Source organism: Pseudomonas matsuisoli (assembly GCF_014647635.1).
Taxonomy (GTDB): domain Bacteria; phylum Pseudomonadota; class Gammaproteobacteria; order Pseudomonadales; family Pseudomonadaceae; genus Pseudomonas_P; species Pseudomonas_P matsuisoli.
In genome coordinates this window covers 1-56,591 of the sequence record NZ_BMPO01000007.1, presented here as the reverse complement: position 1 = coordinate 56,591, position 56,591 = coordinate 1, and the positions used below count along the sequence as shown (strand labels likewise).

At 59.0% G+C, this 56,591-nt stretch carries 53 protein-coding genes and 1 riboswitch (1 of these 54 running past the window's edge); of the genes, 23 read left to right on the top strand and 30 right to left on the bottom strand.

Annotation, left to right across the window (positions count from 1 at the left end; translation table 11 throughout):
- The 3 genes from IEY47_RS15015 to IEY47_RS15005 all read left to right on the top strand — a co-directional run.
- A protein-coding gene (locus IEY47_RS15015; RefSeq protein ID WP_188984093.1) for an arsenate reductase ArsC crosses the window boundary here: on the top strand, positions 1–400 show its 3' portion. Its footprint begins 71 nt before the window's first position; the window shows 400 of its 471 coding nt (coding positions 72–471); the start codon falls outside the window, past its left edge; the stop codon is at positions 398–400.
- A gap of 15 nt (positions 401–415) precedes the next feature.
- A complete protein-coding gene (arsH, locus tag IEY47_RS15010; protein WP_188984091.1) occupies positions 416–1,114 on the top strand; it encodes an arsenical resistance protein ArsH in 699 nt (232 codons plus the stop codon).
- A gap of 119 nt (positions 1,115–1,233) precedes the next feature.
- On the top strand, positions 1,234–1,437 hold the full coding sequence (locus IEY47_RS15005; RefSeq protein ID WP_188984085.1) for a DMT family transporter: 204 nt from the start codon (positions 1,234–1,236) through the stop codon (positions 1,435–1,437).
- Positions 1,438–1,530: 93 nt separating this feature from the next.
- Here IEY47_RS15005 and IEY47_RS15000 read toward each other — a convergent pair whose 3' ends face one another.
- On the bottom strand, positions 1,531–1,884 hold the full coding sequence (locus IEY47_RS15000; RefSeq protein ID WP_188984083.1) for a DUF190 domain-containing protein: 354 nt from the start codon (positions 1,882–1,884) through the stop codon (positions 1,531–1,533).
- Positions 1,885–1,894: 10 nt separating this feature from the next.
- Complete coding sequence (gene crcB / locus IEY47_RS14995; RefSeq protein WP_188984081.1) at positions 1,895–2,278, bottom strand: fluoride efflux transporter CrcB; 384 nt, start codon at positions 2,276–2,278, stop codon at positions 1,895–1,897.
- Positions 2,279–2,416: 138 nt separating this feature from the next.
- A riboswitch (Fluoride riboswitch) is annotated at positions 2,417–2,478 on the bottom strand.
- 84 nt (positions 2,479–2,562) lie between these two features.
- Between crcB and IEY47_RS14990 the strand changes: the two genes are divergently transcribed.
- On the top strand, positions 2,563–3,138 hold the full coding sequence (locus tag IEY47_RS14990; protein WP_188984079.1) for a uracil-DNA glycosylase family protein: 576 nt from the start codon (positions 2,563–2,565) through the stop codon (positions 3,136–3,138).
- 3 nt (positions 3,139–3,141) lie between these two features.
- Here the strand turns inward: IEY47_RS14990 and IEY47_RS14985 are convergent, their stop codons facing one another.
- Positions 3,142–4,314: a TDT family transporter gene (locus IEY47_RS14985; RefSeq protein WP_188984077.1), complete on the bottom strand. Its 1,173-nt coding sequence runs from the start codon at positions 4,312–4,314 to the stop codon at positions 3,142–3,144.
- Positions 4,315–4,422: 108 nt separating this feature from the next.
- Between IEY47_RS14985 and IEY47_RS14980 the strand changes: the two genes are divergently transcribed.
- Positions 4,423–5,316: a LysR family transcriptional regulator gene (locus IEY47_RS14980; RefSeq protein ID WP_188984075.1), complete on the top strand. Its 894-nt coding sequence runs from the start codon at positions 4,423–4,425 to the stop codon at positions 5,314–5,316.
- 287 nt (positions 5,317–5,603) lie between these two features.
- Here IEY47_RS14980 and IEY47_RS14975 read toward each other — a convergent pair whose 3' ends face one another.
- Complete coding sequence (locus tag IEY47_RS14975) at positions 5,604–6,563, bottom strand: endonuclease (protein ID WP_188984073.1); 960 nt, start codon at positions 6,561–6,563, stop codon at positions 5,604–5,606.
- A 232-nt stretch (positions 6,564–6,795) separates the two neighbouring features.
- Positions 6,796–7,506: an SOS response-associated peptidase family protein gene (locus IEY47_RS14970; protein WP_188984458.1), complete on the bottom strand. Its 711-nt coding sequence runs from the start codon at positions 7,504–7,506 to the stop codon at positions 6,796–6,798.
- Positions 7,507–7,607: 101 nt separating this feature from the next.
- Between IEY47_RS14970 and IEY47_RS14965 the strand changes: the two genes are divergently transcribed.
- Together IEY47_RS14965 and umuC are read left to right on the top strand one after the other, a co-directional pair.
- Complete coding sequence (locus IEY47_RS14965) at positions 7,608–8,045, top strand: LexA family protein (RefSeq protein WP_188984071.1); 438 nt, start codon at positions 7,608–7,610, stop codon at positions 8,043–8,045.
- Positions 8,032–9,315 carry a translesion error-prone DNA polymerase V subunit UmuC gene (umuC, locus tag IEY47_RS14960; RefSeq protein WP_188984069.1) on the top strand — a complete coding sequence of 428 codons (1,284 nt, stop codon included), beginning with the start codon at positions 8,032–8,034 and terminating at the stop codon, positions 9,313–9,315. Before IEY47_RS14965 ends, umuC begins: the two co-directional genes overlap by 14 nt.
- 1,627 nt (positions 9,316–10,942) lie before the next feature.
- Here the strand turns inward: umuC and rpoD are convergent.
- From rpoD to rpsU, 3 genes are all read right to left on the bottom strand, one after another.
- A complete protein-coding gene (gene rpoD, locus IEY47_RS14955) occupies positions 10,943–12,799 on the bottom strand; it encodes an RNA polymerase sigma factor RpoD (protein ID WP_188984068.1) in 1,857 nt (618 codons plus the stop codon).
- Positions 12,800–12,866: 67 nt separating this feature from the next.
- On the bottom strand, positions 12,867–14,816 hold the full coding sequence (dnaG, locus tag IEY47_RS14950) for a DNA primase (protein ID WP_188984067.1): 1,950 nt from the start codon (positions 14,814–14,816) through the stop codon (positions 12,867–12,869).
- Positions 14,817–14,971: 155 nt separating this feature from the next.
- Positions 14,972–15,187 (bottom strand): 30S ribosomal protein S21, encoded by a 216-nt coding sequence (gene rpsU, locus IEY47_RS14945; RefSeq protein ID WP_003085057.1) that lies wholly within the window; start codon positions 15,185–15,187, stop codon positions 14,972–14,974.
- A 199-nt stretch (positions 15,188–15,386) separates the two neighbouring features.
- Here rpsU and tsaD point away from each other — a divergent pair, with 199 nt between their 5' ends.
- Positions 15,387–16,415 (top strand): tRNA (adenosine(37)-N6)-threonylcarbamoyltransferase complex transferase subunit TsaD, encoded by a 1,029-nt coding sequence (tsaD, locus tag IEY47_RS14940; RefSeq protein WP_188984066.1) that lies wholly within the window; start codon positions 15,387–15,389, stop codon positions 16,413–16,415.
- A gap of 3 nt (positions 16,416–16,418) precedes the next feature.
- On the opposite strand, the gene plsY is transcribed toward tsaD, so the two are convergent.
- A complete protein-coding gene (gene plsY, locus IEY47_RS14935; RefSeq protein WP_188984065.1) occupies positions 16,419–16,985 on the bottom strand; it encodes a glycerol-3-phosphate 1-O-acyltransferase PlsY in 567 nt (188 codons plus the stop codon).
- A gap of 71 nt (positions 16,986–17,056) precedes the next feature.
- Here plsY and folB point away from each other — a divergent pair, with 71 nt between their 5' ends.
- Together folB and folK are read left to right on the top strand one after the other, a co-directional pair.
- Positions 17,057–17,410: a dihydroneopterin aldolase gene (gene folB, locus IEY47_RS14930; protein ID WP_188984064.1), complete on the top strand. Its 354-nt coding sequence runs from the start codon at positions 17,057–17,059 to the stop codon at positions 17,408–17,410.
- The gene (gene folK / locus IEY47_RS14925; protein ID WP_188984063.1) at positions 17,407–17,943 is read left to right on the top strand and encodes a 2-amino-4-hydroxy-6-hydroxymethyldihydropteridine diphosphokinase; all 537 of its coding nucleotides are present in this window, start codon (positions 17,407–17,409) and stop codon (positions 17,941–17,943) included. Before folB ends, folK begins: the two co-directional genes overlap by 4 nt.
- Positions 17,944–18,161: 218 nt before the next feature.
- Here folK and IEY47_RS14920 read toward each other — a convergent pair whose 3' ends face one another.
- The 11 genes from IEY47_RS14920 to IEY47_RS14870 form a co-directional block, all read right to left on the bottom strand.
- Entirely contained in the window at positions 18,162–19,307 is a 1,146-nt protein-coding gene (locus IEY47_RS14920; protein WP_188984062.1) for a multifunctional CCA addition/repair protein, read from the bottom strand.
- A 272-nt stretch (positions 19,308–19,579) separates the two neighbouring features.
- Complete coding sequence (locus IEY47_RS14915; RefSeq protein WP_188984061.1) at positions 19,580–21,142, bottom strand: SpoVR family protein; 1,563 nt, start codon at positions 21,140–21,142, stop codon at positions 19,580–19,582.
- Positions 21,139–22,410, bottom strand: a complete 1,272-nt coding sequence (locus tag IEY47_RS14910) for a YeaH/YhbH family protein (RefSeq protein ID WP_188984060.1) — start codon at positions 22,408–22,410, stop codon at positions 21,139–21,141. The genes IEY47_RS14915 and IEY47_RS14910 overlap by 4 nt, the downstream gene beginning before the upstream one ends.
- A gap of 242 nt (positions 22,411–22,652) precedes the next feature.
- Complete coding sequence (locus IEY47_RS14905; protein WP_188984059.1) at positions 22,653–24,575, bottom strand: PrkA family serine protein kinase; 1,923 nt, start codon at positions 24,573–24,575, stop codon at positions 22,653–22,655.
- A 502-nt stretch (positions 24,576–25,077) separates the two neighbouring features.
- Complete coding sequence (gene glpE, locus IEY47_RS14900; protein WP_188984058.1) at positions 25,078–25,410, bottom strand: thiosulfate sulfurtransferase GlpE; 333 nt, start codon at positions 25,408–25,410, stop codon at positions 25,078–25,080.
- 28 nt (positions 25,411–25,438) lie between these two features.
- Entirely contained in the window at positions 25,439–26,254 is an 816-nt protein-coding gene (locus tag IEY47_RS14895) for a symmetrical bis(5'-nucleosyl)-tetraphosphatase (protein WP_188984057.1), read from the bottom strand.
- The gene (gene apaG, locus IEY47_RS14890; RefSeq protein WP_188984056.1) at positions 26,254–26,634 is read right to left on the bottom strand and encodes a Co2+/Mg2+ efflux facilitator ApaG/CorD; all 381 of its coding nucleotides are present in this window, start codon (positions 26,632–26,634) and stop codon (positions 26,254–26,256) included. Before apaG ends, IEY47_RS14895 begins: the two co-directional genes overlap by 1 nt.
- A 9-nt stretch (positions 26,635–26,643) precedes the next feature.
- Entirely contained in the window at positions 26,644–27,471 is an 828-nt protein-coding gene (gene rsmA / locus IEY47_RS14885; RefSeq protein ID WP_188984055.1) for a 16S rRNA (adenine(1518)-N(6)/adenine(1519)-N(6))-dimethyltransferase RsmA, read from the bottom strand.
- A 239-nt stretch (positions 27,472–27,710) separates the two neighbouring features.
- Positions 27,711–28,694: a 4-hydroxythreonine-4-phosphate dehydrogenase PdxA gene (gene pdxA, locus IEY47_RS14880; protein WP_188984054.1), complete on the bottom strand. Its 984-nt coding sequence runs from the start codon at positions 28,692–28,694 to the stop codon at positions 27,711–27,713.
- Complete coding sequence (locus tag IEY47_RS14875) at positions 28,691–29,986, bottom strand: peptidylprolyl isomerase (protein WP_188984053.1); 1,296 nt, start codon at positions 29,984–29,986, stop codon at positions 28,691–28,693. Before IEY47_RS14875 ends, pdxA begins: the two co-directional genes overlap by 4 nt.
- A complete protein-coding gene (locus tag IEY47_RS14870; RefSeq protein WP_188984052.1) occupies positions 29,967–32,711 on the bottom strand; it encodes an LPS-assembly protein LptD in 2,745 nt (914 codons plus the stop codon). Before IEY47_RS14870 ends, IEY47_RS14875 begins: the two co-directional genes overlap by 20 nt.
- Positions 32,712–33,027: 316 nt before the next feature.
- Here IEY47_RS14870 and IEY47_RS14865 point away from each other — a divergent pair, with 316 nt between their 5' ends.
- Genes IEY47_RS14865 through IEY47_RS14855 form a run of 3 tightly spaced genes read left to right on the top strand, consistent with a single transcriptional unit; the run spans position 33,028 to position 35,476 of the window.
- The gene (locus tag IEY47_RS14865) at positions 33,028–34,050 is read left to right on the top strand and encodes an aminoglycoside phosphotransferase family protein (RefSeq protein ID WP_188984051.1); all 1,023 of its coding nucleotides are present in this window, start codon (positions 33,028–33,030) and stop codon (positions 34,048–34,050) included.
- Complete coding sequence (gene murU, locus IEY47_RS14860; RefSeq protein ID WP_188984050.1) at positions 34,047–34,715, top strand: N-acetylmuramate alpha-1-phosphate uridylyltransferase MurU; 669 nt, start codon at positions 34,047–34,049, stop codon at positions 34,713–34,715. Before IEY47_RS14865 ends, murU begins: the two co-directional genes overlap by 4 nt.
- Positions 34,712–35,476 carry a DnaJ domain-containing protein gene (locus IEY47_RS14855; protein ID WP_188984049.1) on the top strand — a complete coding sequence of 255 codons (765 nt, stop codon included), beginning with the start codon at positions 34,712–34,714 and terminating at the stop codon, positions 35,474–35,476. Before murU ends, IEY47_RS14855 begins: the two co-directional genes overlap by 4 nt.
- 107 nt (positions 35,477–35,583) lie before the next feature.
- Here IEY47_RS14855 and IEY47_RS14850 read toward each other — a convergent pair whose 3' ends face one another.
- Positions 35,584–36,537 (bottom strand): DUF3530 family protein, encoded by a 954-nt coding sequence (locus IEY47_RS14850; protein ID WP_188984048.1) that lies wholly within the window; start codon positions 36,535–36,537, stop codon positions 35,584–35,586.
- Positions 36,538–36,796: 259 nt separating this feature from the next.
- On the opposite strand from IEY47_RS14850, the gene rpe reads away from it, so the two are divergent.
- The 3 genes from rpe to trpE all read left to right on the top strand — a co-directional run bounded on the left by rpe (position 36,797) and on the right by trpE (position 39,851).
- A complete protein-coding gene (gene rpe / locus IEY47_RS14845) occupies positions 36,797–37,471 on the top strand; it encodes a ribulose-phosphate 3-epimerase (RefSeq protein WP_188984047.1) in 675 nt (224 codons plus the stop codon).
- A complete protein-coding gene (locus IEY47_RS14840) occupies positions 37,468–38,154 on the top strand; it encodes a phosphoglycolate phosphatase (protein WP_188984046.1) in 687 nt (228 codons plus the stop codon). Before rpe ends, IEY47_RS14840 begins: the two co-directional genes overlap by 4 nt.
- Positions 38,155–38,366: 212 nt before the next feature.
- Positions 38,367–39,851 carry an anthranilate synthase component I gene (trpE, locus tag IEY47_RS14835; protein WP_188984045.1) on the top strand — a complete coding sequence of 495 codons (1,485 nt, stop codon included), beginning with the start codon at positions 38,367–38,369 and terminating at the stop codon, positions 39,849–39,851.
- A 243-nt stretch (positions 39,852–40,094) separates the two neighbouring features.
- Here trpE and IEY47_RS14830 read toward each other — a convergent pair whose 3' ends face one another.
- The 5 genes from IEY47_RS14830 to IEY47_RS14810 are packed head-to-tail and all read right to left on the bottom strand — an operon-like array spanning position 40,095 to position 46,261.
- A complete protein-coding gene (locus IEY47_RS14830; RefSeq protein WP_188984044.1) occupies positions 40,095–41,825 on the bottom strand; it encodes an acetyl/propionyl/methylcrotonyl-CoA carboxylase subunit alpha in 1,731 nt (576 codons plus the stop codon).
- Positions 41,822–43,429: a 5-oxoprolinase subunit B/C family protein gene (locus IEY47_RS14825; protein WP_188984043.1), complete on the bottom strand. Its 1,608-nt coding sequence runs from the start codon at positions 43,427–43,429 to the stop codon at positions 41,822–41,824. The genes IEY47_RS14830 and IEY47_RS14825 overlap by 4 nt, the downstream gene beginning before the upstream one ends.
- A 10-nt stretch (positions 43,430–43,439) precedes the next feature.
- Entirely contained in the window at positions 43,440–44,246 is an 807-nt protein-coding gene (locus IEY47_RS14820; RefSeq protein ID WP_188984042.1) for a putative hydro-lyase, read from the bottom strand.
- On the bottom strand, positions 44,243–45,013 hold the full coding sequence (locus IEY47_RS14815) for a LamB/YcsF family protein (RefSeq protein WP_188984041.1): 771 nt from the start codon (positions 45,011–45,013) through the stop codon (positions 44,243–44,245). The genes IEY47_RS14820 and IEY47_RS14815 overlap by 4 nt, the downstream gene beginning before the upstream one ends.
- A 15-nt stretch (positions 45,014–45,028) precedes the next feature.
- Positions 45,029–46,261, bottom strand: a complete 1,233-nt coding sequence (locus IEY47_RS14810; RefSeq protein ID WP_188984040.1) for an NRAMP family divalent metal transporter — start codon at positions 46,259–46,261, stop codon at positions 45,029–45,031.
- A 262-nt stretch (positions 46,262–46,523) separates the two neighbouring features.
- On the opposite strand from IEY47_RS14810, the gene IEY47_RS14805 reads away from it, so the two are divergent.
- The 4 genes from IEY47_RS14805 (at position 46,524) to trpC (ending at position 49,868) form a co-directional block, all read left to right on the top strand.
- Entirely contained in the window at positions 46,524–47,186 is a 663-nt protein-coding gene (locus IEY47_RS14805) for a GntR family transcriptional regulator (RefSeq protein ID WP_188984039.1), read from the top strand.
- A gap of 242 nt (positions 47,187–47,428) precedes the next feature.
- The gene (locus IEY47_RS14800; protein WP_188984038.1) at positions 47,429–48,022 is read left to right on the top strand and encodes an aminodeoxychorismate/anthranilate synthase component II; all 594 of its coding nucleotides are present in this window, start codon (positions 47,429–47,431) and stop codon (positions 48,020–48,022) included.
- Positions 48,019–49,065 carry an anthranilate phosphoribosyltransferase gene (trpD, locus tag IEY47_RS14795; RefSeq protein WP_188984037.1) on the top strand — a complete coding sequence of 349 codons (1,047 nt, stop codon included), beginning with the start codon at positions 48,019–48,021 and terminating at the stop codon, positions 49,063–49,065. Before IEY47_RS14800 ends, trpD begins: the two co-directional genes overlap by 4 nt.
- Positions 49,062–49,868, top strand: coding sequence for an indole-3-glycerol phosphate synthase TrpC (gene trpC / locus IEY47_RS14790; protein WP_188984036.1), 807 nt, complete (start codon positions 49,062–49,064; stop codon positions 49,866–49,868). The genes trpD and trpC overlap by 4 nt, the downstream gene beginning before the upstream one ends.
- Before the next feature lie 67 nt (positions 49,869–49,935).
- Here the strand turns inward: trpC and crp are convergent, their stop codons facing one another.
- Positions 49,936–50,580, bottom strand: coding sequence for a cAMP-activated global transcriptional regulator CRP (crp, locus tag IEY47_RS14785; protein WP_188984035.1), 645 nt, complete (start codon positions 50,578–50,580; stop codon positions 49,936–49,938).
- A gap of 224 nt (positions 50,581–50,804) precedes the next feature.
- Between crp and IEY47_RS14780 the strand changes: the two genes are divergently transcribed.
- Positions 50,805–51,227 (top strand): OsmC family protein, encoded by a 423-nt coding sequence (locus tag IEY47_RS14780; protein ID WP_188984034.1) that lies wholly within the window; start codon positions 50,805–50,807, stop codon positions 51,225–51,227.
- A gap of 114 nt (positions 51,228–51,341) precedes the next feature.
- Here the strand turns inward: IEY47_RS14780 and coq7 are convergent, their stop codons facing one another.
- Complete coding sequence (gene coq7, locus IEY47_RS14775) at positions 51,342–51,989, bottom strand: 2-polyprenyl-3-methyl-6-methoxy-1,4-benzoquinone monooxygenase (protein WP_188984033.1); 648 nt, start codon at positions 51,987–51,989, stop codon at positions 51,342–51,344.
- Between the two features lie 185 nt (positions 51,990–52,174).
- Between coq7 and erpA the strand changes: the two genes are divergently transcribed.
- The gene (gene erpA / locus IEY47_RS14770) at positions 52,175–52,525 is read left to right on the top strand and encodes an iron-sulfur cluster insertion protein ErpA (protein ID WP_188984032.1); all 351 of its coding nucleotides are present in this window, start codon (positions 52,175–52,177) and stop codon (positions 52,523–52,525) included.
- 37 nt (positions 52,526–52,562) lie between these two features.
- Here erpA and IEY47_RS14765 read toward each other — a convergent pair whose 3' ends face one another.
- Both IEY47_RS14765 and IEY47_RS14760 read right to left on the bottom strand, forming a co-directional pair.
- A complete protein-coding gene (locus IEY47_RS14765; protein ID WP_188984031.1) occupies positions 52,563–53,654 on the bottom strand; it encodes an anhydro-N-acetylmuramic acid kinase in 1,092 nt (363 codons plus the stop codon).
- The gene (locus IEY47_RS14760; RefSeq protein WP_188984030.1) at positions 53,651–55,087 is read right to left on the bottom strand and encodes a peptidoglycan DD-metalloendopeptidase family protein; all 1,437 of its coding nucleotides are present in this window, start codon (positions 55,085–55,087) and stop codon (positions 53,651–53,653) included. The genes IEY47_RS14765 and IEY47_RS14760 overlap by 4 nt, the downstream gene beginning before the upstream one ends.
- 168 nt (positions 55,088–55,255) lie before the next feature.
- Between IEY47_RS14760 and tyrS the strand changes: the two genes are divergently transcribed.
- Positions 55,256–56,461 (top strand): tyrosine--tRNA ligase, encoded by a 1,206-nt coding sequence (tyrS, locus tag IEY47_RS14755; protein WP_188984029.1) that lies wholly within the window; start codon positions 55,256–55,258, stop codon positions 56,459–56,461.
- The last annotated feature ends 130 nt before the right edge of the window (positions 56,462–56,591 follow it).

The window sequence follows — 56,591 nt, the reverse complement described above, 5'->3', positions numbered from 1 at the left end:
GGCTCCGGAGGGTTTCGAGGCTGTCAGCGCTGGGAGCTTCCCCAAAGGGCAGGTACTGCCACGCAGCCTCACGACCTTGCAGCAGGCCGGCATCTCCATCGAAGGGTTGAGCAGCAAGGGTAACGATGTGTTCGAGTCCAATCCCCCGGATATCGTTATCACCGTCTGCGACAAGGCTGCTGGCGAGGCTTGCCCGGTTTACTTCGGCCCGGCTGTGAAATCCCATTGGGGCCTGCAAGATCCCTCCGATGTGCAAGGCGATGAGCGGGAAGTGGATGCGGCCTTTCGGGGCGTACTGGCACGCATCGAACAACGTTGCCGCGCCTTCCTCGCCCTGCCTTTCGAGCGTCTGAGTCGTGATGAACTCAAGCGTGAACTAGATAGCATCGGAACCCTATAAGCGAGCGTTTTAACGATGACAGACCACCTACCCAATCTCGACCAAGCACTGTTCGAAGAAAAGTCAGAGGCCCATGGCGATAGCCACCACAGGCCTCGCATCTTGCTGCTCTACGGTTCGACAAGAGAGCGCTCCTTTAGCCGTTTGCTGACGGAGGAAGCGGCGCGACTGCTGGAACATTTCGGCGCAGAAACTCGCATCTTCAACCCGTCCGGTTTGCCACTGCCAGACGATGTTCCGGTGGAGCATCCCAAGGTTCAGGAGTTGCGTGATCTGGTGCTGTGGTCAGAGGGCCAGGTCTGGTGTTCGCCTGAACGTCATGGCGCGCTATCCGCCGTGTTCAAAGCCCAGATCGATTGGGTTCCTTTGGCACTTGGTGCGATCCGCCCGACCCAAGGGAAGACACTGGCGGTGATGCAGGTTTGCGGCGGCTCGCAATCATTCAACGTCGTCAACCAGCTCCGTGTTCTCGGTCGTTGGATGCGTATGTTCACCATCCCCAACCAGTCCTCGGTGCCGAAGGCCTATATGGAGTTTGATGATGCTGGCCGCATGAAGCCCTCGCCTTACTATGACCGCGTCGTCGATGTAATGGAGGAGTTGTTTCGTTTTACGCTTCTGCTCAGAGATCATCCCGAGTTGGTTGACCGTTATTCGGAACGCAAGGAAGCAGCTGAGAGCCTATTTAAGCGAGCCAATTTAGGCTCGATCTAAGGGTTAGCTGGGCCCTGCTGGCATGATTGATGCGATGATTAGCTTGTTTGCGCCTGCGGTGTGAATAGCTATTTGCGAGCACGTTTTTACCTGCTCTTTCCAGATAAGGAATCTGTGAAGTGGGATGGTTTTTTCTGCTGCTTGCGGGGGCGTGCGAAGTTTTCTACGCAGCCGCGATGCCTCGTACAGAGGGGTTTACACGATCGATGCCTAGTCTGTTCTGTGGGGCATTTATCTGTCTGAGCATGTACCTGCTCTCTCTGGCGACACGCGCTATTCCAGTTGGGACAGCCTATGCGGTATGGATGGGGATCGGACCGTAAGCGTCCGGGCAACACATCTTCCTGAATCCATCGCTTGAGGCGATGGTGTCCACCTTAAGTCAGTGTCCACTCAGCCCGGGACAGACCACATGTTCATAGCTCCGAAATTGTGGACGGGGCTACGCTGGAAGGCGCTTTTCCAAGTGTGCCCATCTCGATTGGCGTCTTCGTGAAAAACACCGATATTTCCTCACAATCCAGTCGCTTAAATAACCGCTCTGCCTCATCCTCCGTGATTGCCAGGCGAATCTCCGTGTGTTGATCAGCCAGCTCAAAAAAGTGCGATGAGTGTAGTTTTCCGGTGTGTCCAAAACCTTCGATCCCAGTGCATAGCGTGGCACCTCGCAGCCCCATTTCCTTAGCCACGTCGACGATCCATTCGCCAAGCATCTTTCCTTGGTAACGACGTTTTTGTTGGGTGAAGAAAACGACCATATAGCCTTTCATTTTGATCTCCTCAGCGAGTACCAATCATTTGGTAGGACAGTAGTCCGGCAGCGGTCATCGCTAACGAACCTACGACGTGCAATGAAATTGAGCCGAGCGCCCACAGCAATCTTCCTTCTTGGATTAGGGCAACTGTTTCGGCTGAGAAGGTGGAAAAGGTGGTAAGTCCTCCACAAAAGCCCGTGATTATCAGCAGGCGCCATTCTGGGCTTAAGGAGGGAGATGCGGCCAAGAACGCGATGGCCAGGCCGATGATGTACCCTCCGACCATGTTCGCCACTACAGTGCCTGGGGGAATAGTCGGGAACAGCGCGTTGAGCTTCATACCCAGGAACCAGCGCAACCAGGCACCAAGTGATGCGCCGATGGCAATGACAAAGAGTGATTTCAGCATGACTGCAAATCTCCTCTGAGCTGGCAGGGCCGAGGAGGTGCTGACCGCAGATTGCGAAAGAGAGCTAATACGGATTTTTGAGTCAAGTTCCTGTCCTAGATTGGCGGACAGGGGGCACACCTACGCACCCTGTCCAGGGTTCACGTAGACATCATCAGCACGGGGCGGTTGTGAGGAGGAATGCCATCTCCTTCGAAGCAACATATCACTCGCGCAATTGTTACGTAAACAGTGCTTTGCAAGCCTTGACGCGAGCACGGTTTCCTTCGACGCCCAGAGACTAGATGAATATTCAAGATACCCGCAGACATCGTCTGTACTCCCAGCCTGTTGGCAGTCTGAACAAGTGGGTAGACGCCCGGAGCCTGGGAGCTAGACGACTGCCGTACTTTGATCCGCTGGATGGTGGGGTCGATGCGTCTGTTCTGATATTGCTGGAATCTCCGGCCAGGGATTGCTCGTGGCCACGCTTCGTTTCCCGCGACAACACAGGGCCTTCCCAGCGCAACCTGAAGCGCTTCCTTGAGCAGGCGTGTCTCGTGCGTGAGCAGACCATCTTGTGGAATCTGTATCCATGGCTGCCGGATCTCGACAGTCCTGCCGAAGCGATCACCCGCTCGAAGATCATAGAGGGCGTCACACTGCTGAAAGAAGTGATGGATCTGCTACCGCGCCTGCGCGTCTTGGTCCTGGCAGGGCGCGTGGCGCAGAGAGCGGCACCAGAAATCAAGCAGCATGGCCCCGAACTCAGCCTGCTCGCGATGCCCCATCCGAGTCCGCTTTCGATATGTCAGCACCCTGATGTCGCTGCAAACATCGTCACCACGCTCACCCGAGCGGCGAGCGTGGCCAATGCCTGATCGTTAGCGACTGACGCGCTTGGCGTTCAGCGATGCAATACAGGGCGATACAAACAGGTTGCCACGGTATGCACCGGCGGCGGTTTTGGTTGCAACCACCAGCCACATAATCGCCAACATCATCACCAGGATAATGCCCAGCACATCAAAAAAAGCCAATTTCAGCGTCACACCGAGCTTGAGCGTTGTTACCGCATAGACGCCCAGCGGGAAAGTGAAGCCCCACCAGCCGAGATTGAAAGGGATGCCGCCTTTCGCATAGCGAGCGGTAATGAGCAGCGCCAAGAGCATCCACCACAAGCCAAGCCCCCAAAACAGAACACCCGATACCACCCCAATGCCAGCAGCCACCGCACCTATGCCTGGCATGCCATGGGCGGCAAAGATGGCCGGTGCATCGTTGCCAATGACCAACATGCCCAGCGCACCGGTGCCAATCGGCCCCAGCGACAACCAGGACGATGCCGCCATGCTCTCGTGCGGCAACTTATGAAGCGCCAGGCGCAGTACCAGAATAACCAAAATGCTCAAGGCCACCGGAACTGAGTAGGCCCACAAGACGTAACTAGTGATCAGCATCGTGAATTGAGCGCTGGTATCGGCCAGATGCGGTGCGATGGTACCGCCGCTCGCCGCTGCCACTTCCGCCGCTACCACAGGAAGCAGCCATACAGCAGTCATCTGATCGATGCTGTGTTCTTGTCGGGTGAACATCATGAATGGGATAAGTACACCGCATGCCAGTGCCATGGCGACGTCCAGCCACCAGAGCACGTGGGCCAGGGCAATCACACCCTCTCCCCAGTTCGGCAGACCGTACTGAACCAGGCCGTTGATAATAGTTGCCAGGCCCATCGGGATCGTGCCGAAAAACATCGAAACTGTGGAATGCCCAAAGATCTGTTTGGCTTCATCGAAGAAGAACACCCAGCGGGCGGCGTACATCAGAGTGAAGACGGTAAACAGCAGAATATTGAACAGCCAAAGGGCCTCCCCAATACCTGCAAGCAGCGTACTGTGACCCGGCAACTGCCCTAGGGCCAAGGCCAGAATGCCGGTGCCCATCGTGGCGGCAAACCAGTTAGGCGTGAACTGTCGTATCGCTTCCTTGGGATTGGAAAGCGCCGAGAGCGGCTGGCCGCCCTGCATGATCTTGGTCAGGCTGATCTCGCGCATAAAGCCTCCGAATGATCGCGATGCGATGACAGATTCAGAATAGCGACATGCACTTATCTGGAAAAACGGATATTTTGGATATGACATACCTATTTTCAAGGTAGAAAAGTGAAGCTCACACTTCGGCAACTCGACATCTTCCGCGCTATCGCCCAACTGGGTTCAACCACCAAAGCCAGCGCAGCCCTTGCCCTGTCGCAGTCAGCGACCAGTGCGGCCCTCCATGAACTCGAAGGTGCTTTGGGTATTCGGCTCTTCGACCGCGTTGGCAAACGTTTGGTGTTGAACGACAACGGCCGAACATTGTTGCCCAAGGCTATCCGCCTGCTGGAGGCTGCGCTGGATATCGAGCGTGGTTTTCAGACTGAGGCTTGCGCGCGGCTGCGAGTAGGTTGCAGTACCACGATTGGCAACTACATCATGCCGCTGCTGATGCAACACATGGCCGAGCGTGCCGGCGGGACACAGATTGATGTAATCCTGGGCAACAGCACAGAGATCGCACGGCAGGCGGCACAACTGTCAATTGACGTTGGCCTGGTCGAAGGGCCGAGCCACCAGCCCACTCTTGCTGTGCAGCCCTGGTGTGAAGACGAGTTGATCATTGTCGCAGCGGCAGATGACCCTTTGGCCCACAAGGGGCGGCTTTCGCTCAGTGACCTGCAAGACGCGCGCTGGCTGGTACGCGAAGAGGGATCGGGTACGGCTGAAGAGGTGCAGCGCTGGCTTTTTCCACATCTGGGTGCCTGGCGTAACGCCCGGCAGATTGGGAGTTCAGAAGCCATCAAGCGGATGGTCTCGGCTGGCGTCGGAATCAGCTGCCTTTCCTATTGGGTGGTCGGAGATCTCATCGCCGAGGGCAGTCTGGTCTCGTTGAACCACGTGATCCCTGAGCACAAGCGGCAGTTGCACGCGGTTTATCACAGAGACAAGTTCATCTCCCGCTCCCTTGAAACCTTTTTCAGTGTGACCAAGGACTTCGCGTCGGCCAACGATAGATGACCGTCAGGCCATGCGAGGCCTTCATCAAATTGAAAGACGTAATCACCGGCCGCTTACGTTCTAGCAACAGCCGGGACTGTAGCTCACGACTCTCACCTCTGTGCAGTCATAGGGCAATGGACGCGCGACATCTCCTTCGATATATAGCTTGCACGGCTACCCGGTGTCCTGAACTTAGCGTGCTGAGCGCGGGGCATCGCAAATGTTCAGGTTATGCGAATGACCGCTTCTGGCCGGAAGCCGCTATTTGGGACTGGCAACTGCCGACCACAAATGGACGTTCTCAATCATCTACAATTGCCAGCCTTTCTATAGCCAGCTGCTTGAGCTTCCGATTCCAGAGTGAACAACTCTTGGTTTTTCCCAGACACGTTCCCATAGCTCGGGCAGCCCTGCGGCAGGTGGTATACCTGGCTGTTGCGGTTGCCAATGATCATTCCGTTTCCCTGTAATTGATGGGTGGCAGTGCCTGGCTTCTGAGCTGCGCGGCCTTGAACTTTACTGATTACCCCATCCCCGACCGGCTTGTAACCTACAGTCCAGCTTCGCTCGCCTGTCACGAATTTGTTGTGATGGCCCATGACGGCCGCGATGCGGTCGTCTCTCTGACGCTCCCAGGCAGTCGCCGGATATTGCTTGTTCCACGCCATTAGGAGCTGCTGCTGTTGCCGAGACATGTTTAGGTTGTAACGGTCGAACATGTAAAAGGTGGCACGCGCTACCAACCCTTTGACTTCATCACGCGGCTCTGCGGCGCGCTCACTGAAGTCGACTTTTGTCCTACATTGTCCGTATTGCGAAGCCGCCCCAAGTACAGCTCCATAGTTGAAGTTGCTTCGGTCTCCATTCACCTCTCCCACTGATGGGTAGAGGTTGAACAAATTCGCTTCTATCACACGAAAAACGGGATCCTCAGAAACACAATTCTTACGTCCACCGTTCTGCCAACATTGTCGCTGTCGACCGAACGTCTGAGCCGGGACGATGTGCTCCCACTCAATGCGCTCAGCGCGATTTTGCTGCTTCCGGACTTGGTATCCGCACGACGCGAAATCGATCCTGCCTCCTGATTTGCCAAGCCATGTCCACTGACAGCCGCAGTAAAGATCACCAAGCGAACCGGTGTTTTGGTCGAAATAAATGCTGTTCTTTGCAACTATCTTCGCTTGAGGAAAGTTGTCGGGAGGGGAGGCGATTGAGAGGAAGGAAAGAAGCGATAAAGCGGTTATTGCGACTGCGCGTACCATTGACTACAACACGACTACTAAAAAGAAGAGGCGCATTATAGGCCCGTTGAGCTGGACTCTTGCGAAGCTTCGTCACAGCTGACTCATTGGATATGACCTACCACCAATATCCTTTTTTGCGGTAGTCCAATCTACCTGTCGACCTGAAGCACTCTTCACTTTTTCTTCACAGGCTGGACAAAGTAATAGAGCCCAGGGAAGCTGGTGTTTCGCTGCGTAGCGCTACCTGCATTCAATGTCCGAGCCTTCGAGCATCTTCAGTCGGCCTGATCAGCTCTGCGCTGTCTGTTTTTACATTTCCAACCGCCTTGCTGACTGGCTTCCACTCAAAGTCGCGAACCGGCAATCCTTCATTTCGCACAATCTGTTCTGCACGGCCTGAAGACAGACCTGGTTCGATCCATTCCCGCGCCTCATCAGGAGACAACACAACAGGTCGGCGATCGTGGATATCCACCATGCCTTCATCGCTGTCCGCCGTAATGATCACGAATCCGTCCCCGTCCTTTACGTCAGTGCCCTGACGATCAAACTGACCGATTGCAGCAAACCACATCGGTTCACCCGACTTGAGCGTGATGTAATACGGCTGCTTTTTCTTTGGGTCGTTCGGATCCGTCACCCACTCATACCATCCATCCACGCCGACCAGTGCCCGGTTCGGCCAGGCCGTCTTGAAGAATTTGCTCGTTGCGGCAGTTTCGACGCGGGCGTTGATGGCTGGCGGACGTTTACCTTGAGCCCAAAACGGTTCGAAGCCCCATGGCATCTTCGCAAAACGAAGGCCCTTCTCGTTCTCAAAAAGGATCATGACGCGCGATCGTGGGGCCACGTTGTATCGGTTGATCGGCTCAGGATCGAAGCCTCCGTCCAAAGGTAAATCGTGCTTGAGCATCTCCAAATATTCGAGCGCCATTCGGTACTGCGTAAATCGTCCGCACATCGGTGCTGCCTTCTGTCGTAGCTCGCTGGTTTTCAATTGACCGCCAGCGCAAAGCTCGGTTTAACTGTTTATATATACAGTATCTCAAGAGCTGAGCAGTTATGGCCCGCGTTACCGCTATTTACGATCACGTGCCCGGTACATCGAGTGTGCCTATCTATTCGTACCGAGTGCCTGCGGGATTTCCAAGCCCTGCCCAGGACCACATAGAAGGTCCGATCAGTCTGGACGAGCTGATGAATTTGCGGGCACCTCATACGTTTTACGCGCGGTGTGGTGGTGAAAGCCTGACTGGGATAGGGATCTTTGAGGGCGATCTCATGGTCGTTGATCGATCAATCGAGCCATCGACAGGATCTGTCGCCATCGTCTCTGTGAACGGCGACCCTATCGTCAAGATATTCACTAAGAGAAAAGACGGGCAGATTGTGCTTGAGTCGGCTAACGAACGCTTTCCGCCACGTTATATCTTGGAGGGTGACGAGCTGGCCATATGGGGCGTTGTTGAGTACAGCGTGCGCTTTCATGGCAAAGCATGAACCTGCATTCGCCCTGATCGATTGCAATGCCTTTTACTGCTCATGTGAGCGAGTTTTCAGGCCTGACCTGATGCGGACGCCCATCGTAGTGCTTTCAAACAACGACGGCTGCGTAATCAGCCGGACGTCTGAGGCGAAGGCGTTGGGTATCAAGATGGGAGCGCCGTATTTCCAAATCCGCAACGACCTGAAGCGTTGGGGAGTCGTTGCGTTCAGCTCGAACTACGCGCTGTATGGCGACATGAGTGCGCGGGTGATGAGCATCATTGAGAGCCTGGTGCCTGCGGTTGAGGTGTATTCGATCGACGAGGCTTTTGCTGACCTCACGGGAATTCCAGGTGCGCTCGAGCCGATCGGCCGGGAGATACGTCGGCGCGTATTGAGGGATGCCGGCATTCCTGTAGGGGTTGGTATTGCTGGCACGAAAACTTTGGCCAAGCTGGCAAACTACGCTGCGAAGCGCTGGCAGAAGCAAACCGGCGGTGTGGTCGATATCCGCGATCCGGTGCGGCGGGACAAACTGCTGAAAGCAACAGAGGTTGGCGAGGTCTGGGGTGTCGGTCGGCGGATGAACGAACATCTCAACGCACTTGGCATCAAGACAGCTTGGGATCTCGCGCAGTCGGACGCCTGGTCGCTGAGGAAGCAGTTCAGCGTTGTCATCGAGAAAACGGTTCGAGAGCTGCGCGGAACGCCATGCTTAGAGCTAGACGAAGCCGACCCACCCAAGCAAGAAATCTGCTGCTCAAGAATGTTTGGGAACCGCCTCACATCCATTGAGCCAATCCGCGAAGCCGTAGCCAGTTACGCCGCTCGGGCTGCTGAGAAGCTTCGGCGGCAGTCGTCACTGTGCAAGCGCGTGAGGGTGGGCATCCGAACCGGGATGTTCAATCCGAACCAGCCTAGATATGCGAACGGTGCGCTATGCGAACTACCGTATCCAACTGATGATACCCGAGTCATAACTGCGGCAGCGATAGCTGGTTTGGACCGTATCTACCGTGACGGCTACGCATACAGCAAAGCTGAGGTCTTGCTTGTTGATCTCTGTCAGCGCGGCGAATACTCCGACGATCTATTCGCCTCCGTCCAGCCCGAAAGCAGTGAGCGCCTTATGGGCGTAATGGACCAGATCAACGGGCGGTGGGGTAGAGGCACGCTCCGGCCGGGCAGAGTGCCCGTTGCGCCAGAGTGGGGTATGAGGCGAGAGATGATGAGTCAGTCGTTTACTACACGGATTGATCAGCTTTGGGCAGTGCATTCCAACTGAGCTACTAGCCTTGGACGGCCGTGCAGGCTCCACTTAGCACAATTATAGGGAATTATAGAGCGACTATAGACCAACTATAGAGTGATTATACACATGTCCTAAAATCGCCCAGCAGCCCCTTATTCGGCCTACTCGGAACACCGTCATTGGCGCGTCCTTTGTGCAGATTCGTAGATGCACAGTCGGCAAATATCTCAAAAAACCACAAGCGTACTGTACATGTATTTGGGGGCAGTCATTCCTTGCGGCTGCATGTACCAGGGGCTGCTGCGTTTAGTTTTGCATCGCCCGCTTGACGACGGCGCGGGACTCAGAAAGCACGACGGCCAGCCTTGAGCCATCCTTAGTTAGGTATGGCATGGATCGCCTTGCTCAGGCGCCCGATACGCCATCTCTTTCGCTGAAGGAGTTCGCTGTTGCAAAGCATGGAAACCGCTACGTGAAAATCGCGCAAAGCCTTATGGCATGCGGTCGGCGCATGATGCGCGCCGCCAACTATTGACTCAGGTGCTGCTGTACTCGGATTGCGCTTGCGAATACCCCGCCTATGATTACTAGGCTCCACTCCTGCTGCATTGCATCGTGCCCAGTTATTCGTACTCCACCAGGTCCGGGACAGACCAGTTGGCCATGATTTTGAGATTGCCGATCGAGTTAGTGTGCAAAAAAAAACCGCATCATAGATGCGGTCTCTTCTATATGGTGGGCCCCCCCGGAGTCGAACCGGGCACCAACGGATTATGCTTGCCACTACAACTTTCGCTGCCCCTTTCGGGTTTGTGGTCTGGACTGTCTCTTACCTTTCGGCTCACCCGTACAGTCTCTACACCTTCCTCACATTTACTGTAAGGCTTGGCTCGGGATTGCCACGCCGAAGCAGAGGTTTCCCCGAATTTGAGCGATTCTACCTCTGGGCAGAGTGAACTTACCCAGGGCAACCCATCCGCGATCCACCATGCCCCATTTGGGGTTTAGGTCTCTCGCCTTAAGTCCGCTGCTCTAACCAACATGAGCTAGAGGCCCAAATGAATCATGACACCACCAACCAACGGTCCAAATACCACACCGAAGTGCGTACCACATAAGAACCGTGGACCAAAGGATTATGAGTCCTCTGCTCTAACCAACTGAGCTATAGGCCCTCAGAAGGATGGCGGAGTATACCGAGGGGAGGGCGGTGCGCCAACCGGTTGAATCACATGAGCTATTGGATGGAAACAAACGTTCTTCGCGAACGCCCAGGAACGAAGGGCATGTAGGGTGGATTAGCAATGTAGTCGCGCAATCCATCATTCGCCGCTTTGTCACTGGTGATTGGGTCGCTTGCGGTTAACGGTGGGGCAGTCGTGGTTAGCGGGTTGCGATGCCGTTGTTTAGTCGGACTTTGATCGCCCACAAGTGGGCTCCTACAAGGATCGCGTCGGGCAGGATTTGTTGTAGGAGCCCATTCATGGGCGATTGAGGATGGTTAGGCCGTATGACGTGCTCGATCAAACCCGGTTACCGGCAAACTAAACACCCTATGTTGGCTTCTGCAGATATCTAACCGTTCCTGACAAATTTGACCCGTAAACAAGAAGCCCCGGCGGGTACCGGGGCTTGGCTTCTCGTGGATCGTGTCGCTCGATTACTCGTCGAGGAACGAGCGCAGGTGCTCGCTACGGGACGGGTGACGCAGCTTGCGCAGCGCTTTGGCTTCGATCTGGCGGATACGCTCACGGGTAACGTCGAACTGCTTACCGACTTCCTCGAGGGTGTGGTCGGTGTTCATGTCGATACCGAAGCGCATGCGCAGGACCTTGGCTTCACGGGCGGTAAGGCCGGAAAGGACGTCGCGCGTCGCTTCCTTGAGGCTTTCGACCGTGGCGACGTCGATCGGGGACTGCATGGTGCTGTCTTCGATGAAGTCGCCCAGGTGCGAGTCTTCGTCGTCACCAATGGGGGTTTCCATGGAGATCGGTTCTTTGGCGATCTTCAGTACCTTGCGGATCTTGTCCTCAGGCATTTCCATGCGCTCGCCGAGCTCTTCCGGCGTTGGCTCACGACCCATTTCCTGCAGCATCTGGCGCGAGATCCGGTTCAGCTTGTTGATCGTTTCGATCATGTGAACGGGGATACGGATGGTGCGCGCCTGGTCGGCGATGGAGCGGGTAATCGCCTGACGAATCCACCACGTGGCGTAGGTCGAGAACTTGTAACCACGGCGATATTCGAACTTGTCCACCGCCTTCATCAGGCCGATGTTGCCTTCCTGGATGAGGTCGAGGAATTGCAGGCCGCGGTTGGTGTACTTTTTGGCGATCGAGATCACCAGACGAAGGTTGGCTTCCACCATTTCCTTCTTGGCGCGGCGAGCCTTGGCTTCACCGATGGACATCCGGCGGTTGATGTCCTTGATCTCGTTGACCTTCAGGTCCACTTCGTTCTGCAGATCGATCAGTTTCTGCTGGTTACGCTTGATGTCATCGCTCAGGCGACCGATGGCTTCGGCGTACTTGCCTTTGCCGCTCGCCAGACGATCGGCCCACTCGAGGTCGGTTTCGTTGTTCGGGAACTGACGTAGGAAGTCGGCGCGTGGCATGCGGGCGTCACGGACGCACAGCTGCATGATGGCGCGTTCTTGACGACGCACGCGCTCCAGCGCGCCACGGACGGTCAGGACCAGTACTTCGAACTGCTTGGGTATGAGCTTGATCGGCATGAACAGCTCGGCCAGCGCTTCGAGCTCGGCAACGCCTTCCTTGGAATGGCGACCGTGCTTCTTCAGGGCTTTCTTGGCTTTTTCGAGCTGATCAGAAACGGCACCGAAACGACGAGCGGCTTCTTCCGGGTCCGGCCCGGTATCGCCTTCGGATTCGTCGTCATCGGACTCGTTTTCGTTCTCGTCGTCATCGTCGTCGTTCTTGGCGTTGTCGGCCTTGTTGCCTTGCGGCTGAACGGGCTCGACTTCTTCCGCAGGCGCGCTACCGTCGTCCGGATCGATGTAACCGCTAAGAACGTCGGACAGGCGACCGCCTTCAGTCGTGACGCGGTTGTATTCGGACAGGATGCCGTCGACGGTGCCCGGGAATTGGGCAATGGCCGCCATGACTTCGCGAATGCCTTCCTCGATGCGCTTGGCGATTTCGATCTCGCCTTCGCGGGTCAGCAGTTCGACGGTACCCATTTCGCGCATGTACATGCGCACCGGGTCAGTAGTACGACCGATGTCGGTTTCGACCGCAGCGAGCGCAGCAGCCGCTTCTTCAGCGGCGGCTTCGTCGGTGTCGGCTTCGGCCAGTAACAGGGCATCCGCATCCGGGGCACTCTCGAATACGTTGATCCCCATGTCGTTGATCATGCGGATGATGTCTTCCACCTGTTCCGGATCTGAAATATCCTCCGGCAGGTGGTCGTTCACCTCGGCGTACGTCAGGTAACCCTGTTCACGGCCGCGGGCGATCAATTCTTTGAGGCGAGACTGCTGTTGCGCTTTTCCGGACATAACACCCTATCCACTTAAGGTCTTGGCGGGCTGAAAATAAGCCGCGCATTATAGCTGAAAGAGGACCTCAGGCGCCAGATGAGGTCGGAGGAGCGGCAGAGCCGTTGCGGTCGAGCAATGCTCGTAGTTGGTCCTTTTCTTCTGCGCTCAGTTCGCTTTGACGTGCTTTTAGTAGCAGGTATTCGAGGTTTTTCTCGCGTTGGCGCGCGGATAACCTAGTTATGGTGTCGAAAAACTGCTGTTCAAGGTTGTCGGCGCGGATCAGCCATTCTTTATCGGCCAATGCACGCAGCAATTTGCCCTGTTCGGTGCCGTGCCAGCGAGCAAGCAGCTGTACGGCACGTAACGATGGGTTCTTCTGCACCGCTTCCAGCAGTGCAACAAGCAATTGTGCATATGTGTCGTTTTCTCCAGCGATTACGCTGGCATTTTCTACCTTCCCTGCAAGCTCGGGATGATGGAGCAGTGTTCGTAGAGCGGTAAGGTTAGGCGATTCGACGGCAACCTCTGTGCGCGGGGGCGGCCTGAAGTACTTGCCATCCCGTTTGCCTTTGTAATTCCGCCCGTCACCTTTCCATTCGGTTTTCTTTTTCCTTACGGGTTCCCCGTACGCGGTCGCTGGCGCTTCCGTAGCGTAATGCTCGTAGCTAGGCGCGTATTGATCCTCGTCATAAATGACGCCGTAATCTTCAGCGGGCGCCGCTGCCGTATTTGATCGCTGCGCTTGGTTTTCCAGCGATTCGCCGCTGAGCCCGGTAATGTCCTTTAGTCGCTGTCGCATCAAGGCGCGCAGGTTGGCACCGGGAATCTTTTCGATAAGTGGTGCGGCCAGTGTTGCTAAGTGCGCTTTGCCTTCGAGCGAACGCGGGTCCGCTTCTTCGGAAAGCTGCTCGAAAAAGTAGTCCGCCAGCGGCTGGGCCTGCTGGACGATCCTCGCTCGGAAGGCATCCTGTCCTTCGCGCCGTACCAGGCTGTCCGGGTCTTCCCCTTCGGGTAGAAACAGGAAGCGCGCGCGGCGTCCGTCCTGCAAACTCGTCAGTGTCGACTCCAGGGCGCGCCAAGCCGCATTCCGACCCGCCTGGTCTCCGTCGAAGCAGAACAACACGCTGGGGACGATCCGGAAGAGTCGTTTCAGGTGCTCTTCGCTGGTTGCGGTGCCTAGGGTGGCCACGGCGTTACGCAGGCCTTGTTGCGCCAGCGCAATGACATCCATGTAGCCTTCGACGACCATGATCTCGTCTAGGTCACGGTTGTGTCGACGTGCTTCGTACAAACCGTAGAGTTCCTGCCCTTTATGAAAGACAGCGGTCTCTGGCGAGTTCAGGTATTTCGGCTTGTCGTCGCCAAGGACACGGCCGCCGAACGCGATGACTCGGCCTCGGCTGTCGCGGATGGGGAACATCACGCGGTCACGAAAGCGGTCATAACGCTTGCCGGTTTCGGCGTTCTCGATCAGTAGGCCGGCATCGATCATTGCTTTTTGCTGCAACGTATCGCTGCCGAACTGTTTGAGCAGGTTGTCCCATCCGGGCGGCGCGAAGCCAAGACCGAAGTCGCGGGCGATTTCGCCGGACAGGCCGCGGCCTTTCAAATATTCCACCGCGGCCTTACGCGTCGGGTGCTGTTTCAGCGCCTGTCGATAGTACCCAGCGGCAGCATCGAGTAGCGGATAGAGCGGCGAGTCGACCGGTTGCCGAGGCTTGTTGCTGCGGCCCTCTTCCCGGGGAACTTCCATGCCGACGCGCTTCGCAAGATCCTCGACCGCTTGGGGGAAGTCCAGATGATCGTGATCCATGACGAAGCCAAGCGCATTACCCCCGGCGCCGCAGCCAAAGCAGTAGTAGAACTGCTTGTCGGGGCTGACGCTGAAGGAGGGCGTCTTTTCGTTATGGAAAGGGCAGCGCGCTGTGAAATTCTTTCCCGCTTTTTTCAGTTGGATGCGCGAACTCACCACATCGACGATGTCGGTGCGGCTCAGTAAGTCATCGATAAAGCTTTGCGGGATCAGGCCAGCCATATTGGCCCCAGCGGGTGAATGGGCAAACGGCGATGCAGCAGAGTGACTTTGCCTATTTAGCCAGAGGCGGCAATACAGAACAGGAAGTTTTGTTGCAAAAGCAGAAGCCCGGCTAGGCCGGGCTTCGTGTCACGAGAGCGTGTTCCGAGTAGAACTCAGTACAGACGCTCGCGACGGCGCTGTTCGCGCTGGACCTTCTTAGCGTGACGCTTAACTGCAGCAGCAGCTTTGCGCTTACGCTCAGCGGTCGGCTTTTCGTAGAATTCGCGGCTGCGAACTTCAGCCAGAACACCGGCTTTTTCGCAAGAACGCTTGAAACGACGCAGGGCTACGTCGAAGGGCTCGTTTTCTTTGACTTTGACGGCTGGCATCCAGGTCGTACCTTCACTTTTACCGGGTTGTTCAACGCATTCCCGGCAATCGGCTCTGGGAGTACGTCAGTTTTCAAGGGTTGCGGATAGTAACGCCTTGCCTGGCCGAATGCAAAGGGTTCGTCGAAAACCACTGGTCGGTGCAGGTGCCCACGATTATGATGCGCGCCTTCTCCTTTTCCTATGGGTAGCCGCGCCAATGCTGGTACTAGGCCTGGAAACCTCCTGCGACGAAACAGGCGTCGCGCTCTACGACAGCGAGCGGGGCCTGCTGGCGGACGCACTCTTCAGTCAGGTTGATTTGCACCGTATTTATGGCGGCGTAGTCCCAGAACTCGCGTCCAGAGATCATGTGAAGCGGATGATCCCGCTGATCCGTCAGGTCATGAGCGAGGCGAATGTCCGTTCGTCCGATATCGATGGGATCGCCTATACCGCCGGCCCTGGTTTGGTTGGCGCCCTGCTGGTGGGTGCCTCGTGTGCGCAGGCTCTGGCGTTCGGCTGGAACGTTCCGGCGCTGGGCGTTCATCACATGGAAGGTCACCTGCTCGCGCCCATGCTGGAAGCGCAGCCTCCTGCATTCCCTTTCGTAGCGCTGCTGGTGTCGGGCGGGCATACGCAATTGGTTCGGGTCGACGGAATCGGGCGTTATGAGTTGCTGGGCGAATCGGTCGATGATGCGGCGGGCGAGGCGTTCGACAAAACAGCGAAGCTGCTCGGATTAGGATACCCCGGTGGGCCGGAGATTGCGCGGCTGGCCTTGCAAGGGACGCCAGGCCGCTTTGTCTTCCCGCGGCCGATGACCGATCGCCCGGGGCTCGATTTCAGTTTCAGCGGCCTGAAAACGTTCGCGCTCAATACGTGGCAGAAGTGCCAAGCGGCTGGCGACGACGGCGAGGCAACCCGGAGCGACATCGCGCTGGCCTTTCAGCAGGCGGTGGTCGAGACTTTGGTCATCAAATGCCGGCGCGCGCTGAAAGCGACCGGCCTGAAGAATCTGGTGATTGCAGGCGGCGTCAGCGCGAATCTGTCGTTACGCACCTCGCTTGAAGCGATGCTGCAAGAGGCCAAGGGGCAAGTGTTCTATGCGCGGCCACAATTCTGCACCGACAACGGTGCGATGATCGCCTACGCGGGGTGCCAGCGACTGCTCGCCGGGCAGCGGCCCGATGGACCGGGTATCGGCGTTCAGGCACGGTGGTCTATGGAGACGCTACCTGCGGTGTAGGCGCTAGAAGTGATGCTCGCTGCCGGCAATAAGGCTTTTCAGGTTACGGCGATGGCGCCATAGGATCAGAAGCACGAGCACACTCATGGGAATCAACGCAGTGGGCGCATACCAGGCGATTAGCGGCAGCGTGACTGGCGCGGCGACGAGTGAGGCGATGGAGCTGGTGCGTGAGAGCGCGAAGGTGATCGACCATATTGCAGTGGCCAGTACACTCGCCGGCCAACAGATGCCCGTGATGACGCCTGCTGCGGTGGCGACACCCTTGCCGCCGCGGAATTGAAAGTAGAGTGGGTACAAATGGCCTAGGAAGGCAGCCAGGCCAATCCAGGCTTGCTGCCCTAAGGAGAGCCCGAGGCCCTTGGCAACCAGAACCGGGATAAGGCCTTTGCAGATGTCACCGCACAGGGTGAGCAAGGCGAGTTTGCGCCCTGCCAAGCGCAGGACGTTGGTCGCGCCGGGGTTGCCGGAACCGCTCGCGCGAAGATCCAATCCCGTGCGCCGGCTCAGCAAGATGGCGAACGAGACGGATCCGAGCAAGTAAGCGAGCGGAAGCAGCAGCCAGTACATTGAAATTATCCAGGGCTTATGCCTGGATTCTAGCGACAGCTCCAGCAGCTGTCGCGTGTGGGGAGAACGGTTTGGACAAGGTATTCATCGAAGGGCTGGAAGTTGACACGGTCATCGGCGCCTACGATTGGGAGCGGAACATTCGGCAGTGCCTTATCCTGGATTTGGCCTTCGCTTGGGATAACCGCGCGCCCGCAGAAGGTGATGACCTGACGAAAGCCCTCGACTACGCCACCGCCTCCCAGCGAATTCAGCAGTTTGCGGAGGCCGCGCGTTTTCAATTGGTGGAGACGTTCGCCGAACGCCTGGCGGAAAGTCTGATCGCCGAATTTGGGATTCGCTGGCTGCGGATCAAGGTGACCAAGCCGGGCGCCGTGCCAGCGGCACGCGGCGTCGGCGTTGAAATCGAGCGTGGCCAAGCGTGAAACGGATTTATCTGGGGCTGGGTTCGAACGTCGAGCGTGAGAAGCATCTGACGGCTGGGCTGGAGGCGTTATCTGCGCTGCTGGGGGAAATAAGGTGCTCGGCGGTTTTTGAAAGTGCGCCAGTCGGGATCAAAAGTGGCCCGTTTTTCAATCTCGCGGTCATGGCCTACACGGATCTACCGCTGGCGGAGCTGAGCCTGCAACTCAAGCATATCGAGGCGGACAACGGCCGTTATGCGCCGGATCGCAAGGGCTTGCCGCTCGACATCGATATCCTCCTCTATGATGACCTCGTAGGCGATTTCAATGGTCTGAAGCTGCCCCGTGCCGAGATTCTGCATAACGCGTTCGTCCTTTGGCCGTTGTCCTTGTTGGCGCCGGACTACGTTCATCCCATCGCAGAGAAGTCACTGACTGATCTCTGGCGAGATGCGGAGATTGCGCAATCGCTCCTGCCTGTTGCGTTCGAGTGGCGAGGAGAGCCGTTGACGTCGGCTGAGTTGCTGGCGGTTGGGGCGTCTGTGACGCGCTAGTCACGAATGATCAGTTCGAGAACCGAGCATTTGGCGTAGTGCCGTCCACCTGAGCAGCTTCCAGCATCTGTGGGAGCGAGCAGTGCCCGCGATGCGCTTTTCACCCACCACGGCCTCACTCAACTGACCCCAATCGCGGGCATGGCCCGCTCCCACAATGTTCAAAGCCTGCTCACACAGCGCCGTAGGGTGAAGTCCGGCTTCCACCGTTTGCGTTCCTACTGCGTATATTCGCGTTTAAACGTTTCCAGTGCCTCGAGCCGCGCAGCGCTTAACGCTTCGCCGAGCGCTGCGCCTTTGAACCCTTTTGCCATGAGCGCTGCCGGCTGCACGTCACGAACAGCCTTCGTGGCGCCGCGCAGATAGGCTGTTTGCGGGTAATTGGAGCCCAGAGCTTGCGCGTTGATGTGCTCGACCTGAAGAAAGTCCTCCAGGCGCTGCGGTCGGCGATAAACGTCGAACCGCTGCAGGATGTCGAGGAGATCGGCGGGCGGTAGTGCCGTTGCAGCGGCGGCGGGCCCGTGGAACTCGCCGACCAGCCGCGAGAGCTCCTGGCAGTCGCGGGGCACTTTCCCGCGGCGATTCAGCGTGTCGATCGTATCGATGTTGCAGCCAGGCAAATCCGCTACATTGCGAAGCAGCGATGCCCAGCGAATGGGCAGGTCGGTTTGTTCGTCCGCGCAGCGCTGGAGAACGTTCAGCACGTGGTCGCCATTCACGTGAAGCAGCGCGTCGACCTCCGGCAGCAGTTTTTCCAATGCACCGCAGCGCCGCAACGTCGAAATGAATACGTCGGGTCGCGCTTCCATTAACGCGCGGGAGATTTCTTTCCAGCTTCGTTCCGCGGTAAGGGCTTCCAGTTCTCCGGATTCGGCGAGGGTGCGCATGAGGGCAAGGGTGTCGTCGGCCACCTGAAAACCGAGCGGGGCGTAGCGTGCAGCAAAGCGGGCTACCCGGAGCACGCGCAAAGGATCTTCGGCGAATGCCGGCGATACATGGCGAAGCACACGAGCTTCCAGATCAGCCCGTCCTCCGTAAGGGTCGATCACCTCGCCTTCGGCATCTTCGGCCATGGCGTTGATAGTCAGGTCACGGCGGATCAGGTCCTGCTCGAGTGTCACGTCGGGGCTGGCGTGGAAGACGAAGCCGCCGTAGCCGCGCCCGCTTTTACGCTCTGTGCGGGCGAGAGCGTATTCCTCGCCGCTCCTAGGGTGGAGAAACACCGGAAAATCAGCGCCTACGGGTTTGAAGCCTTGGGCGATCATTTCTTCTGTGCTCGCGCCGACGACGACCCAGTCGATGTCCGTTACAGGCCGGCCCAACAGCCGGTCGCGCACGGCGCCGCCCACTTTGTAGATCTGCATGAATATGAATCCTCCGTGGGGCGGAGGATAAGGGTTTTGGTAGGGGACTGAGTAATTCGATGATGGGAAGGGCGATTGAAGCCGCGGGTTGCACCCGCCCTACGGGATGCATGAGACGGGTTTAGCCAGTAATAAAGACGTGGAAGATTGGAATGAGTAGGGCGGAATCCCCGTGGGGGCTTCCGCCAGTATCGCGTTCGAGCTATTTAACGGTGAGAGACGCGTGGTGGATTACGCCGTTTGCGGCTAATCCACCCTACGGATCGAGGTTGTCATATGGGCGAGAACGCGAGGTCCAGGCGGGGATATTCGCTGCCTTCGGCGTGTTCGCTTCGTGGCGGCATGTGTTGCACGTTGATGACTTGATCCCCCGACGCCGTTTCCAGATGCACGTCGAATCCCCAAAGGCGGTGCAGGTGCTTTAAGACTTCGTCCGTCGATTCACCCAGGGGTTTGCGGTCGTGCTGGGTGTGCCGCAGTGTCAGCGAGCGATCGCCCCGGCGATCGACATTCCAGATCTGCACGTTGGGCTCGCGGTTGCCGAGGTTGTACTGGGCTGCCAGCAATTCGCGAATGGTGCGGTAGCCGCTTTCGTCGTGGATCGCGGAGACCAGCAGCTCGTCCTTGTGATCGTCGTCGAGAATGCTGAATAGCTTGAGGTCACGAATGACCTTCGGCGACAGGTACTGCAGGATGAAACTCTCGTCCTTGAAGCTCTGCATCGCGAATTTGATCGTGCTCAGCCAATCGGTGCCGGCAATGTCCGGGAACCAGCGTTTGTCCTCTTCGGTGGGGTTCTCGCACATCCGACGGATGTCCATGAACATCGAAAAACCCAGGGTGTAGGGGTTGATGCCGCTGTAGTAAGGGCTGTCGAAAGCCGGCTGGAAGATGACACTGCTGTGAGATTGCAGGAATTCCAGCATGAAACCGTCAGTGACGAGGCCTTCGTCGTACAGATCGTTAACGAGGGTGTAGTGCCAGAAAGTTGCCCAGCCTTCGTTCATCACCTGCGTTTGGCGCTGCGGATAGAAGTACTGCGCGATCTTGCGAACGATCCTTACCACCTCGCGCTGCCAGGGCTCGAGCAGAGGCGCGTGTTTCTCGATGAAGTAGAGAATGTTTTCCTGCGGTTCGCTGGGGAAACGCTTGGCATCCCGTTCATCCGACTTGTGCTCGCCACGCGGGATCGTGCGCCAGAGATCATTGATCTGGCGCTGAATATGCTCCTCGCGGATTTTCTGTCGCTGCCGTTCTTCTTCCGCGGAGATGGGGTAGGGGCGCTTGTATCGATCGACACCGTAATTCATCAGCGCGTGGCAGGAGTCCAGCAGGTTTTCCACCGCATCGATGCCGTGGCGCTCCTCGCACTTCATGATGTACTGCTTGGCGAACACGAGGTAATCGATGATCGAGCTCGCGTCCGTCCAGGTGCGGAACAGGTAATTACCCTTGAAGAAGCTGTTGTGGCCGTAGCAGGCATGCGCGATCACGAGCGCCTGCATGCACATGGTGTTTTCTTCCATGAGGTAGGCGATGCACGGATCGGAGTTGATCACGATCTCGTACGCCAGGCCCATCTGGCCACGCGTGTAGTTTTTCTCAGTGTGCAGGAAGTGTTTGCCGTAGGACCAATGGTGATAGCCCAGGGGCATGCCGACGGACGCATAGGCGTCCATCATCTGCTCAGCGGTGATCACCTCGATCTGATTGGGGTAGGTGTCCAGGGCGTAGCGTTCGGCGATCCGCGCGATCTCATGGTCGTAGGTGCGGATGAGGTCGAACGTCCATTCCGATCCGGTGGAAATGGGGCCTTTCCGTTCGCGGGGCGTCATGCGGCAAGCCTCCTCTGGAAGAGCTCCCGGAAGACCGGGTAGATATCCGCCGCCGAAACCAGCTGTTGCTGGGCGAAGGCGTCGGAGAATGCGTCGCGTACGGCTTCGTACTCGTACCACAGCGCCTGGTGTTCACGCGGTGTGATCTCGACGTATGTGTAGTACTGCATGAACGGCATGATCTGGTTGATCAGGATGTCGCGACAGACCGGTGAATCATCGTTCCAGTTGTCGCCGTCCGAGGCCTGAGCGCCATAGATATTCCATTCGTTGATTGGATAGCGCTCGGCCATGATTTCCTGCATCAGCTTGAGGGCGCTTGAAACGATGGTGCCGCCGGTTTCGCGTGAATAGAAGAACTCCTCTTCGTCCACTTCCTTGGCGCTAGTGTGATGGCGGATGAACACAACTTCGATCTTGTCGTAGTTCCGCTTCAGGAACAGGTACAAGAGGATGAAGAAGCGCTTGGCGACGTCTTTCGTCGCCTGCGTCATCGAACCGGACACGTCCATCAGGCAGAACATCACCGCTTTGGAGCTGGGATTGGGCTGCTTGGTTAGCAGGTTGTACTTGACGTCGAAGGTGTCGAGAAAGGGAACGCGTTCGATGCGCGCGCGCAGTTTGAGGATTTCCTCCTCGATGGCCCGAATATCCCCAATGTTATCCGGCTCCTGGAGCTTGAGGCGCTCCAGTTCCAGCTTCGCTTCCCGCAACTTCGCGCGGCTGCTGCCCGATAGGGCGATACGACGCGCGTGGGCGGAACGCAGGGTGCGGATGATGTTGATACGCGACGGGTTGCCTTCGCTGCTGATGCCGGCGCGGACGGTTTTGAAGGTTTCGGCGCCATTCAAGTGGCGTTTCACGAGGTTCGGGAGTTCCAGGTCCTCGAACATGAAGTCGAGAAACTCTTCCTGGGTGATCTGGAAGACGAAGTCGTCCATGCCTTCGCCGGAGTTGCTCGCTTTACCAGCGCCTTTGCCGCCACCGCCACCCTGTGGGCGTGGAATGCGCTCGCCGGACGTGAATTCCTTGTTGCCCGGATGAATGATGGTCTGCTTGCCCCCTCGACCGTGGTGGAGGATCGGCTCGTCGATATCGCGGCCAGGAATGCTGATTTGCTCGCCATGCTCCATGTCAGTGATGGAGCGCCGGCTGACTGCCTCTTCCACGGCCTTCTTGATGTGTTCGCGGTAACGCCGTAGGAATCGCTGGCGATTCACGGTGCTTTTGTTCTTGCCGTTCAAACGTCGGTCGATCACGTAGCTCATGAGAGCCCTCCGGGCTGAGAATCCGCGCGAAATCTGCTATCGCCTGACGGCAGCTTTTGGGCGAATCCTTGAGCGAGCTGAAGTCCGTATGGATCAGCTCGCTCTACAACGTTGTGTAGAGCCGCTGGCGGATGCGTGACGCCGCCGGACGCGCGTGCGAGACATGAAACGTACCTGCCGTACGTGACAGTCCCAGCACCGATCGCCTTCGCCCGACGGCCATCCATCGGCCTAAACGTCTCTTACTGCGACTTACGAACCCGCAGATACCATTCCGACAACAGGCGGACCTGCTTCTCGGTGTAGCCACGCTCGACCATGCGCGTGACGAAGTCGTTGTGCTTCTTCTGGTCCTCCTTGCTGGCCTTGGCGTTGAAGCTGATGACGGGCAAGAGGTCCTCGGTGTTGGAGAACATCTTCTTCTCGATGACCGCGCGGAGCTTCTCGTACGACAGCCAGCTCGGGTTCTTGCCATTGTTGTTAGCGCGTGCCCGCAGCACGAAGTTGACGATCTCGTTGCGGAAATCCTTGGGATTGCTGATACCAGCCGGCTTCTCGATCTTTTCCAGCTCCTCGTTCAGCGCGCCGCGGTTGAGGATCTCGCCGGTTTCCGGGTCGCGGTATTCCTGGTCTTGAATCCAGAAGTCCGCGTACAGCACGTACCGGTCGAAGATGTTCTGGCCGTATTCGCTGTAGGACTCGAGGTAGGCGGTCTGGATTTCCTTGCCGATGAATTCGACGTAGCGCGGTGCCAGGTATTCCTTCAGGAAGCGCAGATAGCGCTCGCGGGTTTCGGCCTGGAATTGCTCTTGCTCGATCTGCTGTTCGAGCACGTAGAGCAGGTGCACGGGGTTAGCCGCGACTTCATGCGGATCGAAGTTGAAGACTTTCGAGAGAATCTTGAAGGCGAAGCGCGTGGACAGGCCATTCATGCCTTCGTCGACCCCCGCGTTGTCGCGATACTCCTGGATCGATTTGGCTTTCGGGTCAGTGTCCTTGAGGTTTTCGCCGTCGTAGACCCGCATCTTCGAGTAGATGTTGGAGTTCTCGGGCTCCTTCAGTCGCGACAGGGTTGAGAATTGCGCGAGCATCTTCAGGGTGTCCGGCGCGCAGTGGGCGTTCGCCAGGGAGCTGCTGATGAGCAACTTGTCGTAGATCCGGATCTCATCGGACACGCGCAGGCAATACGGCACCTTCACGATATAGATCCGGTCGATGAAGGCTTCGTTGTTCTTGTTGTTACGGAACGTATGCCATTCCGATTCGTTGGAGTGGGCAAGGATGATCCCGCTGTAAGGAATCGCCCCTAGGCCTTCGGTGCTGTTGTAGTTGCCTTCCTGAGTCGCGGTCAGTAGCGGGTGCAGTACCTTGATCGGCGCCTTGAACATCTCGACGAATTCCATCAGGCCCTGGTTGGCCCGGCACAGCGCGCCTGAATAGCTGTAGGCGTCCGCATCGTTCTGCGGGAATTCTTCCAGCTTGCGGATATCCACCTTGCCCACGAGCGCGGAGATGTCCTGGTTGTTCTCGTCGCCGGGCTCGGTCTTGGCGACGGCGATCTGATTGAGGATGGACGGGTAGAGTTTGACGACCTTGAACTGGCTGATGTCGCCGCCGAACTCCTGCAAGCGCTTGGTGGCCCATGGCGACATGATGGAATTCAGGTAGCGGCGCGGAATACCGTAGTCCTCCTCAAGGATTTCGGCGTCTTCGCGAGGATTGAACAGTCCCAGTGGCGATTCGAATACCGGCGAGCCCTTGATCGCATAGAAGGGGACTTTTTCGATGAGTTGCTTGAGTTTTTCAGCCAGGGACGACTTGCCGCCGCCAACGGGGCCGAGGAGATAAAGGATCTGTTTCTTCTCTTCGAGACCCTGCGCCGCGTGGCGGAAGTACGACACGATCTGCTCGATCGCATCCTCCATGCCATGGAAGTCAGCGAAAGCCGGGTAGCGCCGTATTACCTTGTTGGAGAAGATGCGTGAAAGACGCGAATCGACAGCGGTGTCGATCAGTTCGGGCTCTCCGATAGCCATCAACATACGCTCTGCCGCAGAGGCGTATGCACTCCGGTCCTGTTTGCACAGGTCGAGGTATTCCTGAAGCGAATACTCTTCCTGGCGTGTTGCCTCGAAGCGTTGTTGGAAATGGCTGAATATACTCATGACGTCTCCTCGCTCGCTGCATAGAGCCGGCGCGGGATCGTTCACGCACATAACAGGCCGCCGGTCAGTGACGATCCGACGAACTCCATAAACACCTGAATGGACGCTGCAGAGGTCCCGAAAGCCGTTGACCGGCTCTCCCCAAAAGTTTGATGGCCTGTGGTCAAGGATAGTTCTTTATCTGAGCGGCCATGGCAAGTGTTACGTGAATATTATGGCTAGCAGTTTTTGGCGCCCGCTGAACGCCAGCAATGACGCGGGATGCGCTGTGAAAACTTTTTTGAAGCGCGGAGGGAAATGCGTGTGGGGCTGGTGGTGTAGCAGGAAGCCGCTTGTGCGGGAGACCAATCTAATCCCATTCAAATGCTTTTGTAGGAGCCCATTTATGGGCGATCAGCGGTTAAAGGCGATCGCCCATAAATGGGCTCCTACAAAGAGCGGCGCTTCTGGCGGTAGGCGCTTATATGACTAGGCCGCTTTCATGCAAAAGGGCTCACGACCGTCACTCGTCGCTGGCGCGTGCAACATGCTCGGGATACTGGCTGTTCCAGAGCTCGAATCCGCCGTCCATGCTGAACACGTCGGAGAATCCCTGGCCGATGAGGTAGTTCGCGGCGCCTTGGCTCGAATGGCCGTGATAACAGACGACGACCAGCGGGTGGTCGAGGTCGGCCGCGGCGATGAAGTCGCCTAAGTTTTGATTATCCAGGCGCGTCGAGCCGGAGATGTGTCCAGCGCCGAAGCTGTTCGGGTCACGAATGTCGACGAATGTTGCGCCTTGCTCGCGCATGGCCTGCGCTTGCTCGGGGGTGATGCGTTTGAAGGTGTCGGTCATGGGCGCCTCGCTGGGTAAATGAAATGGATCAGGTCGATGCGCAACTGCATTCGGTACGTTGGTTGCTATCCACATCCATGAGCGTCATGCGACCGCCCCAAACGCAGCCGCCGTCCAATGCTTCGATATCGGGCGCGTCGCAACGGCCCTCGAGGGCGGCCCAATGACCGAACAGGATGCGCGTACCCTCGCTTTTTCGCGGATGGGCGAACCACGGCGCATAGCCGATCGGCGCCGTATCGAGGCCTTCCTTCGATTTCAGCTCAAGCTTGCCTTCCGCCGTGCAGAAGCGCATGCGGGTGAAATAATTGGTGATGACGCGCAGCCGCTCGATCCCTTCCAGGCTACCGTTCCATTTTGCGGGATCGTTGCCGTACATGCCGTCGAGAAACTCGACGATTTGGGCATCGTCCTGCAAGATCGTCTCGACCTCGGCGGCGCGCTTGAGCGCTTTCTCGATGGTCCATTGCGGCGGAATGCCGGCGTGCACGAGGGCCGTGCGTCGCTCGGCGTCGTAGCGAACGAGCTTTTGCTGGCGCAGCCACTTCATCAGGTCAGCGCAGTCGTCGGCCTCGAGAATGTCACGCAGCGTGTCGTTCTTTTTCTGGCGGTCGATGTTGTAGTACACCGCGAGCAGGTGCAGGTCGTGGTTGCCGAGCACGATGTCCAGGGATTCGCGCATGCCATAGAGATAACGAAGCGTCTCGAGCGGTTGGGGCCCGCGGTTAGCGAGGTCCCCAACCAGCCAAAGGCGGTCCTTCGCGGGATCGAAGCGGACGTCCGCGAGTAGGCACTTGAGCGGATCGAGGCAGCCATGCAGATCGCCTATGGCATAGACCGCCATCAGTGCAGGGCCCCTGGAACGGCCAGGCGAAAGGGGGCTATATCCGCCTCGAAACGTTGGCCGTCACGGGCGATCATCTGGTAGCTGCCTTGCATGCTACCCACGCGGGTGGCGAGCAGCGTGCCGCTACTGTAGGTGTAGCTTTCGCCGGGTTCGAGGGTCGGTTGCTGACCGATGACACCGGGGCCGCGCACTTCTTGCACCTTGCCATTGCCATCTGTGATCAGCCAATGGCGGGACAGCAACTGCGCTGCAAGTGACCCGTTATTTTGGATGGTGATGGTGTAGGCGAAGGCGTATTTCTCCTGCTCAGGCTGGGATTGCTCTGGAAGGAAGCGCGTAACGACGCTTACATCAATTTGATAGTGCGATTCGTGCATGGGCGACAGTCATCCGTTCGATGATGGCTTGGAAGTATCGACAGTCTTTTCCGCCAGTCGATCAGCCAGTCTTACGAATGCAGCAATGTCCAACTGCTCGGGACGAAGACTGCCATCTACATCCACGGCGGCAATGTCGTCGGCGGTCATGAGGGCTTTAAGCGTGTTGCGCAGGGTTTTCCGGCGCTGGTTGAACGCCTCGCGAACGACGCGCTCCAGCAATGCCGGGTCCTTGGCTGGGTGCGGCAGTGTTTCATGGGGCACTAGGCGAACGATCGCCGAGTCCACCTTGGGCGGCGGATTGAACGCACCGGGCCCGACGTGGAACAAATACTCCACGCGGCAGTGGTACTGCACCATGATGGACAGACGCCCCCAATCTCCACCCCCGGGCACCGCTGCCAGGCGTTCGACGACTTCCTTCTGCAGCATGAAGTGCATATCGCGAATGAGATGGGCGTGCGCCAGCAGGTGGAAGATAAGGGGGGTGGAAATGTTGTAGGGCAAGTTGCCGACGACGCGAAGCTCATGGGAGCCCGCGTCGAGGGTGGTGAAGTCGAACTTCATTGCGTCGCCCTGGTGCAGATTGAAGTTCGGCAAGAGCCCGAACTTCAGCTTCAGCAGGGGAATCAGGTCTTTGTCGAGCTCGATGACATCGAGACGAGCCTTGCTGCCCACCAGGCCTTCAGTCAGTGCTCCCTGTCCTGGCCCGATCTCCAGCAGACGTTCACCTTCCTTCGGATGAATCGCCCCCAGGATACGGTGGATCACGCCTGCGTCATGCAGAAAGTTCTGGCCAAAACGTTTACGGGCGCGGTGCGGCTGGAGTTCGGACATAGGGTTCCCGAGAAAGCGGACAAGGCTGGTGCGAAAACGCGGCAGTTTAGCAGAAGCGGGGAAGGTTCTTTGGGTGTGAGGGCCCATCGTTGTTTTTGCCGATCTCCATCCGATGGGGCAATAACGAGCTATTGGAGGGCTTTTGTAGGAGCCAGCTTGCTGGCGGTCCGTCGACTTTGTCAGAGAATACTGATCGCCAGCAAGCTGGCTCCTACAGGGGCGGTGTACGGGCAGTGAAGCTAGCGCGAGACGCCCGCCATTTCGTACGCCGTTTCGATAGCCGTCTCGAGGCTGCCCGTGTCGATATTGCCGGTACCTGCCAGGTCCAGCGCGGTGCCGTGGTCCACCGAGGTGCGGACGATCGGTAGGCCAAGGGTTACATTGACTGCGGCCCCAAAGCCCTTGAACTTCAGTACCGGCAAGCCCTGATCGTGGTACATCGCGAGTACGGCATCGCAACTGTCCAGGTACTTCGGTGTGAACAAGGTGTCCGCCGGCAACGGCCCGATCACGTTCAATCCTTCGCTACGAAGCGCGGCCAGCGTAGGTTCGATGACCTCGATTTCCTCGCGTCCCAAATGACCGCTTTCGCCCGCGTGAGGGTTCAGTCCGCACACCAGGATCTTGGGTGACGTAATGGCAAATTTTGCGCGCAGGTCATGATCCAGAATGCGCAGTACAGCGCTCAGCGTAGGGGGCGTAATGGCCGCGGGGACGTCTTTCAATGGCAGGTGAGTCGTTGCGAGGGCAACGCGTAAGCCCCGTGTTGCTAGCAACATCACCACTTGGTCGGTGCCGGTGAGATCCGCGAGAAACTCGGTATGGCCGGAGAACGGCAAGCCTGCGTCATTGATGACCCCCTTGTGCACGGGAGCCGTAATCATGCCGGCAAAGTGGCCATCCAGGCAGCCGGCCGCGGCGAGGGTTAAGGTTTCAAGGACGTAAGCCGCGTTGCTGGAGTCGAGCACGCCAGCTCGGGCGGGCGCTGCGAGTGGAACATCCAGCACATACAGCTCGCCTGCTTCGGCCGGGGTCGTGGGCAGGGCGTGGATGGATACGGGGATCAGGGAAATGGTGAGGCGAAGGAGGTGGGCTCTGCTTTGGAGCAGGTCGTGGCTGGCGATAGCCACGAGTGGTGCCTGATGTGCGTGACGAGCGACCAGCAAGCACAGGTCGGGACCTATGCCTGCCGGCTCGCCAGCAGTGACCGCGAACGGTGTCACTGCTTGATTTCTACGTAGGCCTCATCGCGGATTCGACGTAGCCAGTTTTGCAACTCCTCGTCGTACTTACGGTTACGCAGGAGCGTCAAAGCCTGTTGGCGACGGGCGTCGTCACTGGCGTCAGTGGCGCGACGGCCCAGCACTTCGAGAATGTGCCAGCCGAACTGTGAACGGAACGGCTTGGAAAGCTCACCTGCTGGGGTGTCGGCCATCACCTGGCGGAATTCGGGTACCAGGCCGTTCGGATCAATCCAGTTCAGATCGCCACCGTTGAGGGCAGAGCCTGGGTCTTCCGAGAAGTTCTTCGCCAGTGTCGCGAAGTCTTCACCGCTCACGATGCGCTGATAGAGGCGGTCGATCAGCTTTTGTGTTTCGGCTTCGCTACGGATTTCGCTCGGCTTGATGAGAATGTGGCGGACGTGTACCTCGTCCCTCACCTGATTGCCGGCGCCGCGCTTTTCCAGCACCTTCAACATGATGAAGCCGCCGGGGGTGCGGATCGGCTGGGTCACCTCTCCGGGCGACATGCTGCTGACCATGCTATCGAACGGCGCTGGAAGCTGGGCCGCTTTGCGCCAGCCGATCTCGCCGCCTTCGAAGGCGTTTTCACCCGCCGAGTTGGCGATCGCCAGCTTGCCGAAATCAGCACCCTGCTCAAGCTGGGCGTATACCTGCTGCGCACGCCCTTCGGCATTCTGGATCTCGGTGCTAGACGCGCCCTCGGCGACTGGGATCAGGATGTTGGCCAGGCGATAGTCCTCGGACAGGTGCATGCGACCCAGGTCCGATGCCATGAAGTTCTGCAGTTCCTGATCGCTGACCTGAATACGCTCAGCGACTTGGCGCTGGCGGATCCGACTGATGATCATCTCGCGGCGGACCTGCTCACGGGCCTGATCGTAGGAGAGCCCATCCCGGCTGAGCGCCTGGCGGAACTGATCCAAGGAAAGGTTGTTTCGCTGCGCGATGGTCACCATCGCCTGATTCAGCTCGTCGTCCGAAATACGAATACCTGCGCGCTCGCCAAGCTGAAGCTGGATGTTCTCGACGATAAGACGATCCAGCACCTGAGCTTGCAGCGCTTCGGGAGAGGGCGCCGAGCCATCGCGGCGGGCAATGGTCTGCTGGACTTCGCGAACGCGCTGATCCAACTGGCTTTGCATCACCACGTCGTTATCGACGATGGCGATGACGCGGTTGAGCGGCTGGACCTGGGCGTGGGCCAACGTACTTCCGGCCAGCACTGCAGCGAGCAGTGCCGGGCGGACGAAATTACATAGATTGATCTTCACGTTCTCTGAAACCTTGAATACCTTGGTCGAGGAAGCCTTCGGTCTTGTTGCCGAAAATGCCGCCGAGGCCTTTGAGGACCACTTGCAGGAAGATGCCACGATCCGGCTCTTCGTTGAGATCCGGGTTCAAGCTGGTCTCGTCGTAATCGACCCAGTAGCGATTGATCAGGCGCAGCTTCCAGCAGCAACTGTCGTATTCGAAACCGCCGAACGCTTCCAGCGTGCGGCTGCGGTTGTAGTCGAACTGCCAGCGTGCGATGACACTCCATTGCGGCACGATCGGCCAGATGACCGAGAAGTCATGCTGATCGATCTTGTAGTAGTCCTTGATGTATTCCGGAGTACCGGGCGTGCCGTAGTCACCGCCGAAGGTCCAACGACCGGTCGCCTGGTCGAAACGCATGGTGTCGTTGCGATAGCGGTAACCAAGGTTGACGATCTTGCGTGGGTCGCTTTCTGGCTGGTAGTGGAACATGGCGCTACCCGAGCGGGTACTGTGGCTGTCCGGATCCCAGTTGAAGTCCGCGTTCAGGCGCCAGTCGCGGTTGAAGCGATACATGTACTCAAGCGCGTAAGGCGAGACGTCGGAGGTCGCGTCTTCCCGCTCGCGGTAGTCGATCAGTGGCATCTGCACTTCGCGATCACGGAAGTAGAACGCCTGGCCGAGGCTGACGCGCTGCCGCTCAAAACCGTTTTCTTCGATCCAGCGGCTCGTCAAGCCCAGCGACACTTGGTTAGCGTCACCGATGCGGTCACGACCAGAGAAGCGGTTTTCCCGGAACAGCGATGAGTAATTGAACGTGTATTCGCTGGTATCGAAGACCGGAATCTCGTCCTGATCTTCGTTGGGGACGTACAGGTAGAACAGGCGTGGCTCGAGGGTTTGGCGAGCCTGGCGATTGAACAGGGTGGTGTCGCGGTCGAAATATAGGCCGCTATCAACGCTGAACAGGCCGACGCCACGGTTTACGCTGCTGTTGTAGGTTTCGCCTGTATTCGCGAGCGTGCTGCGCCCTTGAGCATCGAGATCTAGATCGTAATTGGTCTGGAAGTATTTGACCGTCGGCTTGAAGAAGCCCCAGGTCCAGTCCAGTGGAAGGCTGACAGATGGCTCAACATGCAGGCGATCGCCCTCGGCGCGCGCGAGGCCTTGTAGACGCTCGTCGTACCAGAGTTCCGGAATGCCGTCGTCGTTAGTGTAGAAACCGTTCTCCAGGCTGCGCTCGAAGCGAACGGCTTCGGTGCTGTAGGCGAAGTTCAATCCGCCCGGCTGGAAGGGCAGCTGACCGTCCAGCGTCAACTGCGGCAAGCGGTTGTACGGCGTAATGTTGATGACGGACGCCCGCTCATACGCATGAGCATTCAGTCGCGCCGTGTAGCTGTCGCCACGGTAAGTCAACGTACCGCGCTGATCGACGAACTCGCGATTCTGACTGCCTACGTCCATCTGGCTTTCCAGATCCTGGAAATAGTACGGATCGCTGATGTCGGTGTAGTCGACTTCGGCCAACAGGCGAGAATCCAGGCCCGTGCGGTTCTGGATGTTGTACATCCAGCGATCTTCGCGGTAATCGGACTGTAGCTCGCGCTCATCTTCCGAATCACGCAGGAAGGCTGCGCCGATCTGGCCTTCGCTGCTTTGCGTCAGGTAGCGGAACTCGCCTTCCATCAACAGGCCGCGCTTAGCCATATAGTGTGGATACAACGTCGCGTCGTAGTTCGGCGCGAGGTTGATGTAGTACGGCGTAACCAGCGAGAAACCGTTGTCTCCGGAAACGCTGAAACTCGGCGGCAAGAAGCCAGACTGACGGCGATCGTCGATCGGGAAATAGATGTAAGGCGTGTAGAAAACCGGAATGTCTTTCACGCGCAGGGTGACGTTCGTGGCAGTACCGAACCCGGTGGTGGGGTTCAGCGTCACGTTGTTGCCCTTCAGGTGCCAGGCATTGTCGCCCGGCTCGCAACGGGTATACGTACCGTCCTTCAAGCGGACGATAGACGTGACCTCGCGTTTCGCGTAGCTCGCGGTACCGCGAACATGCGCGTCGTGAATGACGTACTGCGCGTTGTCGATGTCCGCTTCGCCGCTGTCCAGCTGGATCTGCGCGCGATCGCCCAGGACGAGCATGCCCTTGTCGCGTAAACGAACGTTGCCGAGTAGCTCGCCACGGTTGTCCAGCTGATGGAGGTTGGCCTCATCGGCCTCCACCTGCAGGCTCGACTGCCGCATGACGACATCGCCTGCCAGCGTTGCGATCTGTTCATTCTGTTCATAGCGCGAGGCTTTTGCGGACAGGTACGTCGGCGCCTCGCTCATGGGCGTGTTGTCGTTCATGCCTGGGCGCGTCGGCTCGACGTACGCACCGGCGCAGAACGGACCCGCTTCGGCAAGTTGTGCGGGGGTCAGTTGATCCCGCGGTACCCAATCCAGACGGCTATAGTCCTCGGCCCTTTGGCGGGATTCGGCGGCAGCACGTGCAGGCTCTCCCGACGCATCGGATGCCGAGCGGCTAGCCGTCGCGCTCACGGCGGCATCGCTATGCTGTGGGCGAGGCGGAAGCGGCGCTGAAGCACTCTTCGGGCTGCATGCCCAAGTGCCCGTCGGGCCAGGTTGGCAATTGAACTGTTCCGCAGCATTGATGCTGCTAACGGGTTGCAGAAGGAGCAAGCCGCTGGTGAACAGAAGGGGGAACTTTGTACGGAACGCGGGGGATTTCGATGCCATCTTGTAGTCCGGAGCTTCCTGGCGCCATCGGCCTGAGCAGGAGGCCGCATGCCTCTCGATGGGCTGAAAAAGATGCTGGATCATAAAGCATGACCTGCGCAACGGCTAGGTTCTCGAGAAAAACAGCTATTGCGGCCTTTCTCCCAGGGTGCCGGGCGCGCAACTCATGCCTGCCAGCGGCCTGCGTCCACGGGGTAGGCGCTGGATTTCAGCGTATTCCTTCAATACCGGGCGTCGAGCGCCTTCCGTTCCGGGGGGCGCATCGCCTACGCTGGCGCCTTCAATTGCGCCTCGTGTCGGTGGAGACCTTCGAGCAATGACTCAGGATGTACGTTTGCAGCAGCTTCAGACCTGGCTCTCAGCACGTTTGCCAGCGTTGCTGGACCAACTCGGCTGGCCCGCAGGGCAGGATGTCGAGCTGTCCTCGGCCAGTAGCGATGCCAGCTTCCGCCGTTACTTTCGCTGGCGTAGCGGCGAAAACAGCCTGGTGGTGATGGATGCCCCGCCGCCGCAGGAAAACTGCGAGCCTTTCGTCCGCCTGGCTTCGGTGCTCGCCGCCGCGGGATTGAACGTGCCAATCGTGCATGTCGCCGATTTGGAAAAAGGTTTTTTGATCCTCAGCGATCTGGGCACCCAGACGTACCTCGATGTCATCGACGAGGCCAATGCCGACGTCTTGTTCGATCGGGCGATCGATGCGCTGATCGCCCTGCAATCGCGGGGCGACGTCAGCGGTTTGCCCGCCTACGATGACGCGCTGCTGCGCCGCGAGCTTCAACTGTTTCCCGATTGGTACCTCGCCCGGCATCTGAACGTCGAGTTGAACGCCGAGCAGGCGCGACAGTGGGCCTCGACGTGCGAGCTGCTGGTTGCCAACGCACTCGAGCAACCGCGCGTATTGGTGCATCGCGACTACATGCCACGGAATTTGATGGTGTCCTCGCCGAACCCCGGTGTGCTGGATTTCCAGGATGCCGTGCAGGGGCCCGTCACCTACGACATCACCTGTCTCTTTAAGGACGCGTTTCTGAGTTGGCCGGAGGCGCGGGTCGACGGCTGGCTTCGGCGCTATTGGGAGCGGGCGGGTCGCGCCGGGATTCCCGTAGGCAGCGACGTCGATGCGTTCTTGCGTGCGAGCGACCTCATGGGCGTCCAGCGTCATTTGAAGGTCATCGGTATTTTTTCGCGAATCTGCCATCGCGACGGCAAACCTCGTTACTTGGCGGACGTGCCGCGCTTCTTCGCCTATATCCAGGCGGTAATCCAGCGACGCCCAGAGCTCGAGGCGTTAAGCGAACTGCTGGCGAGCTTGCCGAGCGAGCCAGGGGCGCCTGCATGAAAGCCATGATTCTGGCGGCCGGGAAGGGCGAGCGGTTGCGCCCGTTGACCTTGCATACGCCCAAGCCCTTGGTGCGGGTCGGTGACAAGCCCCTGATCGAGTATCACCTGGACGCGCTCGTGGCCGCTGGGATTACCGATATCGTCATTAACCATGCGTGGCTCGGTGAGCAAATAGTGGCGCACTTGGGCGACGGACAGCGCTTTGGCGCGCGCATCCAGTATTCCGCCGAAGGCGAGCCGCTCGAGACGGGCGGCGGCATCTTTCGGGCGCTGCCGTTGCTGGGAGAGGAACCGTTTCTGCTGGTGAACGGCGATATCTGGACGGACTATGACGTTGGTAGGGTGCGGCTTGCAGAGGGTGATCTCGCTCACCTCGTGCTGGTCGACAACCCCGCTCACCATCCTGCCGGAGATTTTGCGTTGCGGCAGGGGCGTATAGTCGATGCGGGCGAAGGACGGCTGACCTACAGCGGCATTTCGGTGCTGCACCCTGATCTGTTCGCCGGGTGCGCGCCGGGTGCTTTCAAACTGGCGCCGTTGTTGCGCGCGGCGATGGCAACCGGGCGCGTTGGCGGAGAGCTTCTGCGCGGGCGTTGGGTCGACGTCGGTACGCATGAGCGTCTGGCGGAGGTCGACGCGCTGTTGGCGAGCGCGTCCTCGTGATCTGGCCCGGCACCATCGCAGGCACCCTCTTGGGGTACGCCGCGGCCGACATCCCTGGTGCCTTATTGGGTGCACTGCTGGGGCAGGTGCTGGATCGCCGCCTGAAACTCCAGTCGCTTGCCGATATTCGTGCGCGGCTCTGGCAGCCGGTCGATCGCGACGTCCTGCTCTTCAGCATGCTGGGTCGGCTCGCCAAGCGGGATGGCGTCGTCCGCGATGCGCATATTCGTCAGGCGCGCGCGGAGATGAATTTGCTGGGCTTCGACAGCGTGAAGCAGCGCAAGGCGATCGACGCGTTCAGTCGCGGCAAGACCGAAGAGCTCAAGCTTCACGTGCCGCTGGGGCGCTTGAAGCGCGACCGGGAGGGGGCGGCCAAGATGCTCGCGGCTTGTTGGCGCATGGCGAATACGGAGCGGCGCGCATCGGCAGGCTCGCGCGAGCTGATCTTCCTATGGGGCAAATGGATGGGCTGGTCCGCGGCCGAGGTCGAGTCCCTCGGCATGGCCCGTCGTGCAAAACCGACACCGCCAGCCCTCGGCGAACAAGCGCGATACGCTGAAGCCATGCGTGTGCTGGGCGTGAGCCGGGATACGCCGCCGGAGGCCGTCAAGAAAGCCTATCGCCGACTGCTAAGCGTCAATCACCCGGACAAGCTGGCGGGGCAGGGTGCGGGTGCTGACAAGATACGCGAAGCGACGGAGAAGACGCGGGTGGTGCAGCAGGCGTATCAGCTCGTGCGGCAGGTGCGTAATTTTCGCTGATTGCCTCTATTTTGTAGGGCGGGTGGAACCCGCGTAGGTCATACGCAAAACCGCGGGTTTCACCCGCCCTACAAGGTCTCGAGGACGTGCGAGAGTTTGAAGCCGTGCTATTGGCGTTCCAGCCAGCCTCTGATCCTGCGGGCGATTTGCGTCTGTGCAGTGTCGCGATCGCTCGAAAGTCCATCCAGACGCATTTGCTGGTAGTTCGGATGCTTCAGTCGCTTGCTCGCCTGTAGGCGTTTTTCCGCAAGCGCGCGGTCATCCGGAGCCGTACTCGTCACCATATCAGCCACGCCCGCTTTGAGCCCCGGGGCCAGGGATTCCAGGTCTGGACTGAAACCTGCGGGCACGGCGGCATCGACCAACACCACATGCCGTAGGGCATCTGGCGCCTGCTCGCTGGCGAAGCGCGCGGCCCAGTAGGCACCCGTGCCGTTGCCGATCAGCACCACGTCTGCGGGTTGTGTTTTGGTGGCTTCGTCCACTGCGGCCTGAATCCGGGACAGCACACGTTTGGCGTGAGCATCCTGGCGCTCGCTGTCCGTAGTCTCCGGCGTGGCCTGCGGTGCGTCTGCTGCGGGGGCTTCTTCGACGGGTGTCTCGGGCTTTTCCGCTGACGGCGTTTGCTCGGAAGACAGGGGGGATGGCGCCGTGCCGATCGTGTAGCCCGACAGCGTATCGAGGGCGTCGGGCAAGGTGAGGCTAAGCGTTTGCCAGCTTGCATCGGGAAGCGATCGCCGTAACGGGCCGACGACGCGTGGCCAGTCTGCCGTCTCGTTGGTGCCCGGAATGATGATCGCGGTGCCTTTCACCGTATCGCGATTCGCCGGTAGCCAAAGCGCTAGGAAGGATGCGCCATCCGCTTCCAGCATGCGCTGTTGCTCCGTCGGAAGCCGCGCCGCCAATGCAGCCGCTTCTTGCTCGCTGCGCTCTGGAAGTGCCGCGCGTAATGGCACATCCGCAGGCTTTTCGGCGCCAGGTGACTCGGGAGGGGAGGTTTGCGCGAACACGGTAGCGCTTGCGAGCAGCAGTACGAAGAGTGAGCGGGAGACAACGGGCATGGTAAGCATCCTTGATAAGCGCTCTAAGGGTAGAACGCCTTGCGCTGATTGGTGAAGTAGAGCGATCTACCCGAAAGCGCAGCCTTTTAATTGCAAAATAGGGTGTGTCTCTGCATCGCGAGCATCGCCCGCTCCCACGAACGACGCGCGGCAGTGGGATTTAGGTAACCGGTACGACGGAATCCGTGCCCGTCTCGGCGTCCGCAGCTGGAGCGGGTACAATGCGCGCCTTTCTCGTGAATGCCCCAGCAGGTCCACCATGCAGCCTTTCGCCATCGCCCCGTCGATCCTGTCCGCTGATTTCGCTCGTTTGGGTGAGGAGGTTGACGCGGTACTCGCCGCGGGTGCCGATATCGTCCACTTCGACGTCATGGATAACCACTACGTACCCAACCTGACGATTGGCCCAATGGTCTGCTCGGCGTTGCGCAAGTACGGGATCACGGCGCCGATCGACGTGCACCTGATGGTCAAGCCGGTGGATCGCATCATTGGTGATTTCCTGGAGGCGGGTGCCAGCTACATCACGTTTCACCCGGAAGCCTCGGAGCATATCGATCGCTCGTTGCAACTGATCCGTGATGGCGGCGCCAAAGCGGGGTTGGTCTTCAATCCGGCGACGCCGTTGGACGTGCTGAAGTACGTCATGGATAAGGTGGACATGATCCTGCTGATGAGCGTTAACCCCGGTTTCGGTGGGCAGAAATTCATTCCCGGGACGCTCGACAAGCTGCGCGAAGCGCGTGGGCTGATCGAGGCCAGCGGCCGCGACATTCGTTTGGAAATCGACGGTGGCGTCAACGTGAAGAACATCCGCGAAATCGCCGAAGCGGGCGCCGATACCTTCGTGGCCGGCTCAGCCATCTACAGTCAGCCGGATTACAAGGCCGTCATCGACGCCATGCGTGCCGAACTGGCGAATGTCCGTCCATGAACGGCCTCGAAACGCTGTTCCCCGGGCGCTTGCCGAAGCTGGTGATGTTCGATCTCGACGGCACGCTGGTGGATTCGGTCCCTGATCTGGCAGCCGCGGTCGACAAGATGCTGATGCTCCTCGGGCGCGAGCCGGCCGGCATTGCGCACGTTCGCGAATGGATTGGCAATGGCGCGCCGGTATTGGTGCGCCGTGCCTTGGCGGGGCAGCTCGATCATGCGTCAATCGACGACGAGCAAGCCGATCACGCGCTCGCACTTTTTATGAAGGCTTATGCCGAAAGCCACGCACACACGCAGGTCTATCCGGGCGTGCACGCGACGCTCGATTGGTTGAAGGCGCGCGGTGTGCGCATGGCGGTGGTCACCAATAAACCGGAGCAGTTCGTCGCGCCGCTGTTGGACGAGAAAGGGCTCGGTCATTATTTCGACTGGCTGATTGGCGGCGACACGCTGCCGCAGAAGAAGCCTGATCCCACCGCACTGCTGCATGTGATGGCACAGGCGGAGGTTGCGAAAGACGACGCGCTGTTCGTAGGCGATTCGCGTAACGATATTGGCGCGGCGCGTGCCGCCGGTGTGCGCTGTGTAGGGCTGACCTATGGGTATAACCACGGGCAGCCGATCGAGGCTGAAAACCCCGATCTGGTGTTGGATGACCTTCGCGGTTTGTTGCCCGGTTGATCGGCCCTGTCGGCTGCGCTACCGTGACGACCTCCCTGTCCCGCCTGACGAGAGTGTCCCCGTGGTGGTCGCCTGCAAACTCTGGATGAAAGTCATCAAGGCCTTGGCCCGTTGGCGCTGGCGCGCCTGACATCTTCTTGCCGGTGCAGCCGGCCCGTTTGCATATCGATCCATTTCCCGCGAGCGCGATCGGCGCTCACCACGAGGTTCCCATGACGCGCGAAGACTTCCAGCAGTTGGCCGAGCAAGGCTACAACCGTATTCCCCTGGCGTTCGAAACGCTGGCCGATTTCGACACCCCGTTATCCCTCTATCTCAAACTGGCCGACGCGCCGAATTCCTACCTGCTCGAGTCCGTGCAGGGCGGCGAGAAATGGGGGCGCTACTCCATCATTGGTTTGCCATGCCGCACGGTGATGCGCGTGCACGGGTATCAGGTGCGCGTGACCGAAGGCGATCGTGAGCTCGAGTCGCTCGAGGTCGAAGACCCGCTGGCATTCGTCGAGGCGTTCAAGGCGCGCTACCGGGTGCCGGTGTTGTCGACGCTACCGAAATTCGATGGCGGTCTGGTGGGCTTCTTCGGTTATGACTGCGTGCGTTATGTCGAAAAGCGGCTTGGCCAATCGCCGAATCCGGATCCGTTGGGTACGCCGGATATCCTGCTGATGGTGTCGGATGAGGTCGTCGTCTTCGACAACCTCGCCGGCAAGCTGCACTGCATCGTGCTGGTCGATCCTGCCGAGGCGGATGCCTACGAAAAAGGACTGGCACGGCTAACGGCATTGCGCGAAAAAATTCGCCAGCCAATCGCGCCGCGTCTGGGGCTGGACTTCAGCCGAATGGGACAAGCAGCGGAGCCGGCGTTTCGCTCCAGTTATAGTCGCGAGGATTACGAGCACGCGGTCGATCGGATCAAGCAATACATCCTGGCGGGGGATTGCATGCAGGTCGTGCCGTCCCAGCGCATGACCATCGATTTCAAAGCGGCGCCCATCGATCTCTATCGTGCGCTGCGTTGCTTCAACCCGACGCCCTATATGTATTTCTTCAACTTTGGCGACTTCCACGTAGTGGGCAGCTCGCCTGAGGTGTTGGTACGTGTAGAGGACGGCTTGGTCACCGTTCGGCCCATTGCCGGTACGCGGCCACGTGGCGCGACCGAAGAGGCGGATCTTGAGCTGGAGAAGGACCTGCTGTCCGATGCCAAGGAAATTGCCGAGCACCTGATGCTTATCGACCTCGGTCGTAACGACGTCGGGCGCGTGTCGGGCGTGGGCTCGGTCAAGCTGACCGAGAAGATGGTGATCGAGCGCTATTCCAACGTCATGCACATCGTCTCCAACGTCACCGGTCAGCTGGATCCGAGCATGAGTGCGATGGACGCACTGCGCGCCATTCTCCCGGCGGGCACGTTGTCCGGCGCGCCGAAGATTCGGGCAATGGAAATCATCGACGAGCTGGAGCCGGTCAAGCGCGGCATCTATGGCGGCGCGGTCGGCTATCTAGGCTGGAACGGTAACATGGACACGGCCATCGCGATCCGTACCGCCGTGATCAAGGATGGCGAACTGCACGTCCAGGCCGGTGGAGGCATCGTGGCCGACTCCGTGCCTGCGCTGGAGTGGGAAGAAACGCTGAACAAGCGCCGTGCGATGTTCCGGGCAGTGGCGCTGGCGGAAGGTAGTGTCGAGTCTTGACGGCGACGGATGCACATTCTGAAGGTGCTGCAGGGCTCGCGGTAAACGGTGGAAGCCCTTCGGGATTCCACCCTACGGTGTTGTAGGGGCGACTTCAGTCGCCGTGGCGCCACGACGCGAGTCTTCACGAACCCACCTAGCCGTAGGGGCGACTTTAGTCGCGAAGGCGACTGGAAGTCGCCCCTACAGACCCTTGGGCCATTCAGACATCCGCGGTGTAATCCGCCCTACATCTCTACGACGCTAGTTCTTCTCCAAACGCCCCAACACTGCCCCTGCCTCAAAGTATCCGCCTGGCTCCTGAGCGATCGACAGTCGGCCTGCGTGCGGCGCCGTTACAGACGTTTCCATCTTCATCGCTTCCATGATCGCCACGACCTGACCCGCCTTGACGGTGGCACCGTCTTCCACTGTCCAGGTGTGCAGGTTGCCAGCGACAGGCGCGCGAAGCGCCTGTTCGTCGACAGCTTCAGCGGATGCTTCCCCTGATCCAGCAGCCGGCGCTGCAACGCTCAAGCCTTGTAGCAATGCGCTCGGCAATCCAAGTGCATGGCGTTTGCCATCGATCTCCACGAAGGTGCGCAATACGCCGACATCGGCAGTGTTATCGCTGCGAGGCGCGATCTGAATCTGTTCAGCGAAGACCGTCTCGATCCAGCGCGTATGCACCGCGAAACCTTCACCGGTGAAGTCAGCGTGATCCATGACCGCGCGATGGAATGGCAGCACCGTAGCGATGCCATCGATCTCGAATTCTGCCAATGCGCGGCGTGCGCGCGCGATTGCCTGTTCACGAGTGGCGCCAGTGACGATCAGCTTGGCAATCATCGAATCGAAGGTGCCCGGCACGCGCGACCCGGCTTCGACACCGGTATCCAAGCGTATCCCCGGCCCTGAAGGCGGTTGGAAACGGTCGATCGGCCCCGGCGTTGGCAGGAAGCCGCGACCGGCGTCTTCCGCGTTGATTCGAAACTCGAAGCTATGCCCGCGCGGCGTCGGTGTGTCATGGAAGGAGAGGGGGAGCCCGTCAGCAACGCGCAGCTGCTCGATGACAAGATCGATGCCGCTGGTCTCTTCGGTGACCGGATGCTCGACCTGAAGGCGCGTATTCACTTCGAGGAAGGACAGCGTGCCGTCGGCGCTGAGCAGAAACTCGACCGTGCCCGCGCCGACATAGCCGGCTTCAGCGCAAATGTCCCGAGCCGAGTCATGGATGCGTTGGCGTAAGACTTCGTCCAGGAATGGCGCAGGGGCTTCCTCGACGAGCTTCTGGTTACGCCGTTGCAGCGAGCAGTCCCGAGTGCCGACAACCACGACACGGCCGTGGCGATCGGCAATGACCTGGGCCTCGATATGGCGAGGCTTGTCGAGGAAGCGCTCCACGAAACACTCGCCCCGACCGAATGCCGTGACCGCTTCGCGAACGGCAGATTCGTAAAGTTCGGCCACCTCATCCATTCGCCACGCCACCTTCAGTCCACGGCCGCCGCCGCCAAAGGCAGCTTTGATGGCGATGGGCAACCCGTGTTCTTCGGCGAACGCGAGCACTTCGGCGGCACCGCCGACCGGGTTTTCGGTACCTGCCACGAGCGGTGCGCCGACGCGCAGAGCAATCCGGCGTGCCTCGACCTTGTCACCCAGCGCGTCGATGGTCGCTGGGTCTGGGCCGATCCAGGTCAGGCCGGCGTCGATCACCGCGCGGGCGAAGTCGGCGCGTTCGGAGAGAAACCCGTAGCCCGGATGCACGGCGTCCGCATCTGCGCGGCGGGCGACGTCCAGCAATTTTGCGATATCGAGATAGGTGTCCGCAGGGCGCTCACCCTTCAGTGCGTAGGCTTCGTCCGCATGGCGCACATGCAGCGCTTCGAAATCGGCGTCCGCATAGACGGCGACGGACGTGACGCCGTAATCACGACAGGCGCGGGCGATGCGGACTGCGATCTCGCCGCGGTTGGCGATCAGGACTTTTTTCATGGTGTGTGCGTGGCCTCGTCGGGGGGAGTGGGGCGCAGTTCCTCGAACGTCCCCAGAGGGTTGAAACGAATACGAGCGTTGACCGGAATCTGGCCGGCCAGGTCGAGATGATGGCTGGCGACTGCGCCGATCACGGGGTAGCCGCCGGTGAGGGGGTGGTCGGCCAGGAACAGGACCGGCTGGCCGCTGGGCGGTACCTGGATGGCGCCCACGGCGGTCCCTTCGCTCGGCAGCTCGCCTGATATCTCGCGGGCCAACGGCGTATCGCCAGCGAGCCGTATGCCAACACGGTTAGATTGTGGCGTGACACGCCATGTCTGTTCGGCCAGGCAGGCGAGTGCTTCGGGGGTGAACCAATCGCTGCGGGGGCCCATGACCACGTCCAGTGTAACGACATCGTCCGCACGGGGCATATCGAAGGCGGGCGTTTCGTCGAGCGCGACGGCGTGGCCTGCGATCTTTGTATGTACGCCCAGGCGGTCGCCAATGGCGAGCGGTTTGGGGCCGACCTGCGCCAGCGTATCGGTGGACAAACTGCCGAGCACGGGTGCGACCGCGAAGCCGCCGCGGACGGCCACGTAGCTACGCAGCCCGGCTGGAGGGGTTCCCAGGGTCACCTGGTCGCCGTCTTCCAGTTGGATCGGCTGGTAATGACATGGCTTCAAGCGGCGGCCGCTGGAGGAGGTGACTTCGATCGGCGCCAACGCACCGGTGACCGCGATGACCACCGGGCCATCGGCTACGAAGGACAACCCGCCCATGAGCACTTCCAAACAGGCACTGGCCGGGTCGTTGCCCACCACGCGATTAGCCGCACGTACCGCGCCGCGATCGAGCGCCCCGGAGGTGGATACGCCTTGGCCCGCTTGCCCGGGGCGGCCGAGATCCTGTAGCAGCGTCTGCAGGCCGGTCGCGCGTATGCCCAAGGCATGCAGGGTATCGGGCGCGGGTGCGTCGGGCGCTTCTGCGTGGGGCGGTAAGCCGCCTTCGGGCAACGGGCCGGCATCCTTGAAGCGGACGCGGTAGCCGGGCTTGAGAAGGGCCGGTTCCGCGCGGGTGAGATCCCACATGCGTAGCGGGGTCACGCCGAGAATCTGCCATCCGCCGGGACTGGCTTGCGGGTAGACCGCACTGAAGCCGCCCGCCAGTGCGACGGCGCCAGCCGGTACACGGGTGCGGGGCGTGCTTCGGCGGGGCACTTCGAAGCCTGCGCCGCCGCTGAGGTAAGCGAAGCCCGGCGCGAAGCCGCAAAACGCGGCACTGTACTCACTGCCCGTATGGCGGCGAATGACCTCATCCACGCTGATGCCTAGATGTGCAGCCACGTCGGCAAGGTCCTCGCCGTTGTAGTGCACGGGAATCTCCACCACCTTGCCGGCTTGACGACCGTCCCCGTTCAGGGAGCGCGACGCGATCTGATCGACCAAAGCCTCAGCCGTGACGGCGCTGGGACGGTATTGCACCAGCAGCGTCCGCGCCGCCGGTACGATCTCCTCGACGCCAGCGATGGGGGCGTTCTGCAGGGAGTCGAAAAGCGCCAGTGTTTCATCCAGATCCGCCAGCTCCACCAGCAGCGCATCCAGGTTGACTGGAAGAAAACGCAAGGGGCTTCTCCTATACGTGGTACGTGCTGTCGGGCACGTCGGTGATGAACATGTGCCCTGGGGAGTGCGTGATGGCGAATGGCACCCCGGACGCCATGACCGCCGCCTGGGGTGTCACGCCGCAAGCCCAGAACACGGGAATTTCGCCTGGTTCGATACGCACAGCCTCGCCGAAATCAGGCTTGGCGAGATCGGTAATCCCGATCTGCAAGGGTTCGCCGACGTGAACGGGCGCGCCATGCACGGCAGGGTAGCGACCGGTGATGGTCGCGGCTTCGGCCACCCGGTCCGCGGGGATCGGTCGCATGGAGACAACCATCTCGCCATGCAGGCGCCCGGCTGGACGGCAGGCGCGATTGGTTCGGTACATGGGCACGTTGCCGCCGTCGGTGATGTGGCGTACATCGATGTCGGCTTCCAGCAACCCGGTTTCGAAGGTGAAGCTGCAGCCAATGAGGAAGGTCACCATGTCCGGATGCTCTGCCCAGGCGCCGCGGGCGTCGCTGACTTCCTCGGCGAGCTTGCCGTTACGCCAGATGCGGTAGAGCGGCAGGTCTGTGCGCAAATCAGCGCCTTCTGCCATGGGCGTCACGAAGCTGCCGGCATCGGTGACATCGAGCACGGGGCATGCCTGCGGATTGCGCTGGGCGTAGAGAAGAAAGTCGTACGCCCAGTCGCGGGGCAGGGCAATCAGATTCGCCTGGGTCATGCCCGGCGCGATGCCCGCCGAGGGCGCGACCAGTCCATTACGGTAACACGTGCGCGCTTCGCGAGCGGCTGTGATGGCCGCCTGGCGAGCGATCTGCAGGGCATTCATGCGCGAATCTCCGTAAAGGCCTTTGGCATTACACCGGCGTTTTCCAGGTGCTGACGCAGCGCGCGGGCCATTTCGACCGCGCCAGGACTGTCGCCGTGCACGCAAATGGAGTCGGCTTCGATGCGCGCCAGGCTACCGTCGATGGCTTCGATCACACCTTCGCGGACCAGACGCAGCATGCGTTCGCCTACCTGGGTTGCGTCATGCAGGACGGCGCCTGGCAGCTTGCGGGATACCAGCGTGCCTTCGGGCGTGTACGCGCGGTCGGCGAACGCCTCGGCCACGCAGGTCAATCCGGCCTCCCGCGCCCAGCCGATCAAGGGCGACCCGGCCAGGCATACCAGTACGAGGCTGCTGTCGAGGGCTTTTAGTGCTTCGATGACCGCCTGGGCTTGGCGCCGGTCATGGGCGATCGTGTTGTAGAGCGCACCATGGGGTTTGACGTAGGTGACGCGTGCGCCGGCGCTTTGAGCCAACGCTTGCAGGGCGCCGATCTGGTAGATCACATCGGCCGTGAGTTCGTCGTCGGCGATATCCAGGTTGCGCCGGCCGAAACCCACGAGGTCGGGATAGGCGACGTGCGCGCCGATGGCGACGCCTTTGGCGGCGGCGGCTTTCACCGTACGCAGGATGCCTGCGGGGTCGCCGGCGTGAAAGCCACAGGCGACGTTGGCACTGGTGACGACGTCCAGCATTGCGGCGTCGTCACCCATACGCCATTGGCCGAAGCTCTCGCCCAGGTCACTGTTCAGGTCGATGTTAGGCATGATGGTGTTCCTTGATCAGGCGGCGTTGAGGAAGGCGAAGACCGGGCCGACGGACATGACCGCCATGTACCAGGACAGCAGGCAGGTCAGGGCGCCAAGCACCAGTAGCCAACGTGGGTAATGGTAGCCACCCATGAGATCCGACCGACGCCAGCCGACGTACATGAAGATGCTCAGACCGATCGGCAGGATCAGGCCGTTGAACCCGCCTGCGAATACCAGAAGCGCGGCAGGAGGCGTCCCAAGGGACAAGTACACGCTCAGGGAAACCAGTATGAAGAGGACGGTGGCAAGGTTGCGCCCACGTTCGGTAATGCCTTTGGCGAAGACGGTGATGAAAGACATGGAGGTGTACGCAGCGCCGATTACGCTGGTGATCGCGGCGGCCCAGAAGACCAGTCCGAACACCCGCAGACCGAGTTCGCCTGCAGTTGCCTGGAAGGCTTGTGCAGCAGGATTTGCGGTACGGCTGGACACGTCGATGACCACTCCGCTGGCGACGACGCCCAGGATGGCGAGGAACAGCACGTAGCGCATGATCCCTGTCATCACAATGCCGCTGAGCGCTGCGCGGGTGACTGCGCCGAGGTTTTCTTCGCCGACGGTGCCTTTGTCCAGAAGGCGATGGGCGCCGGAGTAAGTGATGTAGCCGCCCACCGTGCCGCCGACGATGGTGGTGATGGCTGCAAAGCTCAGCGTTTCGGGCATCACAGTCTGGCGCAGCGCTTCACCAACCGGCGGGTTGGAGGCGATGGCCACGAACGCCGTCAACACGATCATGAGAAGGCCAAGCACCACGATGATCCGGTCGAGCGCCAGCCCTGCACGGCGCGACATGAAGATGCCAATGGCAACCAGCGCACTGAGACCTCCCCCCCATTTCGGGTCGAGGCCCATCAGTGCATTGAGCCCTAAGCCTGCGCCCGCGATGTTGCCCACGTTGAAGACCAAGCCCCCGAACATCACCAGGAACGCGAGTAGGTAGCCACTTCCGGGGATGGCGGCGTTGGCAATGTCCGAAGCGCGCATGCGGGTCAAGGTTACGATCCGCCAGACGTTCAGCTGGACAACGAAATCGATCAGGATCGATGCCAGAATGCCGAACGCGAACGCCGCACCGAGCGTGGTGGTGAACGTTGCAGTCTGGGTGATGAAGCCAGGGCCGATAGCGGACGTGGCCATGAGGAAGATCGCGGCGATCAATGATGAGCGGCGATCCTTGGCGAAATCGTTAGCGGGTTGGGTCACGGCGCAGATACCTGTGAGGGATTGTTTTTATTGTTTACGCAACGCGCGTGCCATCGCTGGCCAGTCGCGCTATTTCGTTGGTCTTACAAAGCTTTATTGTTCAACAATTCAATTTATATGGTTCTCTTTCATGCACCGTATTGTTACGCAAATACTCAGGTGTGCTACCTATTGGTGCGTCCATGCGGTTCGGCTTGCCTAAATGTCACCCCTCACGGAATATCGAGCGCCTTACCTGTAAGCCCCATCGCCAAGGATTTTTGTGAAGACTGAGCTGCCTGATCATGTTCGTACCCTCGGGGAGATCGTCACCGAAGAAATCCGTCGCAAGTTGGTCGATGGCGAACTCGTGCCGGGGCAGCGTCTTTCCGAGGCGGCTCTAGCGGAGAGCTTGAAGATTTCTCGCAATACGTTGCGCGAGGCGTTTCGGGTCCTGACGCAGGAAGGCCTGCTCAAGCACGAGCCGAATAGAGGCGTGTTCGTCTCGGTACCGGATATGGGCTCGATCATCGACATCTACCGCGTGCGACGGTTTATCGAGTGCCAGGCGCTGGCGCAGGCCTATCCGCGGCATCCCGGTACGCGCCGTATGCGCGAAGCGGTGGAGACCGCGCAGCGTGCGCGGGAAGTCGAGGATTGGGTAAGCGTGGGGACCGCGAACATGGCTTTCCACAGCGCAATCGTCGAACTCGCGGACAGTCCGCGCCTTTCGACCTTTTACGCGCACATCTCCGCGGAGTTGCGATTGGCGTTTGGCGTGCTGAAGGACCCTGAATTCCTTCATGCGCCTTACATCGACATGAACGCGTCCATCGTTCACCACCTAGAGGAGGGCCGTACGGACGAAGCAACCGTGGCACTGGAGACGTATCTGGTGCAATCCGAACGGACCGTTCTGGCGGCTTATGGACGCCGTGGCGGGTGAGCGCGGGAGGTTGCACGGCCGCGGCGGCTGGGCTACTGTGCGGCCAGAACCACGCGAGACTTCCCCGTGACATCGAGCAGCTCCCTTCTAATGAGCATCCTCAAGGCGCACGCCCGTTGGCGCTGGCGCGCCTAACGTCCCCTGCCGGTCTACCCGGCCCGCCTTGTCAATCGGCTACACCCCTTTCTTCCCCGGTGTTGCCGAGCCACAGAACGATGCAGTCCATTCGAAGGTGACTCACCATGCTGCTGATGATCGATAACTACGATTCTTTTACCTATAACGTCGTCCAGTACCTGGGCGAACTTGGCGCTGACGTTCGCGTGATCCGTAATGACGAAATGACGATCGAACAGATCGAGGCGCTGGCGCCTGAGCGTATCGTCGTGTCCCCGGGGCCTTGCACGCCCAATGAAGCGGGTGTCTCGCTGGATGTCATCCGCCATTTCGCTGGCCGGCTGCCAGTGCTTGGTGTGTGCCTGGGACACCAAAGCATTGGGCAGGCGTTTGGTGGTGAGGTCGTGCGGGCGCGCCAGGTGATGCATGGCAAAACCAGTCCTGTCTTCCATCTCGATCAGGGCGTGTTCGCCGGCTTGAACAATCCACTCACGGTAACGCGTTATCACTCCCTCGTCGTGAAGCGCGAAACACTGCCAGAGTGCCTGGAAGTCACCGCCTGGACGTCGCTTGAAGATGGCAGCATCGACGAAATCATGGGGGTGCGTCATAAGACGTTGAATGTCGAGGGGGTGCAGTTCCATCCCGAATCCATCCTCACGGAACAGGGGCATGAGCTCTTCGCTAATTTCCTAAAGCAGCAAGGAGGCGTGCGGTGAATATTAAGGACGCGTTGAATCGAATCGTCGCGCAGCTGGATCTGACGACCGATGAAATGAAAGACGTCATGCGCGAGATCATGACCGGGCAATGCACCGACGCGCAGATCGGTGCGTTCCTCATGGGTATGCGCATGAAGAGCGAAACCATCGATGAAATCGTTGGTGCGGCAGTGGTCATGCGTGAACTCGCCTCGCCTGTACGCATTCCTGTCGAGCAGTTGGTCGACACCTGTGGAACGGGTGGCGACGGGATGAACATCTTCAACGTTTCGACGGCGGCTGCGTTCGTCGTCGCCGCCGCGGGCGGGAAGGTGGCCAAGCACGGAAACCGTGCCGTGTCGGGCAAGAGCGGTAGCGCTGATTTGCTGGAGTCGGCTGGCATTTATCTCAACCTCACCCCAGAACAGGTGGCACGGTGCGTCGAAGGCGTTGGCGTCGGCTTCATGTTTGCCCCTGCGCACCACGGCGCGATGAAGTATGCGATTGGCCCGCGGCGCGAGCTGGGGTTGCGCACGGTCTTCAACATGCTTGGGCCAATGACCAACCCGGCCGGTGTGCAGCATCAAGTGATCGGCGTATTCAGTCACGCTCTGTGCCGCCCGATGGCCGAAGTGTTAGCGCGTCTGGGTAGCAAGCACGTCCTCGTGGTGCATGCTCAGGATGGCCTCGATGAAATCAGCCTAGCGGCGCCTACGCATGTGGCCGAGCTGAAGAACGGCCGTGTTACCGTGTACCGCATCCAGCCCGAGGACTTCGGTATCAAGAGCCAGAGCCTGATTGGTCTGAGTGTGGAAGATTCAGCCGCTTCTCTTGAGTTGATCAAGGATGCGTTGGGGCGTCGGAAGACTGAAAACGGGCAAAAAGCGGCAGAGATGATCGTGCTTAATGCGGGGGCTGCACTCTATGCGTCTGATCAAGCTAACACGCTGGCGAATGGAATCGAGCTAGCCCACGATGCGCTGCACACCGGCCTTGCCTGGGAGAAGCTGCAAGAGCTTGTCGCGTTTACCGCCGTATGCCGACTGGAGAATGAAGCGTGAGCTTACCAACCGTCCTCGAGAAGATTCTTGCCCGTAAGGCAGAAGAAGTTGCCGAATGCCGCGCGCGCATAAGTCTTGCGGAACAGGAAACGCTGGCCCACCACGCGCCGCCTGTGCGGGGATTCGCCGCTTCGCTCATGGGGCAAGCGTCGCGTCAGCTGCCTGCCGTTATCGCCGAGATCAAGAAGGCGTCGCCTAGTAAGGGTGTTATTCGCGAGTCGTTCGACCCCGCCGAAATCGCGCGGAGCTACGAAGCGGGCGGCGCGAGTTGTCTTTCTGTTCTGACGGACGTGGATTTCTTCCAGGGCGCTGATGACTATCTTCGAGCTGCGCGTGCCGCGTGCTCGCTGCCTGTGATCCGTAAGGATTTCATGATTGATCCGTATCAGGTGGTCGAGGCAAGGGCAATCGGCGCCGATTGCATTTTGTTGATCGTCTCGGCCTTGGACGATGGCCAGATGTCGGAGCTGGCGGCTACGGCAAAACAGGTCGGACTCGACGTACTAGTGGAGGTCCATGACGGGGTCGAGCTCGACAGGGCGCTACGCGTGTTGGATACCCCGTTGGTGGGCATCAACAATCGTAACCTGCATACGTTTGAGGTTAGCCTCGACACGACGCTCGAGCTTTTGGACCGGATTCCTTCGGATAAGCTCGTCATCACCGAAAGTGGCATTCTTGACCGTGTGGCGGTCGAGCTGATGCAGTCGCGAGGCGTGCACTCGTTTTTGGTCGGTGAAGCATTCATGCGTGCCGCTTCTCCTGGCGATGAGCTGCGCCGCTTGTTTTTCCCCCACGCTTGACCCTGAGGTGTCCCGCATAAAAAAGGCCGTGCTTCTTTCGAAGCACGGCCTTTTTTGCCGTTTTACGTCAACGCGTGCCGAAGACCACCATCGTCTTGCCTTTGACGTGGACGAGCCCTTGCTCTTCGAGGCTTTTCAGTACGCGGCCAACCATCTCACGAGAGCAACCAACGATGCGGCCGATTTCCTGGCGGGTTACTTTAATTTGCATGCCGTCCGGGTGCGTCATGGCGTCCGGCTGCTTGCACAGGTCTAGGAGCGTGCGCGCTACTCGGCCAGTCACATCGAGGAATGCAAGATCGCCCACTTTGCGCGTGGTACGGCGCAGGCGGTCTGCCATTTGGCTACCAAGGGTGAATAGAATTTCCTGATCGTGCTGGGCAAGTTCGCGAAATTTAGCGTAGCTGATTTCAGCGACTTCGCATTCGACCTTGGCGCGCACCCAGGCGCTACGCTCATGCTCACGGCCTTCGACGTCAAACAGCCCCATTTCTCCGAAATAATCACCCGCATTGAGGTAGCCGATGATCATCTCGCGGCCGTCGTCATCCTCGATGAGAATTGTCACCGATCCTTTGATGATGAAGAACAGCGTTTCACAACGATCGCCCGCATAGATGATCGTGCTTTTCGCCGTATAGCGACGGCGATGGCAGTGAGCGAGCAACTTGTCGGAGATCTTGATTCGAGGAGGGAGTTTTAAAGCTTCCATGCTGCGTACCTATGTTGACTAAAGGGTTGACCATCTAGGTCGTTACGCTTCCTGAGCAAAGAGTGTGCCTTGATGATCGGCAACTGGCCACAGTCTTCACCCAGCTATCGCGCCATTTGTGCGTTGAATAGCAAATTCGAATACGGCGACGAAACCAATCACCCAAAGGCTAAGGGGTTCGCTGTGCTACGCTGGAGACCTTTTATTCCACGCGGGGAGTTGCGATGAAGGCGCGGATTCAATGGGCGGGTGAGGCATTGTTTATTGGTGAGTCGGGCAGTGGCCACGCCGTCGTGATGGACGGGCCGCCGGAAAATGGCGGACGAAACCTGGGGATCCGGCCGATGGAAATGGTGCTTATCGGATTAGGCGGATGCAGCAACTTCGATGTCGTCAGTATCCTGCGTAAAGCCAGGCAGCCGATAGACAGCTGTGAAGTGTTCCTGGACGCTGACCGTGCGGATCAGGAGCCAAAGGTTTTCACGCGTATTCATCTGCATTTCGTCGTGAAAGGACGTGGCCTCAAGGAGGCCCAGGTCAAGCGTGCAGTCGAGTTATCGGCGGACAAGTATTGCTCGGCTTCGATCATGCTCGGCAGGGCGGGCGTCGAGATCACCCATGACTACGAGATCGTTGAGTTGACGTAATCGGCGCGACAGCGAGCACGCTTCGCTAGCGTGCTCGAGTGCGTTCGAGCCTAATGAAGGACACTCGTCCGCACAACATCGGCAAGGCGCACACTTTGCGCGGCGTTCGCGTGACTAGATTCGGTAGGTAGTTTTCGTCATGACCTTGGAGAGAAGCGTCATGCCGAATTTGATTGGGCGCGGGAATACGTGTCCGCCGGCGTGGAGAGCATTGCTGGCATGCGCGGCTTCATCCTTGCGCATTTGTTCCAATATCGCTCGGCTCTTGCGGTCCGTTGCAGGGATGTCACTCAAGTGCTCGTCCAGGTGCTTGACCACTTGCTCTTCGGTCGCAGCGACAAAACCAAGGCTCACGCGATCGCTGACCAGCCCTGCCAAGGCTCCGATCCCGAACGACAATCCGTAGAACGCGGGATTGAGCACGCTCGTATGGCTGCTGAGTTCGCGGATTCGTTGTTCGCACCAAGCAAGGTGATCGATCTCTTCTTCGGCGGCTTCTTCCATGGCGCTACGAATAGCCGGCAGCTTCGCGGTCAATGCCTGTCCTTGATATAGGGCTTGGGCGCAAACTTCGCCGGTATGATTGATCCGCATGAGCCCTGCTACGTGTCTAGCTTCTGCTGCATCGAGTGGCGCGCTGTCTTCCAACGTAGCAGGCGACATTCGACTGGCTTGGCCGTTGAACGGAAGCAGCGTTCGCAAGGCGGTATCAGCCTGGAGGAGCAGACGGTCAGCAGTGGAATAGTGTCGCTGGTTACTCATATCTGCCTCGCTTCGATAATGTATCAGACAGATTGCACCAGACTCATGCCTTGCAAGCAAATGGCCGTGCTCTGCGCATGAGTAGACTTTTGCGGTCGTCGATCAATAGTTGACCAGTTTGGTAGGTCAAGCCGATAATGGCGCGCTGAAATACGGCCAACGGCGCGCGCCGGGAGATCTATCAAATGTCCATCGAAACCTTCACTCCCACGCCCCTGCAGTTCACGGTGGGTGCGGCTAGCAAGGTCAAGAATCTTATTGATGAGGAAGGCAATCCTCGTTTGAAGCTCCGCGTGTTCGTGACCGGCGGCGGCTGCTCGGGTTTTCAATACGGATTTACGTTTGACGAAGATCTCGCAGATGACGATACGATTATCGAGCGCGAAGGTGTCAGCCTGGTCGTCGATCCGATGAGCTTCCAATACCTAGCGGGTGCTGAAGTTGATTACCAAGAGGGGCTGGAAGGCTCTCGCTTCGTCATCAGGAATCCGAACGCTGCCACTACGTGCGGCTGTGGTCAGTCTTTCTCGATCTAAGCCAGCCTCGCTGGCTGTTGGCGTGAGGATGGTTCGGTTACGCCGGATGGATCGCGCCGAGCACTCTTAAGCCGTTTGCCCCGGTGACGCTGGGGCGGTTGCCTGGAATGCCTTCAAGGCAACAGTGCGCTAGCCAAGCAAAGGCCATTGCCTCGACCCAGTCGCCTGGTACCCCTTCCGCTTCTGTCGTCGTCACCCGAACGTCTGCCAGCAACGCTTGCAAACGTTGCATCAATGCGACGTTTCGAGCACCCCCACCGCAGACGAGTAAATCATCTGTATGGCTCTGTGCGGCTTTAAGCGAATCGCAAATGCTTCGAGCCGTCAGCTCCAGCAGCGTGGCCTGGACGTCCGAAGGGGAAACTGCGTCGCAACTGTGCAAATGCTGGTCGAGCCAAGGGAGATTGAACAGCTCTCTCCCGGTACTCTTTGGGCCGCGCCCGCTGAAGAATGGGTCGCAAAGCATTTTCGATAGCAACTGCTCATCTACCTTTCCGCTTGCGGCCCATTGCCCGGATTCGTCGAAGCTGACGCCTTTGTGCTGGTTGATCCAAGCGTCCATCAGCACGTTTCCGGGCCCACAGTCGAAGCCATGAACGTCTTTGGTCTCAAATAGAAGACTCAGATTGCTGAAGCCCCCTACATTGAGCACCGCACGATTTTTACCTTTCTGATAGAAGAGCGCTTCGTGAAAGGCCGGAACCAAAGGTGCCCCTTGACCTCCAGCGGCGACATCTCTACGACGGAAATCTGCGACGACTGTAATGCGGGTCAGCTCGGCGAGCAAAGGGGCATTGCCAATTTGAGCGGTGTACCCCGACCGCGGCTCGTGCCTAATTGTCTGGCCATGGCTGCCAATCGCCCTGACGTCTTGCGGCGCAATTTGATGGGCCTCGAGCAAGTTCAGAATGCCGGCTGCGGAAAGGGTTGCCCACTCGTTCTCCGCGACCGCCGCCCGGGCAATTTCGTTATCGCCCGGCGTACACAATTCGAGCAACCGCTTTCGAAGCTCGGATGGCATCGGCTGGTAGTGTGTCGCGAGAAGGGTTGGCTTTTCAGCCTGCTCGATCAGAGCGATGTCCAGACCATCTAGGCTGGTCCCGGACATCAATCCAATATAGAGCGTCATAGCTTCGGCGCTGTCTCGGTGTTCATCGCGAGCGCAGTGGTACGCTCTTGATCCATCTTCGCCATAAGGGGCGCGCTGAGTTGCAGGAAGCGCTGCTTTTCCTTGCCTGCAATTGGGTCTGCCATGGGCAGCTTCTGGCTAAGAGGGTCGACGTGTACGCCGTTCACCTGGAACTCATAGTGAAGGTGCGGGCCCGTAGATAGGCCTGTCGTGCCGATATAGCCAATGACTTGACCTTGCTTAACGGAGCCTCCGGTTTTCACGCCCTTGGCAAATCCCTGCATATGCGCATATAGCGTGCGGTACCTGTTTCCATGCTGCAGCACGATCGTATTTCCGTAGCCGCCTTTACGACCTGCAAGCACAACTTTGCCGTCTCCTGCTGCTTTGATCGGAGTACCACGCGGCGCCGCATAGTCGACTCCTTTGTGGGCTCTGATCTTGTTCAGGATCGGGTGCTTGCGACCATTGGAAAACCGTGAGCTGATACGTGCGAAGTCCACCGGGGTGCGGATGAACGCCTTGCGCATGCTTTCGCCTTGGGCAGTGTAGTAACTGGCACCGCCTTGCTTGTCGACATAGCGAACTGCGGTATAGGTCTTGCCACGGTTAGTGAACCGTGCGGCGAGGATTTGTCCGGTGCCTACGCGTTTCCCTTCGACGAGCTTGTCCTCGTAAATGACCTCGAATTCATCACCCTTCCGGATGTCCATTGCAAAATCGATGTCATAGGCGAAGACATTGGCAAGGTCGAATGTCATTGAATGAGGGAGGCCTGCGCGGTCGGCAGCCAGGAACAGCGAGCTATCGATTACGCCTCTCGCGTAGCGTTGATGGACGTTCGGTTTAATTTGCTCAGATTCGAACGAGTATCGATCATTCACCAGGCTCAGTTTGATCGTTTCGAGCGGTGAAACCTGCGTACTGAGCGTTGCCAGCTTTCCTTCAGGTGTCAGTGTGAAGTTCAGTGTCTGCCCGACGTTCAATCGGCTGAATTGCTTTGCGCCTTTGCCGCTGTCCAGTACGGCGTGAACGTCTTGGCTGGACAAACCGACTTTTGCAAACAGCGTGGAGAGCGTGTCGCCACTTGCAACGACGATGGCGCGCTCGAATGGGTTAGTGGCCAGTTCCTCCGTAGCAGTCTCTCGCTCTTCTAGCTGCTGAGCCGTTTCGGTGGATTCAGGTTCGTTTATCTGAGCAAAAGGCGATGGTTGCGATTCTTCTTCGTTATCGACTTCTGAGTGCAGGGGGGGCTGCATCGGGCTCGCCTGCGTGGCCGCATCATTCAGGTCGAGATTGAAATACGTTCTCTTCGCTTCTACTTCGCGCGATGGAAATACGAGTAAGGCAAGGCTCAGAAGTGCGGCGACCCCACTGGCTGCCAGCAGGTGGCTCTTCGGGTAGAGCGGAACCTTGTGTCCGGATCGAGTCATGGTCTTGGGGAAGTTTTGCCGAGTAATAACTGTCTAAAATATAATCAAACGTACTTGCAGGCAAGGGCACCACTCAGCTGTGCGGATGGGCGGGCCTAGCACTGTATTTGTAAAACAGCGACGATCTTGTAAGGTTGCGCGCTTTCACATATTCGTCGTGAGTTCGCCATGAAATCGGTAGAAGAGCAACTTGCGCTGATCAAGCGCGGTGCAGATGAGGTTCTGATTGAGTCGGAACTGGTTGAAAAGCTAAAAAGCGGGCGAGCGCTTACGATCAAGGCTGGCTTCGATCCGACGGCGCCGGATCTCCATCTTGGCCATACCGTGCTTATTAATAAGCTTCGGCAATTTCAAGATCTCGGCCATCAGGTGGTTTTCTTGATTGGAGATTTCACCGGGATGATCGGTGATCCGAGTGGTAAGAGCGCGACTCGACCGCCGCTTACGCGCGAGCAGGTGCTCAGCAATGCTGAGACCTATAAAGAGCAGGTTTTTAAAATTCTCGACCCGAGCAAGACGCAGGTGGCTTTTAACTCCGCCTGGCTGAACGATTTGAGTGCGGCAGACTTCGTGCGTCTTGCGTCGAACTACACGGTTGCGCGGATGCTAGAGCGCGATGATTTTCAGAAGCGTTACAGCGCCAATCAGTCGATTGCTATTCACGAGTTCCTATACCCACTGGTTCAGGGGTATGACTCGGTCGCGCTCAAAGCTGACATCGAGCTCGGCGGAACCGATCAGAAATTTAATCTGCTGATGGGGCGGGAGCTACAGCGCGCCTATGGGCAGCCGTCGCAATGTGTGGTCACTATGCCGTTGCTCGAAGGGCTGGACGGCGTGAAGAAGATGTCGAAGTCATTGGGCAACTACGTTGGGATTCAGGAGGCGCCCGGGGTAATGTTCAGCAAACTCGTGTCGCTGCCCGACTCCTTGATGTGGCGTTATTTCGAGCTGCTGAGCTTCCGCTCTCTTGCGGAAATCGAAGAGCTGCGTAGCGACGTTTCGAAGGGCGCAAATCCACGAGATATTAAAATCAAGCTCGCCGAAGAGTTGATTGCTCGTTTTCATGGTGAAGAAGCAGCCGCGACTGCTCATCGCGCGGCGGGTAATCGTATGAAGGATGGCGAGCTGCCGGATGACCTTCCTGAAATAGTCGTTTCAGCCGAGAGCGATATGCCCATCTCCGCATTGCTTAATAAAGCAGGCCTTGTGAAGAACGCGGCCGCTGCTCGAGATCTGCTTGCTGCAGGTAGCGTAAAGGTGGACGGTCAGGCAGTAGATCGGAGCTATATTGTTAAGCTCGGAGCAATACATGTTTTCCAGGCGGGTAAGAAAGCATTCGCCAGGATTTCGCTGCAGCAGAATATTTCTTGAATTCCCTATTGACGGCCTGATTTGAGGGCCTATAATGCGCACCACTTCCGGCGCAGCCTGAACCTGAAAAGCCTTGTAGATCAAGGGTTTAGGTTTAAATTAAAGGTTGCACGGAAGGCGGATTCGAGTA

Bases quoted from the DNA above. Each gene is read 5' to 3' on its own strand.
- arsH (WP_188984091.1), top strand. From the start codon at position 416: ATGACAGACCACCTACCCAATCTCGACCAAGCACTGTTCGAAGAAAAG.
- IEY47_RS15000 (WP_188984083.1), bottom strand. From the start codon at position 1,884: ATGAAAGGCTATATGGTCGTTTTCTTCACCCAACAAAAACGTCGTTAC.
- crcB (WP_188984081.1), bottom strand. From the start codon at position 2,278: ATGCTGAAATCACTCTTTGTCATTGCCATCGGCGCATCACTTGGTGCC.
- IEY47_RS14990 (WP_188984079.1), top strand. From the start codon at position 2,563: ATGAATATTCAAGATACCCGCAGACATCGTCTGTACTCCCAGCCTGTT.
- IEY47_RS14985 (WP_188984077.1), bottom strand. From the start codon at position 4,314: ATGCGCGAGATCAGCCTGACCAAGATCATGCAGGGCGGCCAGCCGCTC.
- IEY47_RS14975 (WP_188984073.1), bottom strand. From the start codon at position 6,563: ATGGTACGCGCAGTCGCAATAACCGCTTTATCGCTTCTTTCCTTCCTC.
- IEY47_RS14970 (WP_188984458.1), bottom strand. From the start codon at position 7,506: ATGTGCGGACGATTTACGCAGTACCGAATGGCGCTCGAATATTTGGAG.
- IEY47_RS14965 (WP_188984071.1), top strand. From the start codon at position 7,608: ATGGCCCGCGTTACCGCTATTTACGATCACGTGCCCGGTACATCGAGT.
- umuC (WP_188984069.1), top strand. From the start codon at position 8,032: ATGGCAAAGCATGAACCTGCATTCGCCCTGATCGATTGCAATGCCTTT.
- rpoD (WP_188984068.1), bottom strand. From the start codon at position 12,799: ATGTCCGGAAAAGCGCAACAGCAGTCTCGCCTCAAAGAATTGATCGCC.
- dnaG (WP_188984067.1), bottom strand. From the start codon at position 14,816: ATGGCTGGCCTGATCCCGCAAAGCTTTATCGATGACTTACTGAGCCGC.
- rpsU (WP_003085057.1), bottom strand. From the start codon at position 15,187: ATGCCAGCCGTCAAAGTCAAAGAAAACGAGCCCTTCGACGTAGCCCTG.
- tsaD (WP_188984066.1), top strand. From the start codon at position 15,387: ATGCTGGTACTAGGCCTGGAAACCTCCTGCGACGAAACAGGCGTCGCG.
- plsY (WP_188984065.1), bottom strand. From the start codon at position 16,985: ATGTACTGGCTGCTGCTTCCGCTCGCTTACTTGCTCGGATCCGTCTCG.
- IEY47_RS14920 (WP_188984062.1), bottom strand. From the start codon at position 19,307: ATGCAGATCTACAAAGTGGGCGGCGCCGTGCGCGACCGGCTGTTGGGC.
- IEY47_RS14915 (WP_188984061.1), bottom strand. From the start codon at position 21,142: ATGACGCCCCGCGAACGGAAAGGCCCCATTTCCACCGGATCGGAATGG.
- IEY47_RS14910 (WP_188984060.1), bottom strand. From the start codon at position 22,410: ATGAGCTACGTGATCGACCGACGTTTGAACGGCAAGAACAAAAGCACC.
- IEY47_RS14905 (WP_188984059.1), bottom strand. From the start codon at position 24,575: ATGAGTATATTCAGCCATTTCCAACAACGCTTCGAGGCAACACGCCAG.
- glpE (WP_188984058.1), bottom strand. From the start codon at position 25,410: ATGACCGACACCTTCAAACGCATCACCCCCGAGCAAGCGCAGGCCATG.
- IEY47_RS14895 (WP_188984057.1), bottom strand. From the start codon at position 26,254: ATGGCGGTCTATGCCATAGGCGATCTGCATGGCTGCCTCGATCCGCTC.
- apaG (WP_188984056.1), bottom strand. From the start codon at position 26,634: ATGCACGAATCGCACTATCAAATTGATGTAAGCGTCGTTACGCGCTTC.
- rsmA (WP_188984055.1), bottom strand. From the start codon at position 27,471: ATGTCCGAACTCCAGCCGCACCGCGCCCGTAAACGTTTTGGCCAGAAC.
- IEY47_RS14870 (WP_188984052.1), bottom strand. From the start codon at position 32,711: ATGGCATCGAAATCCCCCGCGTTCCGTACAAAGTTCCCCCTTCTGTTC.
- IEY47_RS14865 (WP_188984051.1), top strand. From the start codon at position 33,028: ATGACTCAGGATGTACGTTTGCAGCAGCTTCAGACCTGGCTCTCAGCA.
- murU (WP_188984050.1), top strand. From the start codon at position 34,047: ATGAAAGCCATGATTCTGGCGGCCGGGAAGGGCGAGCGGTTGCGCCCG.
- IEY47_RS14850 (WP_188984048.1), bottom strand. From the start codon at position 36,537: ATGCCCGTTGTCTCCCGCTCACTCTTCGTACTGCTGCTCGCAAGCGCT.
- rpe (WP_188984047.1), top strand. From the start codon at position 36,797: ATGCAGCCTTTCGCCATCGCCCCGTCGATCCTGTCCGCTGATTTCGCT.
- IEY47_RS14840 (WP_188984046.1), top strand. From the start codon at position 37,468: ATGAACGGCCTCGAAACGCTGTTCCCCGGGCGCTTGCCGAAGCTGGTG.
- trpE (WP_188984045.1), top strand. From the start codon at position 38,367: ATGACGCGCGAAGACTTCCAGCAGTTGGCCGAGCAAGGCTACAACCGT.
- IEY47_RS14830 (WP_188984044.1), bottom strand. From the start codon at position 41,825: ATGAAAAAAGTCCTGATCGCCAACCGCGGCGAGATCGCAGTCCGCATC.
- IEY47_RS14820 (WP_188984042.1), bottom strand. From the start codon at position 44,246: ATGAATGCCCTGCAGATCGCTCGCCAGGCGGCCATCACAGCCGCTCGC.
- IEY47_RS14815 (WP_188984041.1), bottom strand. From the start codon at position 45,013: ATGCCTAACATCGACCTGAACAGTGACCTGGGCGAGAGCTTCGGCCAA.
- IEY47_RS14800 (WP_188984038.1), top strand. From the start codon at position 47,429: ATGCTGCTGATGATCGATAACTACGATTCTTTTACCTATAACGTCGTC.
- crp (WP_188984035.1), bottom strand. From the start codon at position 50,580: ATGGAAGCTTTAAAACTCCCTCCTCGAATCAAGATCTCCGACAAGTTG.
- IEY47_RS14780 (WP_188984034.1), top strand. From the start codon at position 50,805: ATGAAGGCGCGGATTCAATGGGCGGGTGAGGCATTGTTTATTGGTGAG.
- coq7 (WP_188984033.1), bottom strand. From the start codon at position 51,989: ATGAGTAACCAGCGACACTATTCCACTGCTGACCGTCTGCTCCTCCAG.
- erpA (WP_188984032.1), top strand. From the start codon at position 52,175: ATGTCCATCGAAACCTTCACTCCCACGCCCCTGCAGTTCACGGTGGGT.
- IEY47_RS14765 (WP_188984031.1), bottom strand. From the start codon at position 53,654: ATGACGCTCTATATTGGATTGATGTCCGGGACCAGCCTAGATGGTCTG.
- IEY47_RS14760 (WP_188984030.1), bottom strand. From the start codon at position 55,087: ATGACTCGATCCGGACACAAGGTTCCGCTCTACCCGAAGAGCCACCTG.
- tyrS (WP_188984029.1), top strand. From the start codon at position 55,256: ATGAAATCGGTAGAAGAGCAACTTGCGCTGATCAAGCGCGGTGCAGAT.